The organism is Vibrio sp. 1751 (genome assembly GCF_033339895.1).
Taxonomy (GTDB): domain Bacteria; phylum Pseudomonadota; class Gammaproteobacteria; order Enterobacterales; family Vibrionaceae; genus Vibrio; species Vibrio alginolyticus.
Genome location: NZ_JAWOVM010000023.1, coordinates 1 through 57,671, shown reverse-complemented (window position 1 = coordinate 57,671; position 57,671 = coordinate 1). Strand labels below are relative to the sequence as shown.

At 44.1% G+C, this 57,671-nt stretch carries 46 protein-coding genes and 1 other RNA gene (1 of these 47 running past the window's edge); 19 read left to right on the top strand and 28 right to left on the bottom strand.

Going from position 1 to position 57,671, the window contains the following annotated elements; genetic code table 11:
- From pflB to R7041_RS10230, 8 genes are all read left to right on the top strand, one after another.
- Positions 1–1,636, top strand: part of the annotated coding region (gene pflB, locus R7041_RS10265) for a formate C-acetyltransferase (RefSeq protein ID WP_318128621.1) (this coding region is incomplete at its 5' end). 542 nt of the annotated region lie to the left of the window's left edge; 1,636 of its 2,178 annotated nt are in view.
- 153 nt (positions 1,637–1,789) lie between these two features.
- The gene (locus R7041_RS10260; RefSeq protein WP_005378443.1) at positions 1,790–2,767 is read left to right on the top strand and encodes a lipid A deacylase LpxR family protein; all 978 of its coding nucleotides are present in this window, start codon (positions 1,790–1,792) and stop codon (positions 2,765–2,767) included.
- Positions 2,768–2,978: 211 nt separating this feature from the next.
- Complete coding sequence (pflA, locus tag R7041_RS10255) at positions 2,979–3,719, top strand: pyruvate formate lyase 1-activating protein (RefSeq protein ID WP_064367976.1); 741 nt, start codon at positions 2,979–2,981, stop codon at positions 3,717–3,719.
- Between the two features lie 154 nt (positions 3,720–3,873).
- Positions 3,874–4,539: an energy-coupling factor ABC transporter permease gene (locus R7041_RS10250; protein WP_005378445.1), complete on the top strand. Its 666-nt coding sequence runs from the start codon at positions 3,874–3,876 to the stop codon at positions 4,537–4,539.
- Positions 4,540–4,675: 136 nt separating this feature from the next.
- Positions 4,676–5,176, top strand: coding sequence for a YfbU family protein (locus R7041_RS10245; RefSeq protein WP_206949126.1), 501 nt, complete (start codon positions 4,676–4,678; stop codon positions 5,174–5,176).
- A gap of 493 nt (positions 5,177–5,669) precedes the next feature.
- Positions 5,670–7,604, top strand: coding sequence for a PrkA family serine protein kinase (locus tag R7041_RS10240; protein WP_005378447.1), 1,935 nt, complete (start codon positions 5,670–5,672; stop codon positions 7,602–7,604).
- Between the two features lie 47 nt (positions 7,605–7,651).
- Complete coding sequence (locus R7041_RS10235) at positions 7,652–8,923, top strand: YeaH/YhbH family protein (protein ID WP_005378448.1); 1,272 nt, start codon at positions 7,652–7,654, stop codon at positions 8,921–8,923.
- An 11-nt stretch (positions 8,924–8,934) separates the two neighbouring features.
- Positions 8,935–10,494 carry a SpoVR family protein gene (locus tag R7041_RS10230; RefSeq protein WP_005378449.1) on the top strand — a complete coding sequence of 520 codons (1,560 nt, stop codon included), beginning with the start codon at positions 8,935–8,937 and terminating at the stop codon, positions 10,492–10,494.
- A 79-nt stretch (positions 10,495–10,573) separates the two neighbouring features.
- On the opposite strand, the gene kdsB is transcribed toward R7041_RS10230, so the two are convergent.
- The 5 genes from kdsB to R7041_RS10205 are packed head-to-tail and all read right to left on the bottom strand — an operon-like array spanning position 10,574 to position 16,537.
- Complete coding sequence (gene kdsB, locus R7041_RS10225) at positions 10,574–11,329, bottom strand: 3-deoxy-manno-octulosonate cytidylyltransferase (protein ID WP_064367973.1); 756 nt, start codon at positions 11,327–11,329, stop codon at positions 10,574–10,576.
- Entirely contained in the window at positions 11,329–11,508 is a 180-nt protein-coding gene (locus R7041_RS10220) for a Trm112 family protein (protein ID WP_005378451.1), read from the bottom strand. The genes kdsB and R7041_RS10220 overlap by 1 nt, the downstream gene beginning before the upstream one ends.
- Entirely contained in the window at positions 11,489–12,496 is a 1,008-nt protein-coding gene (lpxK, locus tag R7041_RS10215; RefSeq protein WP_017820019.1) for a tetraacyldisaccharide 4'-kinase, read from the bottom strand. Before lpxK ends, R7041_RS10220 begins: the two co-directional genes overlap by 20 nt.
- Before the next feature lie 5 nt (positions 12,497–12,501).
- Positions 12,502–14,250, bottom strand: coding sequence for a lipid A ABC transporter ATP-binding protein/permease MsbA (gene msbA, locus R7041_RS10210; RefSeq protein WP_017820018.1), 1,749 nt, complete (start codon positions 14,248–14,250; stop codon positions 12,502–12,504).
- A gap of 31 nt (positions 14,251–14,281) precedes the next feature.
- Positions 14,282–16,537, bottom strand: coding sequence for a DNA internalization-related competence protein ComEC/Rec2 (locus R7041_RS10205; RefSeq protein ID WP_206949127.1), 2,256 nt, complete (start codon positions 16,535–16,537; stop codon positions 14,282–14,284).
- A gap of 8 nt (positions 16,538–16,545) precedes the next feature.
- Here R7041_RS10205 and R7041_RS10200 point away from each other — a divergent pair, with 8 nt between their 5' ends.
- Positions 16,546–17,055: a DUF2062 domain-containing protein gene (locus R7041_RS10200; protein ID WP_005387834.1), complete on the top strand. Its 510-nt coding sequence runs from the start codon at positions 16,546–16,548 to the stop codon at positions 17,053–17,055.
- Positions 17,056–17,203: 148 nt separating this feature from the next.
- Here R7041_RS10200 and lolE read toward each other — a convergent pair whose 3' ends face one another.
- The 3 genes from lolE to lolC are packed head-to-tail and all read right to left on the bottom strand — an operon-like array spanning position 17,204 to position 20,359.
- A complete protein-coding gene (lolE, locus tag R7041_RS10195) occupies positions 17,204–18,448 on the bottom strand; it encodes a lipoprotein-releasing ABC transporter permease subunit LolE (protein ID WP_138940029.1) in 1,245 nt (414 codons plus the stop codon).
- Positions 18,449–18,450: 2 nt separating this feature from the next.
- Positions 18,451–19,158, bottom strand: a complete 708-nt coding sequence (gene lolD / locus R7041_RS10190; protein ID WP_025766931.1) for a lipoprotein-releasing ABC transporter ATP-binding protein LolD — start codon at positions 19,156–19,158, stop codon at positions 18,451–18,453.
- Positions 19,151–20,359 (bottom strand): lipoprotein-releasing ABC transporter permease subunit LolC, encoded by a 1,209-nt coding sequence (gene lolC / locus R7041_RS10185; protein ID WP_017820015.1) that lies wholly within the window; start codon positions 20,357–20,359, stop codon positions 19,151–19,153. The genes lolD and lolC overlap by 8 nt, the downstream gene beginning before the upstream one ends.
- 249 nt (positions 20,360–20,608) lie before the next feature.
- Here lolC and R7041_RS10180 point away from each other — a divergent pair, with 249 nt between their 5' ends.
- The 4 genes from R7041_RS10180 (at position 20,609) to R7041_RS10165 (ending at position 26,129) form a co-directional block, all read left to right on the top strand.
- A complete protein-coding gene (locus R7041_RS10180) occupies positions 20,609–21,178 on the top strand; it encodes a hypothetical protein (RefSeq protein ID WP_017634743.1) in 570 nt (189 codons plus the stop codon).
- 5 nt (positions 21,179–21,183) lie between these two features.
- The gene (gene mfd, locus R7041_RS10175; RefSeq protein ID WP_053303252.1) at positions 21,184–24,645 is read left to right on the top strand and encodes a transcription-repair coupling factor; all 3,462 of its coding nucleotides are present in this window, start codon (positions 21,184–21,186) and stop codon (positions 24,643–24,645) included.
- A 7-nt stretch (positions 24,646–24,652) separates the two neighbouring features.
- The gene (locus R7041_RS10170; RefSeq protein WP_080773703.1) at positions 24,653–25,420 is read left to right on the top strand and encodes a peptidoglycan binding protein CsiV; all 768 of its coding nucleotides are present in this window, start codon (positions 24,653–24,655) and stop codon (positions 25,418–25,420) included.
- Between the two features lie 160 nt (positions 25,421–25,580).
- Positions 25,581–26,129, top strand: coding sequence for a GNAT family N-acetyltransferase (locus R7041_RS10165; RefSeq protein ID WP_025766936.1), 549 nt, complete (start codon positions 25,581–25,583; stop codon positions 26,127–26,129).
- A 76-nt stretch (positions 26,130–26,205) separates the two neighbouring features.
- Here the strand turns inward: R7041_RS10165 and R7041_RS10160 are convergent, their stop codons facing one another.
- The 7 genes from R7041_RS10160 to hinT form a co-directional block, all read right to left on the bottom strand.
- On the bottom strand, positions 26,206–27,495 hold the full coding sequence (locus R7041_RS10160) for an NAD(P)/FAD-dependent oxidoreductase (protein ID WP_005378463.1): 1,290 nt from the start codon (positions 27,493–27,495) through the stop codon (positions 26,206–26,208).
- 533 nt (positions 27,496–28,028) lie between these two features.
- On the bottom strand, positions 28,029–28,571 hold the full coding sequence (gene ycfP, locus R7041_RS10155; protein WP_005378464.1) for an alpha/beta hydrolase YcfP: 543 nt from the start codon (positions 28,569–28,571) through the stop codon (positions 28,029–28,031).
- A gap of 75 nt (positions 28,572–28,646) precedes the next feature.
- On the bottom strand, positions 28,647–29,528 hold the full coding sequence (thiK, locus tag R7041_RS10150; RefSeq protein ID WP_062730713.1) for a thiamine kinase: 882 nt from the start codon (positions 29,526–29,528) through the stop codon (positions 28,647–28,649).
- Between the two features lie 24 nt (positions 29,529–29,552).
- On the bottom strand, positions 29,553–30,143 hold the full coding sequence (gene lpoB / locus R7041_RS10145) for a penicillin-binding protein activator LpoB (protein WP_005378467.1): 591 nt from the start codon (positions 30,141–30,143) through the stop codon (positions 29,553–29,555).
- A 66-nt stretch (positions 30,144–30,209) separates the two neighbouring features.
- On the bottom strand, positions 30,210–30,602 hold the full coding sequence (locus R7041_RS10140; RefSeq protein ID WP_005378469.1) for a YcfL family protein: 393 nt from the start codon (positions 30,600–30,602) through the stop codon (positions 30,210–30,212).
- Complete coding sequence (locus R7041_RS10135; RefSeq protein ID WP_085569623.1) at positions 30,602–31,999, bottom strand: COG3014 family protein; 1,398 nt, start codon at positions 31,997–31,999, stop codon at positions 30,602–30,604. Before R7041_RS10135 ends, R7041_RS10140 begins: the two co-directional genes overlap by 1 nt.
- A gap of 69 nt (positions 32,000–32,068) precedes the next feature.
- A complete protein-coding gene (hinT, locus tag R7041_RS10130; RefSeq protein WP_005378473.1) occupies positions 32,069–32,419 on the bottom strand; it encodes a purine nucleoside phosphoramidase in 351 nt (116 codons plus the stop codon).
- A gap of 269 nt (positions 32,420–32,688) precedes the next feature.
- On the opposite strand from hinT, the gene R7041_RS10125 reads away from it, so the two are divergent.
- Positions 32,689–34,680 carry a methyl-accepting chemotaxis protein gene (locus R7041_RS10125; RefSeq protein WP_206949128.1) on the top strand — a complete coding sequence of 664 codons (1,992 nt, stop codon included), beginning with the start codon at positions 32,689–32,691 and terminating at the stop codon, positions 34,678–34,680.
- A gap of 163 nt (positions 34,681–34,843) precedes the next feature.
- On the top strand, positions 34,844–36,004 hold the full coding sequence (locus R7041_RS10120; RefSeq protein WP_206949129.1) for a DUF1887 family protein: 1,161 nt from the start codon (positions 34,844–34,846) through the stop codon (positions 36,002–36,004).
- A gap of 157 nt (positions 36,005–36,161) precedes the next feature.
- Here the strand turns inward: R7041_RS10120 and udp are convergent, their stop codons facing one another.
- From udp to R7041_RS10085, 7 genes are all read right to left on the bottom strand, one after another.
- Positions 36,162–36,920: a uridine phosphorylase gene (gene udp, locus R7041_RS10115; protein WP_005378479.1), complete on the bottom strand. Its 759-nt coding sequence runs from the start codon at positions 36,918–36,920 to the stop codon at positions 36,162–36,164.
- Between the two features lie 314 nt (positions 36,921–37,234).
- Positions 37,235–39,541 (bottom strand): zinc/cadmium/mercury/lead-transporting ATPase, encoded by a 2,307-nt coding sequence (locus tag R7041_RS10110; protein ID WP_054575452.1) that lies wholly within the window; start codon positions 39,539–39,541, stop codon positions 37,235–37,237.
- 172 nt (positions 39,542–39,713) lie between these two features.
- Positions 39,714–40,133, bottom strand: a complete 420-nt coding sequence (locus R7041_RS10105; RefSeq protein ID WP_005378483.1) for a CBS domain-containing protein — start codon at positions 40,131–40,133, stop codon at positions 39,714–39,716.
- A 247-nt stretch (positions 40,134–40,380) separates the two neighbouring features.
- Entirely contained in the window at positions 40,381–41,115 is a 735-nt protein-coding gene (locus R7041_RS10100; RefSeq protein ID WP_005378485.1) for an RNA methyltransferase, read from the bottom strand.
- A gap of 212 nt (positions 41,116–41,327) precedes the next feature.
- An RNA gene (gene ffs / locus R7041_RS10095) (signal recognition particle sRNA small type) lies at positions 41,328–41,424 on the bottom strand.
- Between the two features lie 137 nt (positions 41,425–41,561).
- Positions 41,562–43,565 carry a GGDEF domain-containing protein gene (locus R7041_RS10090; protein WP_053349422.1) on the bottom strand — a complete coding sequence of 668 codons (2,004 nt, stop codon included), beginning with the start codon at positions 43,563–43,565 and terminating at the stop codon, positions 41,562–41,564.
- Positions 43,566–43,717: 152 nt separating this feature from the next.
- Positions 43,718–44,461, bottom strand: coding sequence for a hypothetical protein (locus tag R7041_RS10085; protein WP_005389942.1), 744 nt, complete (start codon positions 44,459–44,461; stop codon positions 43,718–43,720).
- Between the two features lie 257 nt (positions 44,462–44,718).
- On the opposite strand from R7041_RS10085, the gene R7041_RS10080 reads away from it, so the two are divergent.
- Positions 44,719–45,021, top strand: coding sequence for a DNA base-flipping protein (locus R7041_RS10080; protein ID WP_005378570.1), 303 nt, complete (start codon positions 44,719–44,721; stop codon positions 45,019–45,021).
- Positions 45,022–45,051: 30 nt separating this feature from the next.
- Here the strand turns inward: R7041_RS10080 and R7041_RS10075 are convergent, their stop codons facing one another.
- Positions 45,052–45,486, bottom strand: a complete 435-nt coding sequence (locus R7041_RS10075; protein WP_005378572.1) for a YbaY family lipoprotein — start codon at positions 45,484–45,486, stop codon at positions 45,052–45,054.
- Positions 45,487–45,726: 240 nt separating this feature from the next.
- Between R7041_RS10075 and tesB the strand changes: the two genes are divergently transcribed.
- Positions 45,727–46,587: an acyl-CoA thioesterase II gene (gene tesB / locus R7041_RS10070; protein WP_005378575.1), complete on the top strand. Its 861-nt coding sequence runs from the start codon at positions 45,727–45,729 to the stop codon at positions 46,585–46,587.
- A gap of 68 nt (positions 46,588–46,655) precedes the next feature.
- Here the strand turns inward: tesB and R7041_RS10065 are convergent, their stop codons facing one another.
- The gene (locus R7041_RS10065; protein WP_206949130.1) at positions 46,656–49,697 is read right to left on the bottom strand and encodes a cadherin repeat domain-containing protein; all 3,042 of its coding nucleotides are present in this window, start codon (positions 49,695–49,697) and stop codon (positions 46,656–46,658) included.
- 456 nt (positions 49,698–50,153) lie between these two features.
- Positions 50,154–50,618: an Lrp/AsnC family transcriptional regulator gene (locus R7041_RS10060; RefSeq protein WP_025998626.1), complete on the bottom strand. Its 465-nt coding sequence runs from the start codon at positions 50,616–50,618 to the stop codon at positions 50,154–50,156.
- Positions 50,619–50,758: 140 nt separating this feature from the next.
- Between R7041_RS10060 and R7041_RS10055 the strand changes: the two genes are divergently transcribed.
- On the top strand, positions 50,759–51,853 hold the full coding sequence (locus R7041_RS10055) for a PLP-dependent cysteine synthase family protein (protein WP_054575193.1): 1,095 nt from the start codon (positions 50,759–50,761) through the stop codon (positions 51,851–51,853).
- Between the two features lie 62 nt (positions 51,854–51,915).
- On the opposite strand, the gene R7041_RS10050 is transcribed toward R7041_RS10055, so the two are convergent.
- Positions 51,916–52,233 (bottom strand): DUF1244 domain-containing protein, encoded by a 318-nt coding sequence (locus tag R7041_RS10050; RefSeq protein ID WP_005378586.1) that lies wholly within the window; start codon positions 52,231–52,233, stop codon positions 51,916–51,918.
- A gap of 214 nt (positions 52,234–52,447) precedes the next feature.
- Between R7041_RS10050 and R7041_RS10045 the strand changes: the two genes are divergently transcribed.
- Positions 52,448–53,023, top strand: a complete 576-nt coding sequence (locus R7041_RS10045) for a porin family protein (protein ID WP_054575194.1) — start codon at positions 52,448–52,450, stop codon at positions 53,021–53,023.
- A gap of 80 nt (positions 53,024–53,103) precedes the next feature.
- Here R7041_RS10045 and vmeF read toward each other — a convergent pair whose 3' ends face one another.
- On the bottom strand, positions 53,104–56,217 hold the full coding sequence (gene vmeF, locus R7041_RS10040; RefSeq protein ID WP_206949131.1) for a multidrug efflux RND transporter permease subunit VmeF: 3,114 nt from the start codon (positions 56,215–56,217) through the stop codon (positions 53,104–53,106).
- Positions 56,217–57,311 (bottom strand): efflux RND transporter periplasmic adaptor subunit, encoded by a 1,095-nt coding sequence (locus R7041_RS10035; protein WP_005378593.1) that lies wholly within the window; start codon positions 57,309–57,311, stop codon positions 56,217–56,219. Before R7041_RS10035 ends, vmeF begins: the two co-directional genes overlap by 1 nt.
- Between the last annotated feature and the right edge of the window lie 360 nt (positions 57,312–57,671).

Sequence of the window (57,671 nt, the reverse complement as noted above, 5' to 3'; positions counted from 1 at the left end):
GACAATGCAGCTTCGTGAAGAGATCGCAGAGCAACACCGTGCTCTAGGTCAAATCAAAGAAATGGCTGCAAAATACGGTTGTGATATTTCTCGTCCTGCTGAAACTGCGCAAGAAGCTATTCAGTGGACTTACTTCGGTTACCTAGCTGCTGTTAAATCTCAAAACGGTGCGGCTATGTCTCTAGGTCGTACTTCTACGTTCCTAGACATCTTCATCGAACGTGATATCGCGGCTGGTAAGCTAACTGAAGAACAAGCTCAGGAAATGATCGACCACTTCGTAATGAAACTACGTATGGTTCGTTTCCTACGTACTCCTGAGTACGATGATCTATTCTCTGGCGACCCTATCTGGGCAACTGAGTCTATGGGTGGTATGGGTCTTGACGGTCGTACGCTAGTTACTCGTACAAACTTCCGTTTCCTAAACTCACTATACACTATGGGTCCTTCTCCAGAGCCAAACATCACTGTTCTTTGGTCTGAGCAACTACCTGAAGGCTTCAAGAAGTTCTGTGCGAAAGTATCTATCGATACTTCTTCTATTCAGTACGAAAATGACGACCTAATGCGTCCAGACATGAACTCTGACGACTACGCGATCGCATGTTGTGTATCTCCAATGGTTGTTGGTAAGCAAATGCAGTTCTTCGGTGCTCGTGCGAACCTTGCGAAAACAATGCTTTACACCATCAACGGTGGTGTGGATGAGAAGCTAAAAATCCAAGTTGGCCCGCAAATGCCTAAGATCGAAGGCGATGTTCTTAACTACGATGAACTGTGGGAGAAAATGGACCACTTCATGGATTGGCTAGCGAAACAATATGTGACTGCACTAAACGCTATCCACTTCATGCACGATAAGTACAGCTACGAAGCGGCACTAATGGCTCTACACGACCGTGACGTTAAACGTACTATGGCTTGTGGTATTGCTGGTCTATCTGTTGCGGCTGACTCACTATCTGCAATTAAATACGCAAAAGTTAAGCCAATTCGTGACGAAGACGGTCTAGCAATCGACTTCGAAATCGAAGGCGATTACCCTAAATTCGGTAACAACGACCCACGCGTTGATGACATTGCATGTGAACTTGTTTCTGTATTTATGGGCAAAATCCGTAAGCTTAAGACTTACCGTGATGCAATCCCTACTCAGTCAATTCTTACTATCACTTCAAACGTGGTTTACGGTAAGAAAACTGGTAACACGCCTGACGGTCGTCGTGCTGGTGCTCCATTTGCTCCAGGTGCAAACCCAATGCACGGTCGTGACGAGAAAGGTGCTGTAGCATCACTAACTTCAGTTGCTAAACTGCCGTTTGCTGACGCACAAGATGGTATCTCTTACACATTCTCTATCGTACCTAACGCACTAGGTAAAGATGAGGGTTCACAACGCGCTAACCTTGCTGGTCTTATGGATGGTTACTTCCACCACGAAGCGGGTATCGAAGGTGGTCAACACCTAAACGTGAACGTTCTTAACCGTGAAACTCTAGAAGACGCAGTTAAGCACCCAGAGAAATACCCTCAGCTAACAATCCGTGTATCTGGTTACGCTGTTCGCTTCAACTCTCTAACTGCAGAGCAACAAGCTGACGTAATCGCGCGTACATTCACTGAGTCTCTATAAGACTATAGCGAAATAACGTTCTAGTAATACAACAAAGGCTGATGCTAAGTAGCATCAGCCTTTTTTTATTTCTTGAATGAAAGTTGTGATATCGCGAAAGACTTTTGCCCGCATTCTTACGTATGATGCGAAAAAAGTTAGCAAATAAAGTCTATGAGATTTAGTAAATTAATTATTCTTACCCTTCTTTCTCCAGTTGCAATAGCATCCACTAAGTCTACGGTTTCTTTTACCATCGACAACGATGGTATTTTTGGAGTCGATCAAGACTATACGAATGGTGTTTTCCTTTCTTACGCGACAGACCAACTGACACAAGAAAGCCAATGGAAATGGCTGAGTCTAGCTAACTCAGAGCACGCCAATATCGATAAAATAGAGTTGGTTCTTGGCCACAAGATGTGGACTCCAAGCGACATTGAAGCCGATTATCCACTAATCAATGATCGCCCATATGCCGGTTACCTACACACCGAAATCAACTACCTTTCCCTAACGAGTGACAAAGCTGTACGGTACAATTTCACCATAGGAACTACGGGTGAAAGTTCGCTATCAGAAAAGGCGCAAGAAATCGTTCACGGCATAACAGGATCGACGGACCCTCAAGGTTGGGATTACCAGATTGAAGATAAAGTTGCGTTCAGCCTTGGTTACCGCGTATTTAACAAATTGATGCGCAGCGAAGAACAAAAAACACAATGGGAGATCACCAACATTAACGACATCAATGCGGGTAACTTCCGTAGTGATGTCTCTCAAGGCGTCATGTTTCGTTGGGGTACAAACCTAGCGAATAGCATCGGAGCAGCCAATATCAGTGTCGAAAGCCCTTTCTCAGCAAGTATGATCGCTCAGAACACGTCGAGTTGGTTCTTGTTCACCGGGTTTGAAGGTCGTTACCGCTTTAATGACATGACTATCGAAGGAGATCGTCCTGGCATTCCTGAACCGTCAGCGCCATACGACGTCACACTGCAAAATTGGCAAGCAAGTGCCGTCGCGGGGGTATCTTGGTACAACCAAAATTACGGTGCAAGCATCACCTTTACGATTAAAACACCGGATTATGAAGAAGCCCAAACCGATGTTTATGGGACAGGCTCGTTCTCCGTGTTCGCCTTTTTCTAAAAACTGGATTATCCCAGCATCGAAGTCAATCTAGATACACGGCAAGTTCTCGGGGTAGGTATTAACCACCTCGTGTTCAAGCGTTTATGTAGATTGGCTCCATCTATTTTCTTTCTTCAAATAACCTTGCCTTTAGTACCGACAAAGCTGTTTTAACCCTGCTTTTTGTAATAAAATAACAGCTAGAATTTACTAGTAATGAGAGCAAAAGATGTCAACAGCTGGTCGTATTCACTCATTTGAGTCATGTGGTACCGTAGACGGACCTGGTATTCGATTTATCGTCTTCTTGCAAGGTTGTTTAATGCGCTGTAAGTATTGCCATAACCGCGATACTTGGGACACGCATGATGGCAAAGAAGTCACGGTTGAAGAAATCATTTCCGAAGCGAAAAGTTACCGCCACTTCATGAATGCATCAGGCGGTGGCGTTACTTGTTCTGGCGGCGAAGCGATGCTTCAACCGGAATTCGTACGTGATTTTTTCCGCGCTGCTAAAGCCGAAGGCATTCATACATGTCTAGATACTAACGGTTATGTTCGTAAGCACACTGATGTTATCGATGAAGTACTGGATGCAACAGACTTAGTCATGCTTGACATCAAACACATGAAAGACGAAGTGCACCAAGATCTCATTGGTGTATCCAACCGACGCACATTGGACTTTGCTCGTTACTTGCAAAAAATCGGAAAGAAAACATGGATTCGCTATGTCGTCGTGCCTGGTTACACAGATGACCTAGAAGCAGCACACATGCTTGGTGAATTTATTAAAGACATGGATAACATCGAAAAGGTCGAGTTACTTCCTTACCACAAATTAGGGGCTCATAAGTGGGAAGCGTTAGGCTTAGAATACCCACTCGAAGGCGTAAACCCGCCACCGAAAGAAACCATGGATGAAATTCAATCCATTCTTGCTCAATACAACGATAACGTAAAATACTAAGTGAACCGCAAGACTAACCTCTTTAAAATACCAGCTTATTGCTGGTATTTTTTTGATTATATCTAAGCCTTATCAGTGAGTTTCTCTGCGGTCATTTAGGTATAAAAAGAACGATAGAAATGATTGCGTCATGTTCGCATAGGAAGGAAGTAACATGGATTTGTTTAACTTAGGCTCTCTTGTTGTCTCAATTTGGATAGTAGTAGTCTACTGCCTACCAGATTGGAAAAAAGTCGTTTGGCCCAAACTGGAAAAAGAAAAAGGATTTCAGCACCTCGTTTTTGCAACGCTCTTCTTTTTCAGTATTTTATGGACAGCTCAAGCAGGTGTAAAAGAAGGATTACAGATTCATTTTCTTGCACTAACAACGCTGACGATGATGTATGGTTGGCGCATGGCATTTCTACTCAGCATTCCCGCTATGTTGGTCAACCACCTACTACATGATGTGTCCTTGCTACTCTTACCCACGTCGTTAGTTCTATCAGCCCTAATTCCGATTTTCATTAGTTACTTAGTGTTTCTTCTGAGTTACCACTACTTGCCACGAAACATTTTTGTTTTCATCTTCGTTGCTGGATTTTTCAATGGCGCGATAACAGGAAGTCTGCACCTCATCATTAACTCTTTTTATCACCTATCAGTTGGTCACTACGATTGGGAAACCATTCAACATAACTACTTTGTTTTTGTGCCGTTGCTCGCCTTTCCTGAAGGTCTACTAAATGGTATGGCACTGGCGGTTTTAACCGTATTCAAGCCAGAGTGGCTGAGAGTATTTTCAGACCGAGACTACATATACAATCATTACCATAAATAAGTGTTTTCAAACTGGTCAAAAGTGACAGTTCTTGCCATTTTTTAGTATTAAATATGTGTTGAGATCATGTTTCACTCATGTCTTAAGCGTTAACCTAAGCACATTAAAAATGTATTAGATATCTAGTGAGGTCACCATGGAAATGTCAAACGCTCAACGTTTGATTCTATCAAACCAATACAACCTTATGTCTCAATTTGATCCAAGTAATGCGGCCAAATACAAACGCTTACAAACGATCGTTGAACGTGGTTATGAACTACAAATGCGAGAGTTGAACAAAGATTTCGGCTGCCTCTCAGAAGCAGAATGTCGTGAGATCATCGACGTTATGGAGATGTATCATGCGATGCAAGAATCTTACAACATGCTAGACAATGAAGACCGCAGCAACGTAGATCAGCGCCGCTTGAAGTTCTTGGGATTTGATATCGCTTCAGAAGCGCAACAAGTACATTACGTACGTTTTCTCATCGATTCTGAAGGTTTGTACCCTCAGTTTGACAAGGCAGATCATCACTTTAACAGCCAAATGCCGATGCTAGATAAATACCGCCGTATGCTGCAAACTTGGCGTAACTGCCCTCGTCAGTATCATTTATGTGAAAACGAACTAGCGCAAATCTTCAGCGCATAAAATGGTCGTCTAAGAATGAGGAGAGCGCCCGCTCTCCTTGTTATTTACCCTGTCACAAACTTATCTAAGACTTTGCTCTCTTCCTACCTCTTTCACTTACCTTGCTCAATGTAGAACAACGAATCACTGAGACTCTTCTGTCTTTGCCAAATATTTGATTTCTATTGCACCTATTCACGACATAAATTCGTCCTTAATAAAAGAGTGATTCAAATGTCACTTTTACAATAAATTCATAATTGTTAAGCAAAATTGCAAATCCCCGACTAGGCTTAAGTAGAGAAAGGCTGTGATTGAAAAATTCATATCCACCGCTCACCGTTGTAACGAAAAAACCGTCCATAAAGCAAAGTCTTTGGTGTCGCCAATCTTACATTCTGTACGAACCAAATGTGATAACAGGACGTATATTCAAACAACAACGAGCATAACTGTTGGTGGAAAGCCTGAATCAACGTTCGTCGGTAGACTGACTATTAAAGGGGAAAGCGACATGAGTATTTTCGACCACTATCAATCAAGATATGAAGCTGCAAAAGATGAAGAGATGTCGTTACAGGAGTTTTTAGCCCTGTGTAAAGATGACAAAAGCGCTTATGCTAATGCAGCAGAACGCCTACTGATGGCGATTGGTGAACCAGAGATAATCGATACGGCAAAGGATCCGAGACTAAGCCGAATCTTCTCGAATCGTGTTATCTCTCGTTATGAAACCTTTAAAGACTTTTATGGCATGGAAGATGCCATAGAACAAATTGTGTCTTACCTAAAACATGCGGCGCAAGGCTTAGAAGAGCGTAAGCAGATTCTTTACTTACTCGGCCCTGTAGGTGGCGGTAAGTCTTCGCTTGCAGAAAAGCTTAAGGCTCTGATGGAACAGATGCCTATTTATGTTCTTACTGCTAACGGCGAACGCAGCCCAGTGAATGACCATCCGTTCTGCCTATTCAAAGCCACAGAAGATGGCGATATTTTGAAAAAAGAATATGGCATCGAGCACCGTTATCTTCGCTCGATAATGTCTCCTTGGGCCGCTAAACGTCTTCACGAGTTTGGTGGTGATATCACCAAATTTAAAGTAGTGAAAGTACGCCCTTCTATCCTTGACCAAATCGGTATTGCCAAAACTGAACCAGGCGATGAAAACAACCAAGATATCTCATCATTGGTTGGTAAAGTCGATATTCGTAAGCTTGAACACTATTCGCAAGACGATCCAGACGCTTACAGCTACTCCGGTGCGCTGTGTAAAGCAAACCAAGGTTTAATGGAATTCGTTGAGATGTTCAAAGCACCAATCAAAGTGCTTCACCCGCTGTTAACAGCAACGCAAGAAGGCAACTTCAACGGCACAGAAGGCCTTTCTGCGATTCCATTCGACGGTATGATTCTGGCTCACTCAAACGAATCTGAGTGGCAGACCTTCCGTAACAACAAGAACAATGAAGCGTTCTTGGACCGTGTTTATATTGTGAAAGTACCTTACTGTCTACGTGTTTCAGAAGAAGTCAAAATCTACCAAAAACTTCTTGAAAACAGTGAGTTGTCTCAAGCCCCTTGTTCACCAAGCACGCTCGAGACTCTGGCACAATTCAGTATTCTTTCTCGACTTAAAGAGCCTGAGAACTCGTCCATCTTCTCTAAGATGCGCGTATACGACGGTGAAACGCTGAAAGATACGGATCCAAAGGCAAAAAGCTATCAAGAGTATCGTGATTATGCTGGTGTCGATGAAGGCATGAACGGTCTCTCAACACGTTTTGCCTTTAAGATTTTGTCACGCGTATTTAACTTCGACCAAACCGAAGTGGCAGCCAACCCTGTACATCTATTCTATGTGATTGAACAACAGGTTGAGCGCGAACAGTTCCCTGCTGAAACAGCAGAGAAATATCTCGAGTTCTTGAAAGGCTACCTAGTACCTCGATACGTTGAATTTATCGGTAAAGAGATTCAGACCGCTTATCTTGAGTCTTACTCTGAATACGGCCAAAACATCTTCGATCGATATGTCACCTATGCAGACTTCTGGATTCAAGATCAAGAGTACCGAGATCCAGAAACTGGTCAGCTATTTGATCGCTCTTCACTGAATGCTGAGCTAGAGAAGATCGAAAAAACAGCTGGTATTTCTAACCCGAAAGATTTCCGAAACGAAATCGTTAACTTTGTGCTTCGTGCGAAAGCGAATAACAATGGTCAAAACCCGGTTTGGACCAGCTACGAAAAACTGCGCACAGTAATCGAGAAGAAAATGTTCTCCAATACCGAAGAGCTACTTCCGGTTATCTCATTTAATGCGAAAACCTCTTCTGAAGATCAGAAGAAGCACGACGACTTTGTCGCTCGCATGATGGAAAAAGGCTATACCGAGAAACAGGTTCGCCTACTTTCTGAGTGGTACCTACGAGTACGTAAGTCATCCTAACCCAGTATTGAGTTAGGTCGCTTGTGAAACATGAAGAGGGCTATTTCATGGCGCAATTTATAGACCGAAGGCTCAATGGCAAGAACAAGAGCGCTGTTAATCGACAGCGCTTCTTGAAGCGCCACAAAGAGCAAATAAAAGAGTCGGTAGCAGACGCAGTGAATCGACGCTCGATTACGAACACGGAAACGGGCGAAGACGTCTCTATCCCTCACAAAGACATCAACGAGCCTATATTTCATCAAGGCAAAGGTGGTGTTCGCGAACGAGTTCATCCCGGTAACGACCAATTCATTACTGGTGATAAAATTGAGCGTCCCAAAGGTGGCGGTCAGGGTAGCGGCTCAGGAGAAGGGAACGCCAGTCCAGATGGAGAAGGCCAAGACGAATTTGTATTCCAAATATCAAAAGATGAGTACCTCGATATTTTGTTCGAAGATCTCGAGCTGCCTAATCTAGAAAAAAACCAAATTGCCAAAATCACTGAATGGAAAACACACCGTGCAGGCTTTCAAACTGCCGGTATCCCTTCCAATATCGCCGTAGTACGTTCTCTGCAACAATCTCTTGCGCGCCGTACTGCAATGACTGCCGGTAAAAAACGACTTCTTAAAGAGTTAGAAGACGAACTTGCTCGCATCAAAAATATTGAACCTGCTCAGCAGTTTGAAGAGAACCGCTTGAAGGCTGAAATTGAAGAACTGCGCAAGAAAATCGAAAGCGTGCCGTTCATCGATACCTTCGACTTACGCTTCAAGAACTATGAGAAACGCCCGGTACCATCGAGCCAAGCGGTCATGTTCTGTCTAATGGACGTATCCGGTTCGATGGATCAGGCAACGAAAGACATCGCAAAACGCTTCTATGTTCTTTTGTACTTGTTCTTAACTCGTACCTACGAGAATGTCGAAGTCGTCTTTATCCGCCACCATACCCAAGCGAAGGAAGTGGACGAGCACGAATTTTTCTACTCACAAGAAACCGGGGGCACCATTGTATCTAGCGCACTCAAGTTAATGGATGAAATAGTAAAAGAGCGATACCCGATTGGTCAGTGGAACATATATGCAGCTCAAGCATCCGACGGTGACAACTGGGCAGATGATTCGCCAAGGTGCCGGGATCTATTAGTGAACAAGTTACTTCCAAACTGTCAGTACTACTCTTACATAGAGATCACACGGCGCTCGCACCAAACTCTATGGCATGAGTACGAAAAACTCACTGAAGAGTTTCCTAATTTCGCAATGAAAAACATTCGCTCTGTGGAGGATATTTTCCCAGTCTTTCGTGAACTATTCCAAAAAGAAACGGCGTAAGGAGGCTAGCGATGAATACCGCAACGAGAAACCTCTCAGGAGAGGCGCCTAAGAAGCGTAACAGTAAAGTGTTGCCAGATGGACCAGATTGGACATTTGAGCTGTTAGAGCGATACCACAAAGAAATTAAGCGTGTCGCGGAGCATTATCGCCTAGACACTTACCCTAACCAAATAGAAGTGATTACTTCAGAACAGATGATGGATGCCTACTCAAGTATCGGCATGCCAATCAATTACAATCACTGGTCATTTGGTAAAAAATTCATCCAAACAGAGCAGAACTATAAACATGGTCAAATGGGGCTAGCCTACGAGATTGTGATTAACTCCGACCCTTGTATTGCTTATTTGATGGAAGAAAATACGGTAACAATGCAAGCACTCGTTATAGCGCACGCGTGTTACGGCCATAACTCTTTTTTCAAAGGTAATTACCTATTCCAAACGTGGACTGACGCCAGTTCTATTATCGACTATCTGCTGTTCGCCAAAAAGTACTTAGCCGAATGTGAAGAACGATATGGCGTAAAAGAAGTGGAAAAGCTGCTCGACTCTTGTCACGCGTTAATGAACTTTGGTGTAGACCGCTACAAGCGTCCAGAGAAAATCTCAATTACAGAGGAAAAAGCAAGACAAGAAGAACGCGAAGCATACCTACAATCTCAAGTTAATGAGCTTTGGCGCACGGTACCAACAGCCAAGACGAAAGAGGAAGACATTAAAGAGCGATTCCCAAGCGAGCCTCAGGAAAATTTGCTCTACTTCTTCGAAAAACATGCTCCGTTGTTAGAGCCATGGCAACGTGAAGTTGTTCGGATCGTCCGTAAGATCAGTCAGTATTTTTATCCGCAAAAACAAACGCAAGTCATGAATGAGGGCTGGGCAACGTTCTGGCACTACACCATACTCAACCATCTTTATGATGAGGGCTTGGTGTCTGAAAAGTTCATTCTAGAGTTCTTACATAGCCACACCAGTGTCGTGGCTCAGCCGCCTTATAACAGTCCTTACTTTAATGGCATTAACCCCTACGCGTTAGGCTTTGCCATGTTCCGAGATATTAAGCGTATCTGTGAAGAACCAACTGATGAGGACAAGGAGTGGTTTCCAGACTTGGCAGGAACCGACTGGTTAGATGCAGTGCATTTCGCGATGCATAATTTCAAAGATGAAAGCTTTATTAGCCAATACCTTTCTCCGAAATTAATGCGTGATTTCAAGTTGTTTGCGATCAACGATGATGATCATAAGAACTTTATTGAAGTCGCTGCGATACACGATGAGATGGGTTATAAACGCATTAGAGAAACCCTAGCCGCTCAGTATAACTTATCTAATCTTGAGCCAAACATTCAGGTGTTTAATGTCGATGTCCGTGGTGATCGCTCACTTACGTTGCAGTACGTTCCTCACAACCGCATCCCACTTGATGATAGTTACGAAGAAGTTCTAAAGCACGTGTATCGATTATGGGGCTTTGATGTCATTCTCCAAGAAGTGAAAGACACCGGTCACCGAGAGGTGTTAGCGACCTGCCCTAAACGGAACCAATACGACACTAACATTTAACTAATACCGCGATACAAGTAAAACAAAAAGGCTCCTAATTCAGGAGCCTTGTTTATTCTTAAATCTATATGAGCATTTGTTACGCTTGCTTCTCAACAATCGCGCGCACGGCTTCTAGGTCTTCGGGCGTATCAACCCCTGCCGCTGGTGCTTCTTTCGCTACCGCCACATGAATTTTTTCACCGTACCAAAGCACTCGCAGTTGCTCAAGACACTCAATCTGCTCTAATGCACTTGGTACCCAGTTGACATACGTATTAATGAAACCAGCTCTATAAGCATAAATACCAATATGACGCATTAATGGGTTGGCAATAGTTTTGTCTTGTTTAGCAAAGTTATCGCGATCCCAAGGGATGGTTGCTCGACTAAAGTACAACGCATAGCCTTGCTCATCTGCGACAACTTTAACAGAGTTCGGGTTGAACACTTCCTCTTCCGAGTCTATTTCTACAGCTAACGTCGCCATCGGGGCTTCACACCCAGATAAGTTATCAGCAACCTGACGAATGATGGACGGCGGAATCAAAGGCTCATCCCCTTGCACATTAACAATAATGTGGTCTGACGGAATAGCCATCTTTTCAACAACTTCGGCAAGACGCTCCGTACCTGATTCGTGGTGGGGAGAGGTCATACAAACTTTACCACCAAATGACGAAACCGCTTTCGCAACACGCTCGTCATCAGTTGCAACGATGACATCTTCCGCACCCGCTTGTAGCGCTTGTTCATAAACCCACTGAACCATAGGCTTACCACCAATATCCGCTAGCGGTTTACCAGGCAAACGGCTCGATGCGTAGCGCGAAGGGATGACAACCGTAAAAGACATTAGCGTCCCTCATCCATGCTCATAGTGCGAGCTTCAGGCTCTAGCAGAACTGGAATACCCTCTTTGATCGGGTAAGCGAGGCGATCCAATTTGCAGATCAACTCTTGATTATCTTTATCGTACGTCAGCTTACCTTTGCAAACAGGGCAAGCTACAATCTCAAGTAGACGGTGATCCATAAGCCGCTTTAACCTCTTTTATTCTATTTAAAATTTGCTCTGCATCGTTTGATTCAAACTGGGCAGATACAGGCAGATACCACCAATTATCTTGCGCATAATGGCTGCACTTGACGGCATCTTTCTCGGTCATAACCACATTGGTCCCTTGTTGAGCCAATGCTTCTAATTCTTGTTGATCAAAGTCTTGATGGTCAGCAAAACCTTTTGTGACTTTAACATCTGCGTTCATCGAGTTTAGTGTATGAAAAAAACGCGGAGGATGCCCAATGCCCGCAAATGCGACGAGATCTTTCAACTCCGAGACATCCACATGTTGCTTAGTCTTAAGATTAATAGCTTTAGAGGGTGCTAAAGCCATTGCGATTTCGCCCGTATGCGCTTGACCGCCATTGGTGATGATAAAGTCGACTTCTTTAAGTCGCTCAATACCTTCACGTAAAGGACCTAATGGAATCAGGCTTTCATTCCCAAACCGGCGATTCCCATCCACAATCACTAACTCAATATCACGGCCTAACGCATAATGTTGTAATCCATCATCCGTAATTATGATATCCACATCCAAATCTAGCAGTGCTTTCACTGCATTTGAACGCACAGGATCTACCGCAACAGGTGCTCCTGTACGGCGATGAATCAACTTAGGTTCATCGCCACAATGCTTCGCTGGCGTATCTTCTTTTAGCACTAACGGATAGGCAGGAGCCTTTGCCCCATAACCACGAGAAACAACCCCCGGCTTAAAGCCCATTTGCTGTAGTTGCTCAACAAGCCACACAACAACTGGTGTTTTACCATTGCCACCAGCAGTGATATTGCCAACCACAACAACAGGTATTGGCGCATTATAAGCTTGCTTGCGGCCAGTTTGGTATTGCTTTCGCTTTGACTTGCTTATCGTTCCAAATAATAAACTCAGTGGCCACAAAAGCGGCCACAAGAGGTATTTTATTGGATGGTTTTCAAACCAGATTTTTTCAATCACCGCGCTTATTCACCAAACTGAATACGGTGCAATTGTGCATACGCACCATTTTTCTTAATAAGCTCAGCGTGGTTGCCACGTTCAATGATGGCACCATCATCAACCACAAGAATTTCATCGGCTTTCTCGATTGTGGATAAGCGGTGCGCTATTACAAGTACCGTTTTATCTTTTTGCAGCTCATCAAGTGCAGCTTGAATAGCTCGCTCGGATTCGGTATCCAAAGCCGAAGTTGCCTCATCAAGAATCAACACTGGAGCATCACGCAATAGAGCTCGCGCAATCGCAACACGTTGGCGTTGACCACCAGACAAGCTAGCACCATTTTCACCAATCATGGTATCAAGTCCATCATCCATTTTGCCGATGAACTCCATCGCATGCGCGAGTGTTGCCGCTTTCTCGATATCACTGCGCTCGTATTGGCCATCCGTTGCGTACGCAATATTGTTTGCTATCGTGTCATTAAACAAATGAACATTTTGCGATACTAGTGCAAATTGCTGACGTAAATTCTTTAGCTCGTAATCACGAATATCATGCCCATCTAATGTGATAGATCCACTGTCAACATCATAGAAGCGGTTGAACAAGTTCGCGATGGTACTTTTACCTGAGCCAGAACGGCCAACTAGCGCCACCGTTTTTCCTCTTGGAATATCGAAGCTGACATTTTCCAATGCTGGTTTTTCTGCACCAGTGTAAGTAAAGCTTACATTTTTAACTGAAACATCGCCATTTGCGCGTTCAACTGTCAACTTACCTTCGTTTTTCTCAGGCTCGAGGTCAATTAACGCGAAGAGCGTTTGGCTCGCGGCCATACCACGTTGGAACTGAGAAGTAACGTTAGTCAGCGCTTTAAGTGGGCGCATCAGACCAAACATTGCAGAGAAGACAACAGTAAATGTACCTGGAGTCAGTTGCTCTTTAATCGAATCAATACTTGCTAAATAAAGAACGGCAACAATTGCAAGTGATGCAATCATTTGGATGATAGGGTTAGCCGCCGCTTGAGCCGTCACCAACTTCATGCTTTGTTGACGCATTTGGTTGCTGACTTTTTCAAATCGTTGACGTTCGATGTCTTGGCCGCCATAGCTCAACACAACTTTATGGCCTTTCAGCATCTGCTCTGCTGATGCAGTTACGTTACCCATCATGGTCTGCATATTTTTGGATATTTTTCTAAAACGTTTAGAAACAACACCAATACCCCATGCCACAACGGGAGCAACAGCAAACAGCACTAGCGACAATTGCCAGCTGTTGTAAAACATCAAGACTAACAGACCAATGATACTTGCGCCTTCACGCACAATGCTCACCAACGCTTGGCTAGTTGCCGCTGATACTTGCTCTGAGTCGTAGGTTATACGCGACAATAAGTTGCCCGTCTTTTCCTTATCAAAGTATGACACTGGCATGTGCATAAAGTGATTGAACACCATGCGACGGACTTGCATAACTACGTTGCCAGATACCCAGCTCAAACAGTAGGTGGAGACAAATCCACTTATGCCACGGATGAACATCATGGCAAAAATAATCAATGGAAGCGTGCGTAAAAAATCAGATTCAGCGTTCCCAAAACCTTCATCGAGTAGTGGTTTTAGTAGGGAAATCATATAGGTATCTGATATGGCATTAATAACTAATGCAATGACTGCAACGACAAGACCTGACTTATAAAGGCGAATAAATTGCCATAGACGCTTAAACGTCTGCCAAGTCGTTTCATCAGTATTTATCGACATAGAAGTGCTTTATTTTCTTACATTAAGACTCTCATTCTACTCCCTTACGCAGCATCTGCCTATACCAAGGCTCAAATGTATCGCTACGTTTGGTTTCTGAGCGCCAATTATCACGGTGAATAAAGAAGCTTACCTGACCACCCTCACCAGTATCAAGCCAAGTAATGCCAAGCTTTCGGTATGAAGCAACGACACTTTCCGCTGGCATTCCCCATCGATTGTTTTTTGCTAAAGAAGCAACCGCCACACTCGGGCTCACCGCCTCGATAAATCGAGGATTCGATGAACTTTTACTCCCGTGGTGAGGGACTAGCACCACATCGCTTTGTAACTTTCCGGGTTCTCTAAGCAAAATCCACTCGCTAATGGCCTCAATATCACCAGTAAAAAGCATACTAAAGTTAGAAATAGGGTCAGTAAGTCGTAATACACAGGAGTGCGGATTATACGCACGTTGAGCAAGTGCAGGAGGCCAGAGCACTTCCATGTTTAATCCTTGCCATTTCCATTGGTCACCTCTAGTGCAAGGCTCATATCCGATAAAGAATTGACTACTAAGTTTACGCTGTGGAGAAAAGGCATCTTCAATGAAAAAGCGGCCGCCTGCGTGATCATTATCGAAATGGCTTAGAATCAGTGTATCTATGCTTTCATAACCTCGTTGATGCAAAACCGGAGTGACGACCTGCTCTGCGATACTGCCGCTTTGCCATGCTTTACCAGTGTCATACAGCAACACCTTGTCGTCTTTTTCTACAACCACTGCAAGGCCATGACCTACATCTAATACATCGATACGCCAATGCGGTTCATACTCCGATGCAAGCTTGATACTAATAACGATGCCGAGTAACAAATACCACGCGTACTGAGACATGAACCGTTGAAATATTAAGCAAACCACTATCGCCATAACCAGCATTGTCATTTCCATGCTAATAGGTTGCCAAGAACCTATTGCGTACTGTATTGACGTGCTCAATGGCTGTAATGACCAGTCCACCGAATGCCACAGAGGCTTCGCTATCACTTCAAGAAACAAAGATGAGAACAGGGCTAGAAACATCAAAGGTACAACGATAAATCCGAACCAAGGAATAAATACCAAGTTGTAGGCTATTGAGGACAAACTAAAACCGGAGAAGAAATGGCCACTAACAGGTACGATTAAAGCGCTCAACATCAATTGAGTAAGCAATAACGCTTTTAATCGCTCTTTCCAACCTCCCCTTTGATGTCGAATCAAATTAATTGCGAACAATACCGCACAAACGGAGAGGTACGATAACCAAAAGCTCATACTGTAGGATGCAAAAGGTTGGACAAGCAGTTGTAGAGATACTGCAAGCAAAAGAACTCGCCAAGAAGTCCAGTGCACCAGAGTATACTTCAGGAGAACGTAAACAACGCATACCGACACTGCTCGCGTAGTAGGCAGAGAGAAATCCGCTAACCAAGCGTAGGCAACAGCGAAGATCAGCCCATATAAGCTAGGTAACAACTGGTATTGGGGTAATAGATAACGAACGGTACCGCCCACGACTAGCCCAAAAGTAAACGCCATACCAATATGTAAACCAGAAATGGAGACCAAATGCAGTAAACCACTGTCCCTGAGCGCTTGCCAATCTTCCTCAGACAACCAAGAACGGTCAGCAAAAACTAACGCACTTATTAACGAGAAATGATGAAGGGAAGACACATCATCAGCGACATCGGCAATAATGGATTGACGCAGAGATACATTAGAACGAACAATCCACTTAGCGTCTTTGTTAACAACCGCTCGGGCGATAATATTTTTACCCATCGCGTGCTTTTCAGCATCAAAGCCAGCTTCGTTGCGTAGACCTGTAATCGGCTTTAACGAGATGGATGTCGTAAACTCACTGTTAACATCGAGTGGAAAAGGCGTAATAAGACGGATTTTAGGTTTAAGAAAAGGTAACAGAGTTTGAGAATTTACCGCTTCTATCGCGACAATACCTTCATAACCGTGACTTATTTGCGTAAAAGGGCTGTCAACTTTACCAATTATGGTAATATTCTCCCCTGCTTGAAAAAGGGCTTGTCTCTGAGACTCCAATACATTGCCGTGGACGATGACAACCATAAAGCCCGCAATTGCGCCTATGCTAATTAAGCCACGACGTAATTTGATTATTGAGCCAGTGGTTATTATTCCCAGCAGCAACCAACGCCAATCTGGTATTGTCGGCCACCAAGCCGACGAGATTACGCTCGCTACAAATAACGCCAAGGTCCAACTTTTTTCTGAGAGAGTCATGCTGTCCTATGCCTAGAAAGCTGATAAAACGCTTCATGCCAGATCATGAATTGATCAAACGCCAAAAAGCATTGAAGGTCTTCGGCAATGTGTTGTACAACCCGAACTTGTGGTGCTTAAACCGCCGCTCGGCATCAGGGGCTTTTGCTGTCGGGTTATTTATGGCTTTTGTTCCGCTGCCGAGCCAAATGATCATGGCCGCTGGCTTGGCCATTATGTTGGGTGTCAATCTGCCCCTCTCCGTCGCTTTGGTATGGATCAGCAACCCTATCACTATGCCTGTGCTATTTTACTTTGCGTACAAGCTAGGTGCTCTAGTGATGCGTCTTCCCCCGCAACCTTTTCACTTTGAACTATCGTGGGAATTCATCATGCAGCAAATGAGCACCATTGGACCTCCATTTCTATTGGGCTGCGCAATTTGTGGGGTTGTATCCGCGATTATTGGCTACTTCGGAATTCGAGGGCTTTGGCGCTACTCAGTGGTACGGAGCTGGCAAAAACGCAAAATAAGATAAGACCTTACTGCGTAAAAATCAGCATTTGAGCTATCAGTTGAGGAGCATCTAACAGTTAGAATGAAACGCGATGTTACTCAAGTCGGATAAATACAAAAAAGGACCGAATTCGGTCCTTTTTGTTTTTCGCATATTGTAAAACAATCAGCTATTTAGAACTCAGTACAGCCGCCGGATTCAACCTTGCGGCACGCGAAGCAGGATACCACGTCGCAAGTAAACTAAGCACTATCGCCGTCACTGACACCAATGCCACATCTGGCCAGTGTAGTTGTGATGGTAAGAAGTCAACAAAGTAAATATCACCCGATAAAAACTGATGACCGATTAAGCTCTCTAGCCCTTTAATTAACGGAGTCAGGTTCAACGCCACTAAGACACCGATAACACTGCCGACGAGACTACCAAATACACCAGAGAACACACCTTGCCAAACAAAGATCCGTTTGATAAGGCTATCTTTTGCTCCCATTGTTCGCAAAATTGCAATTTCCGCCGCTCGGTCTTTCACTGCCATCATCAACGTAGACACAATATTAAAACATGCCACGCCAATCACCAGTACCATCACCAAGTACATAATGGTGCGCACGAGCTGAATATCGCGATACAAAAAACCAAACTTTTGCTGCCAGCTTTTCAAATACACGTAAACGTCAACCATGCTACCAACCTCGCGAACAATAGAAGGCGCATTGAGAACATAGTCAGTTTTTAGTGAAATGCCAGAGACCCCTTCCCCTAATCTCGCGTATTGTTGAGCATCCGCTAATGGTACTAACGCTAGAGAGTGGTCGATTTGGCCATTCAACGTTAAGAATCCTGACACCTTCACGCGCACACGCTTAGGAGCCTGCACTTTATTTGCGCCGCCTGTTTGCGGAATCATCAACGTAACGTAATCCCCCACGGCGACATTTAGCTCGTTTGCTACACCTCGGCCTAAGATCACTTGCTGCTGACCGGCATAAAAGTTTTGCCAAGCTTCTTGGTCAATAAAATTCGATAAGCTCGACACCGCTTGCTCGAAAGTAGGCTCTACGCCACGAACTTCTATCGCTTTTAGCTTACTGCCTTTTTCTGCCAAACCCGTAAAACGAACGTACGGTGCTGCCGCAACAACATGTTCATGTTTTAGAGCTTGATTCATCGTTTTGGTGTAGTTATGAAGTGGTCCATTAACACCTTCTAACTCGCCGTGTGGAATCACAGACAACACACGCGACTGCAGCTCGCGCTCAAAGCCATTCATTGCAGACAAACCGATAATAATCACGGCAACGCCAACCGCAATACCAATAGTCGAAGAAAGCGATATAAAAGACACCATCTTGTTGCGCTTTTTCGCTCGACTGAAGCGACCACCAATCATCAAAGCTAAAGAGGTAAACAAAACTAGCCCTCCGCAGATGCTGTATCAGTCACAAAACGATCTACGAGCAAACCATCTTGCATGTGCATTTGACGATCCATTTTTGCTGCCAGCTCTTTGTCATGCGTGACAACCAAAAATGCAATGTTTGACTCTTTATTGAGCTCGCGCATCAAATCATAGATAGACAGTGCCGTATTGTGATCTAAGTTCCCCGTAGGTTCATCAGCCAAGACCAGATCAGGTTTATTCACCAATGCACGCGCAATCGCAACACGCTGACGCTCACCGCCCGATAACTCGGAGGGTCTATGTTGTATCCGATGACTCAAACCAACTTTATCTAACAGCGCTTTAGCCGCCTGTTTTGCATCCGCTACTTTAGCACCGCCAATCATCAGTGGCATCGCCACATTTTCAAGCGCAGTAAAGTCAGCCAACAAGTGATGAAACTGGTATACAAAACCAAGGTGCTTGTTGCGTAATGCCGCCTGTTTGTTCGAGCTCAAAGCTGATAGGTTTTGCCCTAGAAAATCAACTTCACCATGAGTTGCGTCATCTAACGCACCTAAAATATGCAATAAGGTACTTTTTCCCGAACCAGAAGAGCCAACAATAGAAACCAACTCCCCTTTGTCGATATCGAAACTTACGCCTTTCAACACTTCCGTATCTAACGAACCCTCTCGGTAGACTTTACGAATATCACGACATTCTAATAGCTTATTCATAGCGAAGTGCCTCAGCAGGTTTAACAGAAGATGCTCGATAAGAAGGATAAAGCGTAGCAGCAAGGCTAAGAGCAATCGCCAACACCACCACTAAAAGAATTTGCAGTGAATCAATCAAGATGGGTAGATGACCACCAAAGCTGAATAGCGCCACACCAGCAGATTCAAGAATCGCATTTAGATTAAGTGACAAGATCACGCCCGCAGCGCCACCAACAATCGCGCCAATTACACCACTGCTTGCACCTTGCACCATGAAAATGGTCATCACTTGAGATTGAGTCATGCCTTGAGTTTTCAATATTGCGACTTCTGATTGCTTCTCCATTACCACCATGATTAAAGCGGAGATAATATTGAATGCAGCGACACCCACAATTAGACCTAGCATAAGTCCCATCATGTTCTTTTCCATTTTCACCGCTTGGAAAAGCTCACCACGCTGTTCGCGCCAATCACTCCATTCCCATCCATCAGGCATGGGTTGGTCAGCAAAATCCGTCACCATAAATGGGTCAGAGAAAAAGACACGCCAACCAGAAACCGTGTCTTTAGGGAAACGCATCAGCTTAGATGCATCCGTCATGTTCACAATCATTAATTGACCATCAACGTCCGATCCCGTATTGAAAATGCCTGAGACAGTAAAGTTTCGCTGGCTAGGAATACGACCAAGTGGGGTAAACTGCGTCGCGTTGGTCACCATCAAGCGTACTTTATCCCCGATTGAGACCTTTAGTGAACGCGCCAAACTGTGACCCAAAAATACATTGTAGTCACCTGCATGAAGTGACGATAATCGTCCGGCAATCAAATGGTTGCTAATCGGATCGCCTTTCTTAGGTTCAATACCGATGAGGTAACCAGCCGTCAGCTGTGCAGAACTCTGAATAACAGCCTCTCCTCTAACGATAGGCTCCGGCTGAGATTCACTCGACATCGCTTGAACAAATGGAGGGGCAGACTCGGTCATAGGCGTTTTTCCATCGTGTTGCGAAACCACGGCATGAGGTAGCACACCTAAAATGCGTTCTTTTAACTGCGATTCAAACCCGTTCATCACAGAAAGAACCGTCACCAACGCCATTACACCGATCGTAATACCCGCCGTCGACATATAAGAAACAAATCGGCTGAACCTATCTCCAGAGCGTCCCCGAAGATACCTTAAGCCAATAAACAATGAGATAGGATGATACATATAAGACAAACCAACTGGTTGTTTTGATATAAAGCTTTAGCGGATTATCTTACCTTACTCTTCTCATTAAGAAGACAAGAGAATCGCTAAATTTGTCAACGACATGCAATAAGTCTGTATTTAGGGCAAAAAGTTCAAGGACAAATCGGCTAAACTTGATAACTTCATTCAGTTAGCGATAATCAGTGCCCTATTTCTCTTTGTTTGTTGAGTGAACAGGGAGCGCTCACTGGCAAAAGGATCGACTATATGACAGAGCAAGAATACTTTACCGTCCATCATAACCTCACCATCAACGTCGAAACGTTGAGTGCGGACTTTGCTTTGCCAGATGAAGAAACATTTGCCTCCGAAATTCCAGCACCATTTATTGTCGCCAGTGAATTTAGTCACTTAGATATGTTGGCAGACAACGCGCGTCTAGAGCTGAAAAACAAAGAGTTAAAGCATGTGATCAACTTGCTTGATACGCAAAACGCGAAACTTAACCTCTTGTTGAGCTTTATGCTTTCACAACAAGATGACGCCTCCATTCGCTATCAAACGACGCAGTTTGGTGCTAGTCAACTCAGTTTCCGCTCAGATACAGCGTTAACTACTCAACAACTCGTTCGTGTTAAACTGTTCCTCGATCACCCTGCTGCGGCGATTTACTGTTACGCTCAAGTAGAAGAATGTGATGCTTCAGAGCAAGATTTCATTATCACGCTTAGATACAAGATGCTCCGAGAATCTGATCAAGATTTACTGATAAAGGCGGCACTGTATCAACAACAAAAACTTTTACGTCAGCGCTCGATGGAGCGAGATAAAAAATAATTCCTATGACAAAAGCAACGATTCTTTCCGTCACCAACCCTTCAGAGCGTGGCGACAAAAAACAGCTAGGTAATTTGCCGGGCGCAGCTCTACCTCTAGCCATTGCAGAGCTAGCCAAACAGCATTCGAGTCACTCGCTACTCGTTGTGCCTGACCCGCAAATCGCTTTAAAGCTTCAGGCAGAGATTGAGCAATTCACCGACCAAACGGTAAGCCTGTTCCCCGACTGGGAAACGCTGCCTTACGATAACTTTTCTCCGCATCAAGAAATCATCTCTGAACGTATCGCACGCCTATACCAACTGCCAAGTCAACGTGATGGCATAACCATCGTCCCGGTCAGTACAGTATTGCAACGCCAATCGCCACGTGATTTTCTGTTGCAACACACTTTAATGGTGAAAACTGGTGATCGGCTCTCGCTAGAGAAGTTACGTGTACAACTTGAAAATTCAGGCTACCGCCATGTAGATCAAGTATTTGGACCAGGTGAATATGCAAGTCGTGGGTCTATTCTGGATCTCTTTCCTATGGGCAGCAATGACCCGTACCGCATCGACTTCTTTGATGATGAAATAGATACCATTCGCACGTTTGATCCAGAGAACCAACGCTCTATCGACGATATTCAGCAAATCCAATTGCTGCCTGCACATGAGTTCCCAACCACTAAAGAAGCGATTGAAGATTTCCGTACACGTTGGCGCACCCAGTTCGACGCACGCCGCGAGCCTGAATCAATCTACATGCAAGTGACCAAAGGCACGTGGCCCGCTGGTATTGAGTATTGGCAGCCGCTGTTTTTTGACCATACCGAGACTTTATTTGAATATTTGCCAGAAGACTCTCAAGTCATCACATATGGTGATATCGAATCTGCGGTCGATACTTTCTTAACCGATGTCGAATATCGATACGACCAGAAAAAAGTTGATCCGCTGCGTCCTCTTTTGACTCCTGAACAGCTTTGGTTGAAAAAAGACGAACTTTTCAGTCAACTAAAACAGCTCCCTATCGCTCAATTGAGCCTAGATAAAGTGGTTAAGCGTGCCGGTCGTCAAAACCTACCAGTACAATCGTTAGCCGAGCTTGGCGTTCAACAACAAAATAAAGAGCCGCTCTCGCGCCTTCGTCAGTTTAGTGAGCAATTCAGCGGCAAAATCGTTTTCTCGGTAGAGTCAGAAGGTCGTCGTGAAGCACTAACGGAGCTGTTGCAAGGCATCAAAGTTCGGCCAGTCGTACATGGCTCACTTTACCAAGCTCTAGACTCGGGTGATCGATTCAGCTTGGTCTTAGGCGCAGCAGAGCATGGTTTCATTCACGAAGATCTGAACTTCGCTCTGATCTGTGAAAGTGATCTACTCGGTGACCGTGTTATCCAGCGACGCCGCAAAGATAAAAAAGCCGTCAACAGTGACACCGTTATTCGCCACCTTGCCGAACTAAAACCCGGCCAACCTGTGGTTCATATTGATCACGGTATTGGCCGCTACATCGGTTTACAAACACTTGAAGCCGGTGGTATGAAAACGGAATACGTCACCCTTGAGTATCAAAACGATGCCAAGCTCTACGTGCCAGTTTCATCACTGAATCTTATCAGCCGTTATTCTGGCGGCGCTGAAGAGAGTGCGCCACTGCATAAATTAGGTGGTGAAGCGTGGGCAAAAGCACGTCGTAAAGCGGCAGAAAAAGTGCGTGACGTCGCGGCAGAATTGCTGGATGTGTATGCAAAACGAGAATTAAAACCGGGCTTCAAATTTGAGCTAGATCGTGGGCAATACGCAACATTTAAAGCAACATTCCCGTTTGAAGAAACAGATGACCAAGCGATGGCCATCAATGCCGTATTGTCAGACATGTGCCAGGCAAAAGCAATGGATCGCTTAGTATGTGGTGACGTGGGCTTTGGTAAAACGGAAGTCGCTATGCGCGCAGCATTTGTCGCAACGGATAACAGTAAACAGGTCGCCGTACTCGTACCAACAACCTTGCTTGCTCAGCAGCATTTCGAAAACTTCCGTGACCGTTTTGCCAACTTACCAATCCGAGTTGAAGTACTGTCTCGTTTTAAATCTGCCAAAGAACAAAAAGTCATTCTGCAAGACGTTGCCGATGGTAAAGTAGACATTGTCGTTGGTACGCATAAGCTGCTTTCGAGCGACATTAAATTCAAAGATTTAGGTTTGTTGATCGTTGATGAGGAACACCGCTTCGGGGTTCGTCAAAAAGAAAAAGTCAAAGCAATGCGTGCGGATGTGGACATTCTTACCCTCACCGCAACACCAATTCCACGCACACTGAATATGGCAATGAGTGGCATGCGAGACCTGTCGATCATCGCGACACCTCCTGCACGCCGTTTAGCCATTAAAACCTTTGTTCGACAAAAAGAAGAGCCAGTGGTCCGTGAAGCGGTACTGCGTGAAATTATGCGTGGTGGTCAGGTTTACTTCCTGCACAATCAGGTTGAAACCATTGAAAAAACGGCAGAAGACTTACAGAAACTCATCCCAGAGGCACGCATTACCGTGGCTCATGGTCAAATGCGCGAGCGCGAACTTGAGCGAATCATGAATGACTTCTACCATCAGCGCTTTAATGTGTTGGTGTGTACAACCATCATCGAAACCGGTATCGACGTACCAACGGCGAATACCATAATCATGGATCGTGCGGACAATCTTGGCTTGGCGCAGTTGCATCAATTGCGTGGCCGTGTTGGACGTTCGCACCATCAAGCCTATGCTTACTTATTAACGCCACATCCAAAAGCCATGACCAAAGATGCCATCAAGCGTCTTGATGCGATTGCTTCACTGGAAGACTTAGGTGCTGGCTTTACGTTAGCAACCCACGATTTAGAAATCCGTGGTGCTGGTGAGCTGCTTGGTGATGAGCAAAGTGGGCAAATTCAATCCGTTGGTTTTACACTTTATATGGAAATGCTGGAACAAGCAGTGCAAGCATTAAAAGAAGGCAAGGAGCCATCTTTGGATGAGCTGCTTCGTGAGCAAACTGAAGTGGAAATGCGAATCCCAGCGCTCTTACCAGATGATTACATTCCGGATGTAAACACACGACTGTCGATGTACAAACGCATTGCGAGTGTCACAAGCAGTGATGAACTATCAGAGCTAAAAGTGGAACTGATTGATCGCTTTGGTCTGCTTCCAGACGCAACAAAGAACTTACTTGCCGTCTCAGAATTGAAAATTTCGGCTGGTAGTTTAAAAGCGAAAAAGATAGAAGCCCATGATAAAGGTGGATTTATCGAGTTTTACCCTGATGCTGACATAAATCCAGCGTATTTAGTTAAACTGCTGCAATCACAGCCGCAAAAATTTGCAATGGAAGGTCCAACTAAGTTCAAGTTTAGCGTACCATTGGTGGACCGACGTAAACGCATTCAGTTTGTTCAAGACTTACTGAATGATTTTAAACAGAATTTATTACCAACGAGCTAATAGTCGAATGAGAATACTGATCCCGTTATTGCTTCTATGTGTCTCAATGCCCTCTTGGGCACAGCGCCAATTTGATATTGAAGTGATCATTTTCAAGCGAGCAGTCGACGCTGAAAGCACAACAGAATCTTGGCCGAATCAACTGCCAAAAATCGATATGGAAAATGTCGGTAGCCTAGAGAGTGAATCCTACCGCCGCTCTAAAGGCGTGACACTTTTGCCAAGTTCTTCTTTCCGTCTCAACGCGCAAGAAGCGGCACTAAATAATCATGCCGGCTTTAAAGTGCTTAAACACGTAGCCTGGCGTCAAGGTGACCGAGGTAAATCTAGCGCCCCAATTTTCCGCATCGTTGGCGGGCGAGATTTCTCTGATTCTTATCAAGCAGATGGCCGCCCACTCAATGGCAATCAAACATTTTCCAGCGACGGTTACAGTGAAGAGACGGTCAATGGTCCTTTATATGAACTAGATGGTCGATTCCAAATATACGTACAGCATTACCTCTTCGCCGAAACAACACTAGATCTCCGCGAACCAAGTGTTAGAGAGGTGCGTTTTGAACCAACCTCAACTGAGCAATTGGCGGATGACTTAGGTGAAGTAGATGGTAACGTCCAAGTAGGTAACTTGGCAGAAATATCGCCGACAGTAACCGAAGAGAAATTCCTGAAGAGTTATCGAATGGATCAAAAACGTCGTATGCGTAGCAGCGAGACTCATTACCTAGATAACCCGTTGATGGGTATGATCATTCAAGTTCGTCGGGTTCGATAAGCACGAGCGGTTCGACAAAGCGCAGCAAAGCTGCGCTTTGTTTTTATCTGCTATACCTCAGTTATTCCTAACCAACGCAGAGCAAGGAAAATAGCTGCGTTCAAGTATAAATAGACAGCTTTCAATTTACTTACACTCAACATGGAAGTCGTATTAGTTCATGAGTCCAGACTTTGAAATCATTGCGCCCCGCTTAGCGCTCAAGCTCATCCCTGCTGAAGAAGCACATTCACTACAACGATTACTTGCAGAATCCCCTTCGCTGCACCAATGGCTTGACTGGTGTGATAAAAACGTCACATTGAAAACCGCGCAGGACTTTCTGTTGGCAACCCGTCTTAACTGGGTCAAAACTGAGGCTTTTGGTTTCGGTATCTATGAGCGGCAAAGTAACACTTTGGTTGGAATGGCAGCGGTTAATGAGTTATATCATACGTTTAATATGGCGAGTATTGGTTACTGGGTTGCCGACCGCTATCAACGGCAAGGCTATGCCCAAGAAGCCGTTAAAGCCTTAGCAGAATTCTGCTTCGCAAAGCTAAGTTTAACTCGACTAGAGATTGTTTGTGACCCCGACAACGAAGCTAGCCAAGCCTTAATTGAGTCCGTCGGTGCACAAAAAGAAGCCATCGCCAGAAACCGGTTTATTTTTCATGGTAAGCCTAAAGATGGCGTTGTGTACTCACTTTTACCGACAGATCTAACATAAACAAAAAGCCACCGACTTGCGGTGGCTTCTGCATTTTTTAAGATACAACACATCCACACAGAGTGGATTTAAAACCTTAGTGCAGCTTAAGGTTTGGACGCAGCACGCGATTAATGCGGCCGACGAGCATCATCAGACCGGTTTTGAATACACCGTGCAACGCCATTAGGTGCATGCGATACAATGAGATGTAAACGACACGAGCAATACGGCCTTCTACCATCATCGACCCTTTAGTTAGGTTCCCCATCAGACTACCAACGGTTGAGAAGCGACTTAGAGACACTAATGAACCGTGATCTTTATATACGTAGTCTTTCAACTCGCGCCCGTTGATCTTCGCGACGATGTTACTAAATGCCTGGCTTGCCATTTGGTGTGCAGCTTGAGCGCGTGGCGGCACGAACGAACCGTCAGACTGGGTGCATTGTGCTAAGTCACCAATAACAAAGATGTCATCATCTCGTGTTGTCTGTAGTGTGTTTTTCACTACAAGCTGATTGATACGGTTCGTTTCTAAGCCAGCGATATCTTTAATAAAGTCTGGAGCTTTGATACCCGCAGCCCAAACCATGATTTGAGCTGGGATCTTCTCACCATCTTTTGTAGTAAGGCCATCTTTTTCAGCTTTAGTCACCATAGTGGCGGTGCGCACGTTTACGCCCAACTTCACCAACTCTTGATGAGCAGCAGAAGAAATACGTGGAGGTAACGCTGGTAAAATACGCTCACCTGCTTCAATCAGATTGACGTTCAACTTGCTAGAATCAAGATCACCGAAGCCATAAGTGCGCAGCTCTTTAACAGCATTATGTAACTCAGCTGATAGTTCAACGCCAGTTGCACCAGCACCAACAATCGCAATATCGACCGTACCGTTACCGTTTTTCGCGTGCAGCTTTAGGAACTCGTTGTTCATTTCTGTACGGAAACGGTGTGCTTGCTCAGGGCTGTCTAGGAAAATACAGTTTTCACGAACGCCAGGCGTGTTGAAGTCGTTTGATGTCGAGCCAATCGCCATCACTAGAATGTCGTATTCTAGCTCACGGCTTGGCATAAGAAGTTCACCGTGTTCGTCTTTAAGCTCACTTAAGATGATCACTTTACGTTCACGGTCGATGTCTTGAAGGCTACCCATTTGGAAGTCGAAGCTGTGGTTTTTTGCATGAGCTCGATAGCTCAGTGCATCTACTCCTTCGTCCAAAGAACCTGTAGCAACCTCATGCAATAATGGCTTCCACAAGTGGCTCGCTTTTCGATCGACTAGCGTAATTTGCGCACGGTTTTTGCGACCTAGAGTTCGACCAAGCTTAGTTGCCAACTCAAGACCACCTGCACCGCCGCCTACAACGATAATGCGTGTCACAATGATTTTCCTCTACAAAAATGAATATATGGGGTTCAGCTCGATGCATGACTCACAAATATTTGTGGCATCCATCCAACCGATGAATTCTTGGTTCTTAGAGGTGTCTCAATTACTTGGATTAAAAAACTGCCACTCACCTTGATTCTTTATCTATCAATGACTTGTCAGGGTTTGGCATGTTTATCTGGTACGCATACGACGCCAGAATTTTTTGGGCAAGTTTATTACTCGCTCTCAATTTTTTTTGATATTTATCAAATTATTTTAGTCCGGTTCATTATATAGAGACCAACTTTGAAGGCAACCAAAATCCGTGTAACGAGTACGGATTGACTACTTTTCGACTACTCTACAACAAGGTGTTCGTGCTACATAGGAGGGAAGTAAGAAAACGGTAAGGAGAACACAATATTCAAAGCGTTAAACCAAGAAAATGTGCCTTTCAAAGAGACAGTGGCTCGGCATACTCAAGAGAAGGAATCGCAGCAAAGCAGCCGATAAAAACGCCGCTTTACTGTCTACACTCAACATTAATAAGTATTTTTAAATGCCTTTATCGCTTGTAAATGATGAGAGATTTTTTTGAACTTATGAGACTGAGTTTCATCCCAAATGATCTGATAGTGTTTTTCTAGCTCAGCTGCCGTTTTCGAATTGTCATGCACTTCATCATCTTTAGAGAGAATCACTAAGCAGTGAGCTTGATTTTTCGCTCGGAACTGATCAACACATTTTGTTGCGATATCTTCGTACTCTTCTGGGCGATCGATTCGACCAGCCATCGTTTTTTCTGGGTGCAAGTTCGGGTTGAACATCACTTGCTTGATACCGCATAGAAAACCAATTCGCTCAGACCAGTAACCACCTAAACCAACCCCACAGATTAATGGGTTTGGGTCATCAGATTGATCGATAACTTTAGACACTTCTTTTAACAAGTGTTGCATGTCGTGCTTTGGGTGAAGGGTGCTGTAATTGATAAAACGAACGTCGTCGTCGATAAATTGCAGTTGAAGAACTTTTTCGTGGTTACCCGGGCTTGTACTGTCAAAGCCGTGTAAGTAAATAATCATGTGTACCTCTCCCTGTGTGTATCTGGTACTTTTATTAAAACTACCACTATTTCCTTACTGTTAAAGGGGAAAATATCACGAGTTCTCAAAACAGTGATCTTCCATACACAATGAGCCTTTCAACTCATACGCACTGTTTAAGTATTGTTCAGTTCCCCACAACTTATAGGCAAGTAGATACCAGAGCATCGCCATCACCAAGGTTCTTGGTTGCCAAGCTTTTACACCTCTCAGCCAAAGAGACACATCTTCGATACCTCGAATTTGGCAATACTGCTTTACCGCTTCTTCCACAGGCGCATTCGCGACCTGAATAGTTAAGGTCAAATCTAGCCTAGGGTCAGCAATCCCGGCATACTCCCAATCAATGACTTTCACCCCACTCTCCCCTCGCACTAGGTTGTAACACCCCAGATCGAAGTGACATAGGGCAAGCGGAACAGGTGCAACGTTCGGTTCCGTGCGCCACTTCATGTACAAAGCCTCAAACTCCGTACCCACATACTGACCATCAAGCTCAAGCCAATAATGATCGATGCGAGAAATATATGAAAATGGAACCAAAGGAATTGCGCTTATCGGATATTGATGAATCTTCGCCGCAATGGATAATAAATCGCTTAGTGCTAAGCCTGACTCCGTCAGTGCCTCTCCTTCTATCCATTCCACCAGCAACCCTTGCTCATGAATAAAAACTGGCTTGGGGCCAATTTCCAATGAAGAGACTGCATTCAGCACTTGATATTCACTGTGACGAGAAATTGAAAAAGCCTTGCAGACATGACTGGTCGGTCGCCAGATGTATGCAAGGCCTTGAGAAGATTCCAACCGCCAACAGCGGTTGGTGAGCCCCCCGGTAACAGTTTGTACTTTTACCGGAGGCTCCGTAAAGAAGCCATCGAGAGCGTTAAGACTCGGATCTAACTGTTTTGCTTGTTGCCAAGAAAACCATGCCATTGATGACTTCTCCACCCTGTTCGATTAAAGACCGAATAGGCTCTTAGATTGCGCTTTACGAATTTCAGTTTCATCCGCCCACTCAATCAAACCTGTTTCTAGGTCCATTAGGCGCATGGTCATCTTGTAGTATACATCTTTATCGCTACCTGCATTTTTCACAATGCTAGATAGGTTGCCGTAAAGCATGTATTGAGCACCAACCATTTTACCAAATTGGATAGCTGTGCTTTGGTTAACAAGCTCATCCGTGTTTTGGAAGTTAAGTTGTTCACGCACAGACTCAACACGATCCATATCAACAAAACGGAACTTACCTGAGTTCAACATCTTAGTAGAGATCGTGTCAGTAATGGATTCAGTGTCAATATGTTCACTGGTTTTGTTCTTAATTCGCTCAACAAAAACGATAGGACGTTGGTCACGAGTAATTGCTGCTACAGAGCCCGACATCATCATGCTATCCACCATTTCAGCCGCGATTTTTTGTAAATCTGTTGAGCCAAAATCGATAGTCGTGGTTTCTGTTGCTTGCGCATCGCCGTAAGAGACTTTGTTAGAACAGCCACCTAAAATGACGGCAAGACCTAAAAGAGCAATAATACTTTTTTTCATGAGAGTTCCTTAGTTTTTCAATACCAGCGCATCGTTAGCGCGGCAGCTTCGGCAGAGCCGTTAAGATTAATCGTCTTGTGCTTCTCTAATTTGCACACGGAATTTTGTGCCATTTGGATTCACAGTAACTTCAGATAACGTGACTTGCTCAAATCCTCGCACAATCATTTTTCGCCACGGACCAGGTTTGGTATTCACTTCTAAACCATTGTTGTCATACCAATAAAATCGGTAAAGAATGTGCTGATCACCTTTGTAATTGCTACTCAGCTGCACGACTCCTCGTGGGCGATCATCAACGTAAGTGGTGGTGATGTTGTCAACTAATAAGCGACTACCTAAAACGTTATCATTAAAAAATACTTTTTGCGTTTGGCCATCAATTCGAATACCAGCCGTGTTTTCGGCGCATCCAACTAAACCAATAGCCATTGCTAAACAAACAAGCCATGCTTTCATTACAGTCTCCCTAGCTGTTTATGCCACACGGTTGAGTGTGCTCCCTGACGAGATACCCATACCAATGTAGTCTGCTGTGCAGGCACTTCAAACTGATAGGTTTGATCACCCAAGTTTAAACTTTGTGTTCCCGGTTTCACGATTTTTGAAGCCGTTTTCACTTGCGCTGGCAATGTTTGCCAACTTCTTGTATCTGGCTGTTCGGTCAATGTGTTCCATACATTGAAAAGTATGTTGCCCACATCATCGCCTTTTTTCGCCGCCTCTTTTCGGATTCGATCTTTTGCCCAAACACGAAGAGCTTGACGGATCACTATTGTAGTAAGACGTTCATTAAGATCGTTTTGCGCCATCGCATTAACATCAGTCAGCGTACTGGAAGGCAATACCTGACCATTTAAAACAACATCGCTAAAACGTTGAGCACCTCGGTTCTGATAATAAGGAAGCGCCAACGAATAAATCGCGCCATTATCGCGACTGTCGTAAATCGGTAAATCAATACGCCACCCTTTCATCGCCTCAACAACACCCTGCTCATCAATAACGATGACTCGCCCTTGTGACTGAGTTAATCCAGAAGGTGCTTTGCCATACCGCTTCTCTAGCATGCGCAAGTCTTCACGCATGCCCAGCTTCTTAGCAGCGTATAAGGTGCTTTCCACAACTTGCTTGTTGTCTGGCATTACAGCGAGTGCTCGTCGGTAATCAACATAAGCACTGTTTAAGTCTCGCGACGCTTCATATAACAAGCCAGAAAGATAGAACAGATAACCATTTTGTACCGCGCTTAGTTTTTTACCAGCATCAGGGTAGTTCGCTAACACACTGCCTAAATTGGCAGACATGCCTTGCTTGTTAAGGTCTTTCTCTACTGCTTTTAGCTCTTTTTCACGCGCCTTTCTTGCTGCTTCCTGAACTTGATTAGCTCGACGCACTTCAACTAGTGCCCCTTCTAAATCGTTTTTCTGTAAGTAATTTAGTCCTAGATACAGGTGCAAAAAGCCAAGTTCGTAATCGGCGGGATGATAGTCTTGGAGATTGTCGTTCACTGCGAGAGAGCCGACGCTCGTTGCCGTGTCTGACACAGATATCGTCGCACGATCTTGTTGAACACGTACGGCACGATCGCTGCTTTCTAGCGCATTCAAACTTGTCGGGTAATCTTCAGCAAGAAAAGAGATGCGACCTTTTTCAAAATTGCCAAGTATCTCGCCACCCACTTCACTTGATTGAAGTTGTTTTGCTTTGGCATATTCCCCTGCAACAACGGCTTGATAAACTTCTTGATTCTGGTTGCTGTAATGACTAAACAGATTGCCCGCAGATAAATTCGCGCAGCCAGAGGCCATTAAAGCCCAGCTCATCAGCCCTAACAGCTTTACACCTAGTTTCACATTTATCTCCACAAATGTGTCATTCGACAGGAAAAAGAAGTGGGTGAATCACCACCCACTTTTAAAAGCTTAGCTCAATACCATTGGACCTAGAGGGCGGCCGCCTAGTAGGTGCATGTGAATATGGTAAACCTCTTGGCCACCATGTGGATTACAATTAACGATCAGGCGATAGCCGTCTTCAGCAATACCTTCTTCTTTCGCTAACTTTCTAGCAACCGTGAACAAACGCCCCATCATTGCTTCATCTTCAGCTTCTACATCATTCGTTGTTGGGATCAGTTTATTCGGAATAATGAGAATATGGCTTGGTGTGCGAGGGTTAATGTCGCGAAACGCAGTCACCAAATCATCTTGATAAAGGATATCGGCAGGGATTTCCTTGCGAATAATTTTACTAAAGATCGTTTCTTCCGCCATGAGGACTCCATTTTATAAACGTAATTAGACCCCAATTAGTATGCGCCAACCAAAAGCGGAGCTCAATAAAAACAGTGTTCACTTAACATTATTAATCAAATGCTAATTAACGAAGCTTTTTTTGTCGTGTGCGTCATAAAATGCGCGTCACAAACTGAATACAATCCAATGAATTTTGTTACTTTTTTAAGACAATTATTATTTTTATACCCAAGTAAACTCAAAAATGCTTGGGTAGCTTGTCTATTTTTGGGAGAGGAAGCTCACTTATGCGAGGTTCAGTTATTAAAAGGATGTATGCCGGCTTTGCACTGATCATCATCCTATTTGCCGTCACAATTGCCATTATGATGGGAGGAATGAGTGATATTCACGGAAAATTTGGCACGGTTTCTAAATCATCCCTACCGTTGGTATCGTTATCTAATCAAACCAGTGTTGAGCTGCTTTCTGCCGACAAATCATTTAAAGACTTCCTGACGACAGAGAATAAACAACGTATGGATGAAATGCGTCAGGAATTTGCTAGATCTCAACAGCGCTTCGAATCCACATTGGCTCAACTGAAAACCGCAAGCCAAACCTACCCTACTCTTGCCGAACCGTTTTCAGAGTTAAAAACGTTAGAGCAGAGCTATTTTACAGAAGCTCTAGAGGCCATGGACAACTACGAAGCAATGTTCGCGGCTCAAGAAGAAGTGCAAAAATCCTCACGCCGCTTCCAAAAACTGAATACCGAACTGTCGGTTGGTCTTAAAGAATATGTGGCAGATCAAACCAGCATTTCTGTCAAAGTCATGGCAAAGAGCTACTTTATCAAGTTAAAAGATGCCGAAGTAATTACCTCTGATGCCCTCGCCAGTTCCAACCCTGAGTTTGTTACGCAAGCCGTAGCTAAAAACCGCAAAGCAGTAACGCACTTGAATTACGCATTCCGCGGGTTGGTGACTCAACTTCCTGAGCTAGAAAAAGCATTTGGCGAATCTGTAGAGCAATTTACTCGCGACGTTGGTATGCGTGGCGGTGTGTTAGACCAACATAATAATTACCTCAATGCTCGCGCCGCTTTGTATAACAATATCGCCAACCTAGCAAATAAAGTGGATTCAACCATGGCGATTCTTGAGCAATTCACGACAACCGCAACAGATAAGCTCAATGAATCATTGGCAGACGCAGGTGACATATATTCGGCGGGTGTAACGAAAGCCATCATCATTGGCGTTATTGTCGTTTTACTCGCGACAGCGATTGGCTACCACATCGCACAAAGCGTTCGCGAGCCGTTGACTCGTATTCTAAAAGTGTTAGAAAGCCTGACTGAAGGTGATATGACACAGCGTATCGACATTCGCTATAACAACGAATTCAGCCGTGTGAGTGGACACATTAACTCACTCGCCGACAACCTTCACGAGATCTTGGTGAAACTCAACGAAGCGTCAGAAAACCTATCGTCAACCGCGACAACCAACGAACGCACCTCTTCGCAAGCACAAATTAAATTGAGCTCTCAACGCGAACAAACAGCAAACGTCGCTACCGCGATGACAGAAATGTCTCATTCAGTGCAGGAAGTCGCGCAAAGTGCGCAAGGCTCGCTAGAAATGGTGCAACGCGTCGAATCTGCCTCTGAAGAAGGCAGAAATGTTATGAGCAGTAACATCTCAACCATTAATCAACTAGAAACACGTTTGAACGAATCGGTCTCCGCAGTTTCTGAGCTACAAAAGATGAGTGGTCAAATTGGGTCTATCCTTGATGTGATCCGCAACATTGCGGAGCAAACCAACCTACTGGCATTGAACGCGGCAATTGAAGCGGCTCGCGCTGGTGAACAAGGTCGCGGCTTCGCGGTAGTGGCAGATGAAGTACGAGTACTCGCATCAAGAACGACTCAATCAACCACTGAAATTGAATCCATGATCAGTAATCTGCAATCTAGCTCACAATCGGCAAACCAAGTCATACAAAGCTGTATGAGCGATATGGAGATGTCGGTTGAGCAAGCGTCAAAAGCGAACAGCTCAATGGAAGAGATCCAGGCGCTAATCATTGAGATCAGCCAAATGAGTACGCACATTTCACAAGCAGCAGCAGAGCAAAGTGAAACATCAACAGACATTGCTCGCAGCATCGAAGATATCAACAGCATCGCCGATGAAAGTTTCCAAGCCATGTCGAGTATCGCACAAACCAGTGAATCACTGACCCACTTGGCTCATCAGCAAAATGAATTGGTCCACCGCTTTAAGTTATAAATACTTTATAATTAAGAGCATTAATTAGTGCAATCAACTGTATAAGGGCGACTTTTTGTTAAGTCGCCCTTGTTTTTTGTCGGCCATGTCTACATATGATTAATAAGGCCAGCTCATCCCCTTGCACAACTCTTTTCGAGCGGCCTCATAAAAAGGAAAATCTATGGCTGTTCATGTTGGTATTATCGACCAAGACCCAGTGAGATTGGTCACTCCTCTATTAGATAATCGTACGCTAAGCACACATATCGTCTTCATCGGAGACAAGAGCCAGTTAGATATATTTGACCGACTGAGTGCCGTTTTAGCTCAACGAGAAATTACTTCTGAATTTTTTGAAATTCCATCCGCTGTTAATACATCTCTGATCAAACAAGCAATTCAAAAACTGGCAAAAGACCTTCATGAACGCGGCGAAGATGTAAAATTGAACGCGAGCTGTGGTCTTCGTCATCGCTTGTTGTCGGTGTACGAAGTTTTCCGTACCTATCGCTGGCCAATTTTTGTGGTTGAGCCTAGTAGCGATAAGCTTTGTTGGTTATACCCTGATGGCAAAGAAGATACCCAAGTCGAAGATCACATTACGATTGCAGATTACCTCACTATCTTTGGTGCACGCGGCGAGTTTCACCACGTTGATTTACCACCTCTTCTTGATAAAAAATTGTATGAACTTGGTGAACGATGGGCCTCAAATGCGCTTGAGCTTGGGCCAGGTCTAGCAACACTTAACTACCTTGCAACCACATGCCGCAAAGAACAAAAGCTTGATGTCGAGCTCTCCGAAAAACAGCAGGGCTACCGTGAGCTCAACATGTTGCTTTCAGATTTAGTAGAAGCAGAAATCGCCACCTATGAGAATGGCGTTTTAACGTTTGCAGATGAAGATGCTCGACGCTTTTCAAACGGTGAGTGGTTAGAAACTTTGGTTCACAGCACCGTGAAGCAAATCCAAGACACCATGCCGACGATCCAAGATCGATCGTTAAATGTTCAGGTTTATCGTAAACTTGGTGAAAGTGAAGTACGCAATGAGTTAGATGTCGCAACAGTTGTAAACAACAAGCTGCACATCATCGAGTGCAAAACCAAAGGCATGAGAGATGACGGCGACGATACTTTATATAAGTTAGAATCGCTTCGCGATCTATTAGGTGGCTTACAAGCGCGCGCAATGTTGGTGAGCTTCCGTCCTCTTCGTCACAATGACATTACTCGTGCTGAAGACTTAGGGCTAGCCCTGATTGGCCCTGATGAGCTTAAAGATTTAAGAACGCACTTAACTGATTGGTTTAAAGACGCGGGCGGTTCAGACGAGATATAGTGCCATTAAGAAAAGCTAAAATTCACAACGATAAAAAGCAGCATTAATGCTGCTTTTTTTATACCTAAATTTTAGCTGTACGCATTTCTATAACTAGAAAAAAACCAGAGGTTAGCCTCTGGTTTTTTCTGTTTGTTTAAATGCCAACTATAGGGGCTTAAAGCATTTTACGCGCTGCTTCTACAACCACTTTAATTGAACGCGCTTCCGTTTCTTTCAGAGTTGAATGATCTGGAATCTCTTTTTGTGTACGGTTGATGATAACACCTGCCACACAACCCGCTTTTAAACCAGAGCTCGCACACATTGTTAGCAGTGTTGCAGACTCCATCTCGAAGTTAAGTACGCCCATGTCTTGCCATTCTTGCATAGAGCCTTGGAAACGCTTAACAACACGACCAGAGAACGTATCGTAACGTTCTTGACCAGGGTAGAACGTGTCGCTTGATGCAGTCACACCCATGTGAACTGTAGCGCCAGACTCTTCTACCGCTGCTTTCATTGCGGTTGCTACTTCAAAGTCAGCAACTGCTGGGAATTCCATAGGAGCAAAGTGTAGGCTCGCACCGTCAAGACGAACTGACCCCGTCGTTACGATCATGTCACCCACGTTTACATGCGGTTGAATTGCACCCGTTGTACCAACACGTAGGAAAGTACGAACACCAAGCTGTGCCAATTCCTCAACTGCGATAGAGGTAGAAGGACCACCAATACCTGTAGAACAAACCACAACAGGTTTACCGTCTAGCTCTGCACGGTATAGCGTGTATTCACGATGGCTTGCTAGAAATACTGGATTTTCCATTTGTTCTGCGATTTTTTGAACACGCGCTGGGTCACCAGGAATGATCGCTAGAGTCGCACCATTAAGATCAGCTTCAGTAACACCTAAATGGAATACAGCTTGAGACATAAGTCGCTCCTTATTGTGGCTTATTTTATGAACAATAAGCTCATTAATCAGTTATTGGGTACAGATGCACTGTAGCGAACCTTTCACCAACATAGAGTGATCACAATCACAATGACAAAATGTAATGAAAGTGAAATTTCAAACAAAACTGGTATTGATCACACTTTAAGGGGCGTTAAATCATTTTGTTGCATAGCAATGCGTGATTTCAAGGACGAGAAAAACGTCTGATCGCATCAGGTGAATACGGTTAAAAAAAGCCCGATACACGAATGCCTCGGGCTATTAATGAGTGGGATCATTGGTTAGGTCAGTTATTTGATCTGTTTGGACTCAAAACGAAGTAATCTCAACGCATTCAATGTCACCAGTGCTGTTGCACCACTGTCAGCTAATACTGCAACCCACAACCCAGTAACCCCAAGTAAACTTGTCACTAAGAATACACCTTTCAAACCTAGCGCTAACGCGACATTCTGACGAATGTTACTTAGCGTCGCACGCGACAGTTCTATCATGGCAGGTAGCTCAATCAACCGGTTGTGTGTTAACGCCGCATCAGCAGTCTCGAGCGCAACATCCGTACCGCCTCCCATCGCAATACCAATGCTCGAAGCTTTCATGGCTGGAGCATCATTGATACCGTCTCCCACCATCGCAACGGTATGTTGTTGTGATAGTTTCTCGACGTAATGCACCTTGTCTGCAGGTAACAAACTCGCTTTATAATCCAAGCCTATTCTATTTGCCATTGCTTCTGCACTTCTCGGGTTGTCACCCGTTAGCATCACCGACGTGACCCCAAGTTCCTTCAACATTGCGATGGCTTGCTGGGCATCTGAGCGCAATGTATCTTGCCATGCGATCACGCCAATGACCTCGTCATCGTAACGAACAATGACAACCGTTTTACCTTGTTGTTCCAACGTAACCACTTGCTCTTTGGCTTCTTGAGAAAGTGGAAAGTCTGCCTTTGAAGGCGTGACCACTTGGACCATTTTTCCATCGACGTAACCAGTGACACCAGAGCCTACTTGCGCGGTTTTATCCAACGCTTCAGGAATAGTAAGCCCCTTCTCTTGCACTTTGGTAACTAAAGAAACCGCTAGAGGATGACTTGAACCAACCTCGATTGACGCAGTTAGGCTAAGTAACTTGTCTTCATCCATATCAAAAGCAAAGACGTCGGTCACTTCTGGTTTACCTTGCGTCAGTGTCCCAGTTTTATCAAATGCGACAGACTCAACCTTGCCAAGCAACTCAAGCGCCGCTCCACCTTTGATCAATGCGCCCCGCTTAGCCGCTGCCGCCAAGCCAGAAGTGATCGCCGCAGGCGTTGAAATGACTAATGCACATGGACAAGCAATCAACAGCAGGGCGAGTCCTCGATAGATCCACGTTTCCCACGGTTGGGCAAATAGTAATGGCGGCGTAACGATAACCATCAGAGACACCAACATCATGAGTGGCGTATACCAACGGCTAAATTTATCAAGAAAGCGTTCTAATGGTGCCTTACGGGATTGTGCTTCTTCAATCAAATGAAGAATTCGATCTATCGCATTCTCGCCCTGACGGGAAGTCACCTGTAAACGAACCACTTTATCGACAACCACAGCCCCGGCCATCACTTTGCCACCGGTTTGATGTTCAACGGGAACAGATTCTCCCGTTAACGCACTTTCGTCAAAACTCGCAAGCGCATCTTGCAAAACACCGTCGGCAGGCAAACGACCTCCGGGTGCGACTTCTATGATATCCCCTGGTTTAAGCTGCGCAGCTGGTACTTCTTTGCGTTCACCATCAATAATTAAAATTGAATTTTCTGGGACTAAGTCCATTAACGCCTGGACACCGCTTCGCGCGCGAGATGATGCATATGCTTCTAACTTTTCACCAATAAGGAAAAGCAATAACACCATTGCGGCTTCGGCGGTTTCACCTAAATATAAAGCGCCGAGCGCCGCTACACTCATTAACGTTTCAATCGCAAAAGGCGTACCGCTACGCGCCAACTTAAATGCTTTGAGCGCGATTGGGTATAAACCAAGTAAACACGTCAAAGTGAATAACCAAGCGCTTATTTGAGGGTCGATCTTAGAAATTACTGCCGCAGTAGCCATTGCACCAGCAATCGAGAGAATTTGGATGTTGTCTCTTATGACGCCAAGCCAGCCTTTCTTTGTAGTGCTTGGTTTTGGAGCATCAAGTGAAGAGAGCGGGAAACCCGTTTTTTGGGCTGTCTGCTCTATCGTAGCTATCAGCTCTAGACCATCAAAATCGACGACCAGTTTTTCTGTTGCAAACAAAACCTTGGCTTGGCTGACGCCTTGTAAAGACGTAATGGCTTTCTCAAGCTTTTGCGCACAAGATGGGCAATCCATACCTGACACAAGCCAAGCGTTCCGAACGGAGGAATTACTCTCCCTTGTGGGATCGTCTTCCTCGCCTGTGTCAACGCTGCAGCCTCCTCCACTACAGCAAGAGCTTTCAGAAACATCAACACTGGCCTGAGAGATATTGAGCGAAGATTTTACTGGCGCACAGCATGACTCGCTTGCACCAAGCGGCACCGCAGTTTTGATTTTGCTAGATTGGCAACCTTGATGTTTTGTACACATAATTTTTTCCTTATTGGTATCGGTGATTTACCTATTGCTAAGGATAAACCTTAGAGTAAGCTCCAAGGTCAAGATAAATTTGTACAGTTCGGCGATAGAAAATAAAAAAGACGCCGAAGCGTCTTTCCAAACCAGTTTAAAAGCAATATTCCGTAAAGTTTAAACAGAGAGGTTAAACGGGATGCTTAAAACACTCATTTAATGTCATTCCTATGGCACGCAGCACGTCTCTTCTTGTGATAACACCAACCAACTTACCTTTGCCATCCACCACTGGATACATTTTCGGCTTTCCAACTTTCATCATGTCAGCCAGTTCAATTACTGACATTTCTGGAGAAACAGATAAGACATCATCATGCATACACTCTTGTACCGTATGTGTATCTTGGCAGTGATAACTTGCTTTCACCAACTTATCTAATAAGTCTTGCTCCGATAAAAACCCAACCACTTTTTCATTTTCATCAATGACAGGGCCACCTAGTGTGACACTTTGCATTACTTTGTTTAAAGCTGCCGAAAGTGACATATCTTTCGTGAAAGTCACCGCTTGCAACGTCATGTAATCTTTTACTTTTAATGAATGCATTCTTATCTCCTTAAGGGCATTTTATTGCGGCCTTTAGATAAGTGTCGCCTAATTTCCTGATTTTACTAAATGGAAAGGAGTAATTTTATTTATAGGCACAGCCTATTGAACTAAAACAAAATTAACTCACCGAACAACATTCACTGTATTTCGTTAAACGCAAGATTCAGCCAGGCTGATTTTTCTAGGCAATAAATACAACAAAGCCAGTCAAATTGACTGGCTTTGTTATTAAGTAATGGTTGCGTTAGCTATGTTGGCGGCGCATGTTGTCTAAAATAATGCCAGTCGCCATCGCGACATTCAGTGATTCGGCACCGCCAAACGCCGGAATCGTGATTTTATCTGTCACGAATTTTGCTGCGGCTTCGCGCACACCATGAGATTCGCTGCCCATCAACAAAATACCTTCAGCAGCGAAATCCGTTTTATGAACGCTCTCTCCTTCCAAAAACGCGCCATATACTGGCAATTTGGCGTGTTCCAAGTAACTTGGCAAATCCACCAAACTCACTTGTACGCGGCCAAAGCTGCCCATGGTCGCACTGATCGTTTTAGGATTATAAGGATCAGCACAATCTGTACTCGCAATAATGTGCTTGATGCCATACCAGTCTGCAACACGAATAATCGTACCTAGATTACCAGGGTCGGATACACCATCTAGCGCAATCATCAAGCCTTTCGCTTGAGGCTCTTTTACACTCGGAATTTCAACCACAGCAATGGCCGCATTATTGCTCACAAGCGTGCTCGCTTTGGTCAATTCATCAAGCGATGCTTCAACACAATCAAAACGATTTAGCGTACCAGCATTTTGTTCGAGAAATGCCGCTGTTGCAAAAACCTGCTTCACCTTCAATGAACTACTTGCTAGCTCTAGTACGTTCTTTTCACCCTGAACTAGGAATAAGCCATGCGCTTTACGCTGTTTCTTTTGACCTAAAGCACGAAGCAGTTTTAATTGGTTTTTTGAAATCATTAAAGTATCCCAGGTGAAAATGGTTATTCGGCGAGCGTACCCTAAACAATCTTCACGACAGTTCGGTATCAAGCGGATGAGATTATAAATTATACCTAAATAACCTCAAGAAGCTTGATCATCAGAAGACGTTGAACACCAAGCGTAGCCAAAATAAAAGAAGGCTCAAAAACGAAAAAAGCCCTGCGATAACGCAGGGCTTTCAAAGGGTGGGACCCCAGCCACATCCCGGCACACAAGTCACACGCTGCGGCTGCTTCCTTCCGGACCTGACCGAGTTCACGAGCTATTGTTGCGAGAGGACCAGAGCCCCATAATTCTTTTCGAGAGGTCTTGCCTCAATCGATGGGGCGATTATTCAGTATCAGCTCTCATAATGCAAGAGCAAAAACCTTGAATTTCATCATTTCATTACCGTTTGGACAAAACTCGATCAATTCATTCCTTTATGATGAAACCGTACAGTCACGATAAGAGGAGTCGTGCCGTGAGGACTGCTTACTCATGTACATGTCTTCATCAGCCAAATGCATCGCTTGCTCTAAGCTCATGTGCCGTTCCCTTTTTGCAGAGAAACCAATAGAGATACTTATAGACTCCAAATCACTACATAATTTGCCTTTCACATCGATTCTACTGAGCTCTCTCATTGCTCTAGTTAACTCAGCTTGCGTAGGATAACCCAGTAATATGAACTCATCCCCTCCAATTCGATAACATCTTCCCGACCAGACATAATGAATTTTTAGTGCCAGTAGTTGTAAAACTTCGTCCCCAGCGCGATGCCCATAAGTGTCATTGATTCGTTTGAAATGATTAATGTCTAAGTAAAGTATGGATAGATCTTTGTTTACTCCTTTTCGATACTTTACTTGCAACGCACGACGATTCCTTAACCCTGTTAAGTTGTCAGTGTTAGATTGACGGTAAAGATAAAGCGAAACACAAATAGCAAACAATAACACAAAGATAAACACAGCTTGTGTTTGCGTCGCTAATCGAATCTCATATTCAAGTGCGGTACGCCAATCTGGGCGTACATCGTACTGAGCAATGATCTTATCAACTTCTAACATCGCTATCGCTCGACTGAAGAAAGGCGCAAGCATGGCTCCTTTTTCATTCGCGACCAATCCAACAGAGAGTTGTGACTCATAAAACTCACCAATAGCGGTATCCTGCTCTATCGGAACCAATTCACTGAGACGTAAAAAATGATTGAGCATCGCCGTATCCATCGGAATGTAATCGACTTCTTCATTTAATAGCCCCTGAATGAGCTCTTGTTGAGTACGATAACGTTTGAGTTCTTTTAGCGGTAACAGTTGTGTCATCATTTGATCGAAAAAGTCATCCTTAACTACGCCAATCTGCTCAGATATCAACTGTGAAACATGAGAGTATGTGCTCGGTTTGTAACCTAAACGCTTGACCATCACCGATGCTGGCGCGTAATGGGACTTTGGAAAGTAGCTAAATGCGCGCCGCTCACGGCTGACCGTTAACGGCGCCAAAATTTCGAAATTACCTTGGATAAACTCATGGTACATAGAACCCCAGCTTTCACCAGGCTCACTAATGATCAAGCAGTTTAAAGCCAAGATCTCACAACTTCTCAGGACTACATCAGCCGTCATCCCTTCGACACTACCATCTGCGTTGTATACAACATATGGAAAGATAGATTCGAGCTTAATCCGTATTGGTTCATTAAAATCAAGGGGTAATAAACGAATAGAATCACGCAACGCTGCTCGCCTTAATTCAAATTGATACTGGGAAATTTCTTCGCGAAGCTGCTTTTGCACCGCTTCCCCGTGAATAAACGTAGCGAACGTGTCCAACTCCTCAAGATGATGATCTTTTTTACTGATGATGGATACGGGCTTTATCGAAATCTGATCATTGAGCATCTTGGCGTCAAACCCCTCCATCAGCATCGGCTTGAGCTGGTTAATGGCATCGACAACGCCGTCCACAGCACCTGAACGTAGCAGTGTTACTGCTTGTTCGTGACCTTGATAAGAGATCTGTTCTAGACCAGGGTAGTGTTGTTTAAGTAATTGGGCATAAACTGTATCTTTGGGGACGCCAACACGCGAAATATCACTCAACGTCGAATCTTTTAAGCCAAAGAGGTAGGTATATTCGATATTTGTTGGGCGGGAATAACTAAAACGTTGAGCACGTTCTTGTGTGTAAGTGATATTCGCAGCAAAGTCCGCTTCCCCATTCGCTACTGAATTTAGAATGGCATCAAAGCTGGAGTAGTTTACGTATTGAACGGTAAAGCCAAACTCCTTTGAAGCAGCATTGAAAAGAACACGAGTGACGACATCATCCGCTTCAGTCGCGACTTTATAATGAGCAATTAAAGGGGCTTCGGCTTTTACATTCAAACTCAAGAGGCAACATGCAAAAAGCAACAGTGTTCGAGCAAAAGTTGTCATGACAAACTTATCTTAAATCAACCACTTATATTGTGGTTATTATTATTGGAAGTGTAGTAAATATGAAATGAAGAACATATACTAATCTCCATTTTGTTCCACAACCAATTCGATACTCTGCCGCACATGTCACTTTTTACCTGACTAAAAACTCATAATTCAGCCTGTTCATCGCTACTACGTAAAATATAGTCAGTCATCCAAGCCGTCCCTAACAAACAGATCCAAACCACGAAAACAGGGTTTGGCACATCCGTGGTCGGGCTGACGACTAAAGCGGCAAAACCCACAGTCGGCAATGTCCAACATAATAATTTGCTCCAACGAATGGTATGTTGAAGCTTCGCAAGTGCTTCCATTGACGCTAACATTCCCGTCAAACTTAACGCCATAAGAACGGCGTACGGTAGGCCTGCAATCCACAATGGGAGCAACAAAAACAACGGCCACCAGCTGTGTTTATTGGATGGCGTCCAATGCGCAGCCGACCACCACATCGCCATAACCGCAATGGTTTGAACCACTGTAACCCAAGCAGAACCATCCAGCTTACCGCCTTGCTGTGTGACCATAAGACCAACTTGCAGTGTAAGTACAATAAGACCAGCGGTGAGCAACACACCTAAAGAGCTTCTACGAGAAAATACCACCATTAAAAGTGGGAAAAGGATCAAAACACCAACCGACAAAGCAATTGGCTGCATTGAGAGTGTCGCACCAAAAGCCATCATCGCGCCCAGCAATACTAAGCCAGCGAACCCACCTTGTGGCAGAACCCACAGCGCGGGGATCATAAGTGCAAGAACGGGAATGTCACCCTCGCTCAAACTCATCGCCCGAACACAGACAACAGCGAGTAAGGTCGTAACGAAAAATTGAAGTGTCGATAAAATCATAGCGCCTCCTGGCTTCCCCACCTACTTGGTAACTCAACGGCAAAAACTGGGATTGAAAGTCGTTGAGAGGGTCTAGATTCAAGCTTAGCTTGCGTTTGCTTCATGCTGTTTAAGGCTCATCAACCAACGACACTAAAGAACAGAAAATGTAATTCTTCAAAGTGAGTCGCTGGCAACACAAGGGTTAAGAACCGTTAGCAATATACAAGTCCAATGGTTTACCATTCCTTAGTAACCCAAAATAGACACTTTTGAGTATGGACCAATTTTTAGCGCAAATCTTTGCTGTAATTCACCAAATTCCAAAAGGAAAAGTCTCCACCTATGGGGAAATTGCCAAAATGGCCGGTTATCCGGGCTATGCGAGACATGTTGGTAAAGCACTGGGCAACTTACCAGAAGGCAGTAAACTCCCCTGGTTTAGAGTGGTAAATAGCCAAGGAAAAATATCTTTAAAAGGCAGAGACTTAGAGCGACAAAAAAAGAAATTAGAAGCAGAAGGGATTGAAGTATCGGAAGTTGGCAAAACTTCACTTAAAAAATACAAATGGCAGCCTTAAGCTGCCATTTTTTGTTCTCAGTACGTCGTATTAACGTGTTCCAACTAGACGAATATCTAATTGGTGAGTTTGTGCTTCATCTGTAATAACACCGTTATGTGTGTCGCTGATAAAACGCAGCTTTCCATCTACCTCAATGCGAGCACGAACGCTGTAACGATGGTTTGGTTTGATTTCATTGCTGTCGTAACTCAACTCAAAAGAAAGAGGAACTTGCTTACCTTCTGTTTCGAATGTCTGTTTCGCCAACACTTTTGCTGGCGCATCCGCCAAGGACACATCTTCTAACGCAATAGTAACCACTGCGTTTGGTGGCAAGGCAATCCGCTCGCGATAAGCCACTGTACCTGTAATCGTCTTCATTGACGCTTCTGTAGATTCCATTTCTGTATTTTGAGAAGTTTGGCAACCCACTAACGCAGCCCCAAAGAGTAGAGAAGTAACAAGTAGTAGTGTTTTTTTCATATATTCCTCGAAAAGAGCATTAAACCGAGGCAATTATAGGTGTGGAATATAAAACTGTCTGCTTCCTGTCACTTTATTTGACAATAGTTTGACTGAGTTAGAATTTATCAAACAATTGATTTTGTTTCATAATTGGAACAATACTATTTCTAAGTTACTCAATAGTTCTTAACTGTGCCACTTCACAAGAGTGAGGCTGTTGAGGTAACTTGGAATGAAAGACAACGGTGAGGAGACACAATGAGTAAACCACTACGAGAATTGCTCAGCCTACTACAACTCGAAAAATTAGAAGAAGGCTTGTTTCGTGGCCAAAGTGAAAACCTAGGTTTGCCTCAAGTTTATGGCGGTCAAGTAATTGGGCAAGCGCTTTCTGCTGCGCGCTACACCGTTGAAGAAACACGCACGGTACACTCCTTCCATAGCTATTTTTTGTACCCTGGCGATCCAGAAAAACCTATTATTTATGATGTAGAAAATCTGAGAGATGGCCGTAGCTTTAGCACTAGACGCGTAAAAGCAATTCAAAATGGACGCCCTATTTTTTACCTAACCGCATCCTACCATGGCGATCAACCTGGGTTTGATCATCAAAAAGAAATGCCAGATATCCCTGGTCCAGAAAACTTTGCCTCAGAGAGTGAGCTCGCTAGCCATATTGCAGAATTTCTACCCAAACGCTTACGCAAAACATTTTGCGGGGAAAAGCCAATCGAAACTCGCCCCGTTACGGTTATCAACCCTTTGAAGCCCAAAAAAGCAGAACCCAAACAGTACCTTTGGATTCGTGCTAATGGTGAAATGCCAGAGAATCAGCTAATTCACCAGTACCTTCTGGCCTACGCATCCGATTGGGGATTCCTTGTGACAGCAATGCATCCACATGAAGTCTCATTAATGACGCCTAACTTTCAAGTGGCCACCATTGACCACTCTATCTGGTTCCATCGTCCGTTTAAGATGGATGAATGGCTTCTATATGCGATAGAGAGCCCAACGGCGAGCAATACTCGTGGGTTGGTCCGAGGCGAAATATACAACCAGCAAGGTCACTTAGTGGCGACCGCCGTGCAAGAAGGGGTGATGCGCTACACGAAATAGCTCGTGTTCGTTACACGAAAAAAGGAGTGCTGTTCCGCACTCCTTTTTTAATGGGTATCAAACGATGATTAATTTGGTTGATACTTCATGTTAACAACCGACCATTCGTAAAGTGATTTCGGGTAACCATATTCGCCTTTCCCGTAAATGACATTTGGGTCGGCATAGAATCCACCTTTATTCGTTGCTAAAAATTCACGAACCCCACGACGATAAGTAATCACAGGTGCTACTAACTCATACTCTACCTTTTCCATCTTCGAGTCATCAATTATTAAGAACCGAGTCATACGAATCGTGCTGCCGTTGGTGCAGTACCCTGAGTCATCATAGTCAATTGCTTCAAAAGGCTTGAGATCATCTTCGAACAGCTCTGATGTACATCCATCAAATCGAGCTAAGTGTACCCACGCTCCTTTTATTAGAGTTTGGTCATCGTTACCCACCGGCTTGAATGCAAGTAGTGCAATCTTACCTTTGCCGTATAATTTCAATTCTTCGTCCGTTGGCTCACGCACTGAACGAACGTTCATCAAACCAAACTCACTTTCTTCTAAGTTAGAAAACTCACGTGCATTTAGCGTGCTAAACAATACTGTTTGTTCAGTTTCAAGCAATGTATATTGATCCGCAACACCTTCATCTGCAAAGCTTAGATACAGCTGGACTTTCTTACTTTCCAACGCTTTGTAATCTCGAGATTCTCCTTCCGAAACGTCGAGAGAAATCCAACGTCTTTTTACTGGCGGGAGGTCAAGTAACGTCAGCTCTTCCTTATCAACATCTAATGAAGCGACTCCTTTAATTGTTGAGCTGGATATTTGATAGCTGCGGTTTCCTATTGGTGTACCAAAGTCTAGCTTAACCTTTTTAAATGGTTCAAATTCCACCTTCATTGTAGAAGCACTTAAACCAGGGTGATTCGCTTTGTTAATAGTGCCATTTACGACGATTGTTTTAGCTTTGTAGTTGCGTCCAGTAAGAGTAACCTCTACTTGGTACTCGCCTGCGTGCAAAATCTTCAAACGCCCCGTATCAGGGGAAACTAGCTCGACCACAGGATCTTTTTGGTTAATAAGACGGTAACTTGCCTTCGCAGTCCCACCACTCATCACTGGTGAGATAACACTACCAGCGGAGAATTCTACCGTTGGGTAAGTAACCGATACAGGGTTTGTGCCTTGTTTAATCGTGACCGAGAAACTACTTTCACCCGGATCCACTTTGTCGTCCCCCGCATCCGAAACAATAATTTTTGTGCTACCCGCGTTAAGAATTTGCATGGCACCCGTTTGGCTGTTTAAGGAAACCACATCTGTTGCAGCGTTGTCTGCAAATCGGTACGTAACTTCTCCAACCGTACCAGAGATTTTCGGCGCAACAAATGTTTGGCCAACCTTCCAAATCTCTTCCACATCGGATTGAACTTCAATTCGGCTCGGCGCACTCAAAATTGTCACGTAGACTTTTTGATCAGGACCAACGGTATAATTCGCGCTCTCTTTTCTGCGCACAGTTAGCGTCGCTTTACCCGCTTTATACACATGGAGACGTCCTTCACTAAAACCACCGACAACATCTGGTGCGGTGTTATCTACAATCTCAATTTGCTCGTCAGCACTCAAACCAAAATCACGATGAAGATCAAAACTGTATTTGTTGCTGTATACAACGTCATAATCGTGCGTTGCCATGGGTTGGCCTTCAGCCTTTGCAACTTTAATGACGACATTAAATTGAATAGGTTGGTAGAACTCCCCACCATCGTCTTCAAACTTAAGGTCGTACTCACCCGCAGTCACTACCTCCAACTTGCCGTCAGTCATTCGTAAGCCATTAGGTAAGCTGCTAACTAGATTTACGTTACCTTTTTGCCCTTTAAACGCCAGAGGGATTGAAAGATTTGGTTGATAGGTAAGCGGCATTTCAATGTCTTTTATAACGGGATGAGGCGCGCGATTAACTTCAAGATCAAAACGAGTTTTGCTTGCAGGATAATTACGCATGTCATGCTCGTAAATTTCCACTTCAGCAGCACCAACACCTTTGATCAGTAATGCTTCACCATTTTCAGTTTTAGCGACAACGTCTTCACCACGAATGATTCTCAGCTCATAGTCACCGTAGGCGTTCGTCACCTTAGGGAAAATTCGTCCACCTTCCTCATAAGTTGTGACAATATCCGCTGCGCTGATTTCTTGACGCTTGCCTTGTTTTATATCCACAAAAAATTGCGCTGTTTGCTGTTTATCTAGAAACGCGTCGCTGTAAGTTGCAGTCGCTTCAACCGTTAATCGCCCAACATTATGAACAAGAAGCAAACCCGTTTCAGGGTCTAGCAACTCGGCCACCTTGCTGTCTGGTACGCTATTTATGATTTTGTAAGAAATACGTTGCGTTTGAGCTTTATCTAAACGCACTGGTTCTAACGTCAACCCTTCTCGATACTCGTCTTCAAGCAAAGCGAACTGTAATTGCCCCGGAGCTACTGCATGCAGTTTAACCGTAGCGCGAACTTGTTTCGGCAAGTAAAAGTCGTTACCTGAATCAGTAATCAGCACCGATGCCTGACCAACTGAACCTAATGAATATACCGAACCGTTCTCATCAACACGAATCAAGTTATGACCACTTTCTACCTCATAACTCAGTTCGCCTTTTTGGCCACGGACGATCAACGCTTTTCCTTCTGACTCAATCGCATTGAAATTCAGATCACTCACTGAAAGTTCAGTATTGATGCCTCGCTCTACAGTGACAGAAAATCTTGCTTCAGAAGATTCATAAGCAGAGCTACTATCTGTAGCAAGAATAGTCGCCGTTCCTGGGCGCAGAATTTGTAGTAATCCTGAGTCATTAATTTTCACGACATTTGGCGGATTAGAATCAATGACTTGGTAAGATACCGACCCATGTACATTGCTCAGTTTTGCTTCAGTAACCGTTCCCACTCCTTCAAACTTCAATACCGTGTCTTCCACTTTTAATTGCGGACGGTTCTGCTTTGTTATCGTAGTTGGTGTCTTCGTATTGTTCGGCTTAGAGTCTCCCCCACCGCCACAGCCAGCAAGTAAAGCTGCGAGAAAAAGCAAATAGTAATTTCTGTTCATTTTTAGTAATACTTTGTTACATACAAGATGGGGCGATAATAATACGATGTTTTATTAATCACTATCCCCATTTTTGAGTACTTTATTACTTAAGTAATTGCTACTGTATTCATCCTAAAAACAAATACTCAAAAATAGCGACCAAATTACATGAAAACACAAAAAGCAAACGTTTAAATCAAACTCTTCCATTAATTTAGTAAAAATTAATATTCAATAAAATAAAACATGAAAAAGAAAGAGAAAAAATTGCGTTATTTTTTCTTTCATTATGATGTACAGGATTAATGGACTGTAAAAACAAATGGTTAATGAAAAATAGAAGAGAGAATAAATATCGTTTATATTTGTAAAAATCTGGTAGGAAATAGTTTTAAAAGCATAATCAAACTACCTTTTAACATTTAAAATACTAAAAGGTAGAATTAACATTAGATAGAATTCTTATAGGGCGAGTTATTTTAGGATTGGTAACTCTGTTGTGTATTTAATGGACTCCATAGCAAATGTTGAAGTCACATTAGATAGCCCTTTTACACTATTAACTAACCGCTTATAGAATTCGTCAAAACACTTCATATCTTTGACTAGTACTTTCATCATGTAGTCATACTCGCCAGCCATACGATAAAACTCCATTACCTCAGGAAAGTCACTCACAGTTGTAACAAAATGGTGATACCAACCTTCGGAATGATCAATCGTTTTTAACTGAACAAATGCAATGAAAGATAGCTCGAGCTTTTCTGCACTTAACAACGCCACGCGTTTTTCGATGTAGCCCTCTTCTTCCAACCTTTTCAAGCGCTTCCAGCATGGTGTTGTAGTAAGATTGACTCGCTCAGCCACGTCATTTAATGACAAGGTGCTGTCGGTTTGTAGTAAAGCAAGCAGCTGCTTATCTATTCGATCTAAGCTCATTTCTATAAAACCCACAAAATGTAGAAAATTTTTCTACAGGTATCTTTATTAAGAGTAACAATAGCAAAGTTTTTCTCGGAAATTATAGATAAATTATCCCTATCTAATACTTATCTATCGATTTCCCAAGGAGAGACGCCATGTGTACTGACCACAATTGGATCAACAATGCAGTGCGTAAAATTGAAGCAGACTTCCAACGTTCTGCTGATACTCACTTATTTAAACTCGAACTACCTTCTCTTGATGGTATCGATATCTATCTAAAAGATGAGAGTACGCACCCTACAGGCTCTCTTAAGCATCGATTGGCGCGCTCATTGTTTCTTTATGCTATTTGTAATGGATGGATTGGTCCTGAAACCACTGTAATCGAGGCGTCCTCAGGCAGCACTGCCGTTTCGGAAGCGTATTTTGCGCGTTTACTTGGCTTACCGTTCATTGCTGTTATGCCGAAAACCACCGCACGTAAAAAGATTGAACAAATTGAGTTTTACGGTGGTAAAGCGCATCTTGTAGAGCGCTCAGATCAGATTTATGACGAGTCTCGACGCTTGGCTCAAGAGCTAAATGGTCACTACATGGACCAGTTTACTTATGCTGAACGTGCGACTGACTGGCGCGGTAACAACAACATCGCGAACTCTATCTTTAGCCAAATGGAGTTAGAGGATCACCCGATTCCTAGCTGGGTAGTGATGAGTCCTGGAACAGGCGGCACATCAGCAACCATTGGCCGTTTTATTCGTTACCAAAAATACGACACTAAGCTTTGCGTGGTAGACCCTGAAAACTCAGTGTTTTACGACGCTTTCCAGTCAGGAAATCACTCATTGAAAGGCGATACTGGCAGCAAAATTGAAGGTATCGGGCGACCACGTGTCGAACCAAGCTTTATTGCTGGTGTCATTGATGAAATGCGCAAAATTCCAGACGCAGCCAGTGTGGCAACCGCCCATTGGGTATCTCAGCTGATTGGACGTAAAGTCGGCGCATCAACAGGCACCAATCTTTACGGTGTGCTGCAATTGGCTTGTGAGATGAAACAACGCGGTGAGAAGGGTTCTATCGTGACGCTTCTATGTGATTCTGGAGAGCGTTACCTAGATACGTATTATGACTTAACATGGGTAAAAGAGAACATCGGCGATATTCAACCTTACTTAGCTCAACTCGAAGTCATTCAAGCAAAAGGTTGCGTTGAGTCAGCTTGTTGCGGCTCAACTAACGCTTAACGTGCAAACTGGACTTTAAAAAAACAGCCCAACTTCATGCGGGCTGTTTTTATCGCTGGGTTTTACTTTTTCTGGCGCGCTTCAAACGCAGCCAATTGTTCTGGCGTTGCCGCTGGTTGATGATTTTGTTTCCATTCATCGTAAGTCATGCCGTAAACACGTTCGCGAGCGTCATCAATATCTAAATCCAAACCGAGATTTTCAGCCTCAGATTTATACCATTTGCTAAAGCAGTTGCGACAGAAGCCCGCAAGGATCATCAGGTCGATGTTTTGTACGTCTTTGTTGGCATCTAAATGCGCCAATAAACGGCGAAATGTCGCCGCGTCTAACTTATCTTGTTCTTCTTGAGTCAAGTTTTTGTATTTGAATTCAGCCACTTTCCTTTCCTTCTCTCTTATTTAACTAGCTTTCGTCACCATATCTAGTTAGTCGGTAGTCATGAGTAAGAAGTATGCTTTAGCGCAACAATTCCCATTCTAAAATCACTACCTTTGATAAAAGCTGATATGATAATTACCATCCATCCTATTGATTAAATTAACATTTAAACAAATCATTACAACGGTCTTTTACCAAGGTTATCGTCTAGTTATGAAAAACGCCATTCTATTATTGTCTGCCTTGACCATTAGCGTGCCAACTTTAGCCGCTCAAGAACAAGCTCATCAATCTTATTTTTATCTGGGTACTGGTAACGTTGGTTTTGATACACCGTATTTCGGCTCGGATAGAGACAATGAGTGGTCAACACCACATATCACAGTTGGGTGGGGTTACCATGTAAACCAATACCTCGCGTTTGAAGGGGTTCTGCGCTATTCACAAAATGAACTTAAGAACGATGCTCTAAAAACTGACTTAGATCTTCACTATTACCAAGCAGGTATGTCAGCTGTTGTAACGAGTGATGACTTAGGCGATACGCCACTATCACTATTCGGTCGCGTAACAGCGCTTGGCACTCAAGCCGAAATGTACGTACCAAACGAACAAAAAGTCACAGATGACTCAGGCGCACTATTCAACATCGGTGCTGGTGTCCATTGGGATATGAGTACAGATATCTGGTTACGCGCAGAGTACATTTATAATGTCGCGGATATGGGTTTTGAAGATTTTTACGACGGCTACGAAGGTGTACAAATCAGCCTAGGGAAACGCTTCTAATCGAACGCTTCCGAGCTAACTTTAAACCGATAAAGAGAAGCCGAGGTTATTACCTCGGCTTTTATGTTTTAACGTTTGATTTAAGGGTGCGCTATACGGCCCTTCGTATCATGGCTAATTGCTTTGTTTAACTCTGCTTCTACATGACCTGGTGCTTGTGTTTTCGCCGAAATCAATCGGTACATTGCCGGGATAACAAACAAGGTCACCAATGTCGCAAACCCCATCCCGAAAAAGATTACCGTACCCACGGCAATACGGCTCTCATAACCCGCCCCTGTCGATACTATCAACGGAATTGCGCCAGCAAGTGTGGTAAACGCAGTCATCAAGATTGGACGTAGACGTCGCGCAGCTGCATCAATGATCGCTTTTTCAAACTCAACGCCACGATCACGTAGCTGATTGGCAAATTCTACGATCAAAATACCGTTTTTCGTCACCATACCAATCAACATGATCATGCCGATCTGACTATAAATGTTCATACCTTGGCCCATAATAACCAAACCAAGAAAGCCACCAAATACACCCATCGGCACCGTAAACATGACCACTAACGGGTTTACGAAGCTTTCAAACTGAGCCGCCAACACGAGATACGCCACTAGCAGTGCCAATGCAAACACAACAGCAACACTCGCTTGGTTCTCTTTAAAGTCTTTCGACTCCCCCGAATAACTCACCGAAATGTCACCCGGTAAGTTGTCGATGGCTTCCTGGTCTAGGTAATTCAGCGCATCTCCTAATGTATAACCTTCCGACAGGTTGGCAGTAATAGTGATGGACTTCTGTTTGTTGTAGTGAGAAAGACGAATAGAGGCCGCCACTTCTTCAATTTTTGTGACCGCATCTAACGTCACTAACTGACCGCTATTCGTGCGCAGATAAATCTGACTTAAATCTGCAGCATTATTAAAGCTATTTTCATCACCGCGAAGATACACATCGTACTCTTCGCCACGCTCAATATAAGTCGTTTCGCTTTTACCACCGAGCATGATTTCTAGGGTGTCAGAAATGTCTTTAACACTGACTCCTAGCTCTGCGGCACGCTGTCGGTCAACTGTAACCAATAACTCAGGCGTTTTTTCCGAGTAATCTATCTCTGCTCCTTCCATCATTGGTGATTCTTCTGCTTTGTTCTTTAGCATTTCAGCCCAAACAACGAGCTCATCGTAATCAGAGCCGCCTAATACGAACTGAACTGGCTCACTCGAACCACCTTGGAAACCTGGCATAAATGGGAACACTCGAACATCTGGGATACCTGCCAATTCTTTCCGTACTTTGTTAAGGGCTTGCTGAGCCGTGATATCACGTTCGTTCCAATCTTCTAGAATCATGATCACAAAGCCTGTCTGGTCTCCTGCCTGGCCACCAAACGCTGGCGTTTGGATGCTGAATGACTTCAGATAACCTTGCCCTAGTAATGGCATCAATCGGTCTTCGACAATATCCATATTGGCTGACATACGATTGTATGACGTAGCATCTGCACCGCGCACAAACGCGAATATCACACCGCGATCTTCTTGTGGGGTCAGCTGGGCCGGTACCTGATTCATCAAGAAATAGCTACCGCCCAAACAAGCTAGAATCACCAGCGGAGCAGCCCAACGTACTTTCAATGCGCCTTTCAATAATGCGCGATAACCACTCTCAAGCTTGCTAAACAAGCGATCAACCGCTTCATTGAATCGATTTGGTTTTACATTCGCTTTCAAAATCTGACTACCTAATACAGGAGTCAGCGTCAGGGCAATCAAAGAGGAGAATATGACCGACATAGCCAGCAATACAGAAAACTCTGTAAATAGTAAACCTACCATGCCATCCATAAAGGAGATCGGTAAGAACACCATCACCAGCACTAATGTTGTTGCTATAACAGCAAAACCAACCTCTCTTGTGCCTTTATATGCGGCGAGTAATGGCGATTCACCGCGTTCAATATGGTGGAAGATATTCTCTACAACCACAATTGCGTCATCCACCACCAAACCAATCGATAATATCAACGCCATCAAGGTGATCAAGTTGATAGAAAACCCAAAGTAGTACGCGGCAATGAACGAAGAAATCAGAGAAACAGGAACCGTAACCGCAGGAATTAAGGTTGCACGAGCTTGGCCGATGAAAATGTACAACACCAAAATCACCAAGCCGCCCGTGATAAATAGCGTGCTGTACACCTCTTCGATTGAACGCTCGATAAATACTGTCGCGTCGTAATCTATCGCAAGGCGTGTACCTTCTGGTAAGAACTTCTGGATGTTATCGACTTCAGAACGAACCAGCTTAGCAACCTCTAACGGGTTTGCGTCTGACTGCGATACCACACCAAGACTGATGTTTACTACACCATCACTTTTGAAGGTTGAATTTTCGTTTTCTGCACCAATGAAGACATCTGCTACATCTTTTAAATAGATAGGTGTATTGTCGCTTGCGCGTTTAATGACAAGATATTGAAAATCTTCAGGCGTGTTATAAGTACGAGCCGTACGCACGGACATTACTGTTGAGTCGTTGCGAACTTCACCACCTGGGCTTTCTAGGTTCTCACTTCGCAAAGCTGATGTAATGTCCGAAGCTGTAACTGAACGTCCAGCCATTAGTTCTGGCTTAAGCTTCACGTACATGACCTTGTACAAACCACCGGAGAGATCAATGGAGCTAACCCCAGAGATCAGGCTAAAGCGGTCCATCAATACACGTTCGGCATAATCGGTTAATTGAGTACGGTCCATCTCTGCAGAACTGAGATTGATGTAGAGCGACGCCTCTCCCGAGCCATTGTTCTTATAAACAATAGGGTCATCCGCTTCATCAGGTAGCGAGCGCTGAGCACGAGCCACTGCATCACGCACGTCGCTCACACCTGTGTTGAGATCGTAACCTAACTCAAACGTGATCGTGATACGCGACATGCTGTTACGAGTAGTGGAGCTAATTTCATCAACTCCACTGATCCCAGAAAGCTGGTCTTCCAAAACGGAGGTAATTTGGCTTTCAATAATAGTCGCCGATGCACCCTCATAACGCGTACTGATAGAAACGACTGGGCTTTCTATATCAGGCATTTCACGAACGGCTAATTTGGTGAATGACACAAAGCCAAACACACACAACAGCATGCTCAGAACCAACGCCGCGACAGGGCGTTTAACTGAAACGTCGGACAGTAACATTAGTTTTCTTCCTCATCCGATTCACTGTCATTGCGTGTCACATCCGTGGTGTTCGCTTTTAGTGGCGCGACAATTTCTTTCACTTCGACACCATCACGCATGTTAACAATGCCTTGAACCACAATCTTGTCACCAATCTCAACACCAGATTCGATCACCACCTCGTTGCCAACACGAGCACCTAGCGACACTTCTTGACGAGTAGCTTTGTTATTTTCATCAATTACATATACAAAACGTTTAGTTCCGGAGTATTCAAGTGCTTGAACAGGAATGATTGGCGCCTTAATAGCAGGAAATGCTAGTGAAGCGTTCATCAACATGCCCGGCTTCAATTGATTTTCTGGGTTATCAAACTCAATACGCACGCGAAGATTCAGTGTTTCGGCACTGATCCGCGTATCAATACCTGTGACTTGACCAGTAAAGGTCTGGCTACCCCATGCACTGGTTTTAGCGATGACTTCCATACCAATAGAAAGCATCGATAAATAGCGCTCCGGTACTTGTAAATCCAGTTCCATGACGGAAAGATCATCCAACGTCAAAAGTTCAGTACCCGCACTGACCATTTTGCCGCGGCTAAAATCGATAAAACCAACAGTGCCAGAAAATGGGGCAGTAATATGGAGGTCAGCTAAATTGGCTTGAGCAGCATCAAGCCTCGCTTGTGCTATTTCAACACTGGCTTTTTGTGCATCGATTTCAGTTTGAGTAATCGCATTCCGCTTAACCAAACGTTGGAACTCTTTTAACTTACGCTGTTCATCTTTTAGATACGCCTTTGCCTCAATCAAAGCGGCTTGAGCCTTATCGTCATCTAACTTAATTAATAGCTGGTCTTGCTGGACATTTTGATTCGCTTTAACAGCGATTTGATTCACTTTGCCAGCGACTTCCGATGCGACAACCACAGACTCCGCTGCCTTTAATTTGCCGATAAGAGTTAAGGATTGATTGATCTCATGCGTTTCTACTTGTTCAGTCACAACAGTAACCGCTGAGCCTCCTCGCATCGCAGCGCAAACCGATGGAGAACTCAGTAATATAGAAAGCGTTAAAACAGATAACGATAACGTGGCTTTCATGCTCATGATATTGACTTCTAAACGAATAAACTTATGTCATTAAACTGCTTACAGTTTATCAGTAGATACGGTGTTTAACGTCAAGTAGTGTAAATTCAAGTAAAAAGCGCGCCTCTCTTCTGTTCAAAGGACAAACAAAACGCTGACTTTCTACCATCTTTGCCCAAAAAGACAGCATTCAACGTAAAAACGTAAGAAAAACGCTTTACAGCCTGAGCGAGTTTGCTATGATTCGCTCCGCACTTGGGAGATGAGTTGGGAAAACATCTTACTAAGTATAAAAATCCTCTGGAGGGGTTCCCGAGTGGCCAAAGGGAGCAGACTGTAAATCTGCCGGCACTGCCTTCGATGGTTCGAATCCGTCCC

Excerpts from the sequence above, each read along its gene's own strand:
- R7041_RS10125 (WP_206949128.1), top strand. The coding sequence starts at position 32,689 with ATGCGAGGTTCAGTTATTAAAAGGATGTATGCCGGCTTTGCACTGATC.
- R7041_RS10140 (WP_005378469.1), bottom strand. The coding sequence starts at position 30,602 with ATGAAAGCATGGCTTGTTTGTTTAGCAATGGCTATTGGTTTAGTTGGA.
- R7041_RS10260 (WP_005378443.1), top strand. The coding sequence starts at position 1,790 with ATGAGATTTAGTAAATTAATTATTCTTACCCTTCTTTCTCCAGTTGCA.
- udp (WP_005378479.1), bottom strand. The coding sequence starts at position 36,920 with ATGTCTCAAGCTGTATTCCATTTAGGTGTTACTGAAGCTGATCTTAAT.
- vmeF (WP_206949131.1), bottom strand. The coding sequence starts at position 56,217 with ATGTTACTGTCCGACGTTTCAGTTAAACGCCCTGTCGCGGCGTTGGTT.
- R7041_RS10120 (WP_206949129.1), top strand. The coding sequence starts at position 34,844 with ATGGCTGTTCATGTTGGTATTATCGACCAAGACCCAGTGAGATTGGTC.
- mfd (WP_053303252.1), top strand. The coding sequence starts at position 21,184 with ATGACAAAAGCAACGATTCTTTCCGTCACCAACCCTTCAGAGCGTGGC.
- R7041_RS10240 (WP_005378447.1), top strand. The coding sequence starts at position 5,670 with ATGAGTATTTTCGACCACTATCAATCAAGATATGAAGCTGCAAAAGAT.
- R7041_RS10100 (WP_005378485.1), bottom strand. The coding sequence starts at position 41,115 with ATGATTTCAAAAAACCAATTAAAACTGCTTCGTGCTTTAGGTCAAAAG.
- hinT (WP_005378473.1), bottom strand. The coding sequence starts at position 32,419 with ATGGCGGAAGAAACGATCTTTAGTAAAATTATTCGCAAGGAAATCCCT.
- R7041_RS10220 (WP_005378451.1), bottom strand. The coding sequence starts at position 11,508 with ATGGATCACCGTCTACTTGAGATTGTAGCTTGCCCTGTTTGCAAAGGT.
- ycfP (WP_005378464.1), bottom strand. The coding sequence starts at position 28,571 with ATGATTATTTACTTACACGGCTTTGACAGTACAAGCCCGGGTAACCAC.
- msbA (WP_017820018.1), bottom strand. The coding sequence starts at position 14,250 with ATGTCGATAAATACTGATGAAACGACTTGGCAGACGTTTAAGCGTCTA.
- R7041_RS10235 (WP_005378448.1), top strand. The coding sequence starts at position 7,652 with ATGGCGCAATTTATAGACCGAAGGCTCAATGGCAAGAACAAGAGCGCT.
- R7041_RS10205 (WP_206949127.1), bottom strand. The coding sequence starts at position 16,537 with ATGACTCTCTCAGAAAAAAGTTGGACCTTGGCGTTATTTGTAGCGAGC.
- R7041_RS10055 (WP_054575193.1), top strand. The coding sequence starts at position 50,759 with ATGTGTACTGACCACAATTGGATCAACAATGCAGTGCGTAAAATTGAA.
- R7041_RS10165 (WP_025766936.1), top strand. The coding sequence starts at position 25,581 with ATGAGTCCAGACTTTGAAATCATTGCGCCCCGCTTAGCGCTCAAGCTC.
- R7041_RS10105 (WP_005378483.1), bottom strand. The coding sequence starts at position 40,133 with ATGCATTCATTAAAAGTAAAAGATTACATGACGTTGCAAGCGGTGACT.
- lolD (WP_025766931.1), bottom strand. The coding sequence starts at position 19,158 with ATGAATAAGCTATTAGAATGTCGTGATATTCGTAAAGTCTACCGAGAG.
- R7041_RS10170 (WP_080773703.1), top strand. The coding sequence starts at position 24,653 with ATGAGAATACTGATCCCGTTATTGCTTCTATGTGTCTCAATGCCCTCT.
- R7041_RS10110 (WP_054575452.1), bottom strand. The coding sequence starts at position 39,541 with ATGTGTACAAAACATCAAGGTTGCCAATCTAGCAAAATCAAAACTGCG.
- R7041_RS10230 (WP_005378449.1), top strand. The coding sequence starts at position 8,935 with ATGAATACCGCAACGAGAAACCTCTCAGGAGAGGCGCCTAAGAAGCGT.
- kdsB (WP_064367973.1), bottom strand. The coding sequence starts at position 11,329 with ATGTCTTTTACGGTTGTCATCCCTTCGCGCTACGCATCGAGCCGTTTG.
- pflA (WP_064367976.1), top strand. The coding sequence starts at position 2,979 with ATGTCAACAGCTGGTCGTATTCACTCATTTGAGTCATGTGGTACCGTA.
- thiK (WP_062730713.1), bottom strand. The coding sequence starts at position 29,528 with ATGGCATGGTTTTCTTGGCAACAAGCAAAACAGTTAGATCCGAGTCTT.
- R7041_RS10250 (WP_005378445.1), top strand. The coding sequence starts at position 3,874 with ATGGATTTGTTTAACTTAGGCTCTCTTGTTGTCTCAATTTGGATAGTA.
- R7041_RS10180 (WP_017634743.1), top strand. The coding sequence starts at position 20,609 with ATGACAGAGCAAGAATACTTTACCGTCCATCATAACCTCACCATCAAC.
- R7041_RS10245 (WP_206949126.1), top strand. The coding sequence starts at position 4,676 with ATGGAAATGTCAAACGCTCAACGTTTGATTCTATCAAACCAATACAAC.
- R7041_RS10085 (WP_005389942.1), bottom strand. The coding sequence starts at position 44,461 with ATGATTTTATCGACACTTCAATTTTTCGTTACGACCTTACTCGCTGTT.
- lolC (WP_017820015.1), bottom strand. The coding sequence starts at position 20,359 with ATGTATCATCCTATCTCATTGTTTATTGGCTTAAGGTATCTTCGGGGA.
- R7041_RS10080 (WP_005378570.1), top strand. The coding sequence starts at position 44,719 with ATGGACCAATTTTTAGCGCAAATCTTTGCTGTAATTCACCAAATTCCA.
- R7041_RS10075 (WP_005378572.1), bottom strand. The coding sequence starts at position 45,486 with ATGAAAAAAACACTACTACTTGTTACTTCTCTACTCTTTGGGGCTGCG.
- R7041_RS10090 (WP_053349422.1), bottom strand. The coding sequence starts at position 43,565 with ATGACAACTTTTGCTCGAACACTGTTGCTTTTTGCATGTTGCCTCTTG.
- R7041_RS10065 (WP_206949130.1), bottom strand. The coding sequence starts at position 49,697 with ATGAACAGAAATTACTATTTGCTTTTTCTCGCAGCTTTACTTGCTGGC.
- lpoB (WP_005378467.1), bottom strand. The coding sequence starts at position 30,143 with ATGAAAAAAAGTATTATTGCTCTTTTAGGTCTTGCCGTCATTTTAGGT.
- R7041_RS10200 (WP_005387834.1), top strand. The coding sequence starts at position 16,546 with ATGCCTAGAAAGCTGATAAAACGCTTCATGCCAGATCATGAATTGATC.
- R7041_RS10035 (WP_005378593.1), bottom strand. The coding sequence starts at position 57,311 with ATGAGCATGAAAGCCACGTTATCGTTATCTGTTTTAACGCTTTCTATA.
- R7041_RS10045 (WP_054575194.1), top strand. The coding sequence starts at position 52,448 with ATGAAAAACGCCATTCTATTATTGTCTGCCTTGACCATTAGCGTGCCA.
- R7041_RS10060 (WP_025998626.1), bottom strand. The coding sequence starts at position 50,618 with ATGAGCTTAGATCGAATAGATAAGCAGCTGCTTGCTTTACTACAAACC.
- tesB (WP_005378575.1), top strand. The coding sequence starts at position 45,727 with ATGAGTAAACCACTACGAGAATTGCTCAGCCTACTACAACTCGAAAAA.